We start from the raw sequence: 55,280 nt of genomic DNA, 5'->3' as shown, positions 1-55,280 counted from the left end.
CCCCAAGCCAACAGGGAACCAGCTCTACGCGCGGCTTGACCGCCAGCGCTGGAGACCGCAATGGCTCGTCGATCCGTCCTGGCCGGCGTGGTGCATCTCTCGCCGCCCCGCCGCAGAGCCCGCGCTTGGCAACGGGCCATCGGGCCGAGCCAGCGCCTGAAGCCATGGCAACACCTCCCAAGCTGACGCCGGGCACCATCACGGCGCTGGCGCTGGACTTCCGTGCGGCCAGCGAACTGGCTGAGCAAGCGCGGCTCGATACCGCGCGGGCGAGCGCAGGCCGGCGCGCCGCGCGCCAGGACCGCCGGTACGCAAGGCGCGAGCTGGCGCTCGTCTGCGATGCGCTGCGCGCCGGCCAGCGGCTCTTCGCTGCGCTCGCCGCCGGGAGGCGCCGCCGTGCATGAGGCGCTCGACCTGCGGGCGCTGCCGCTCGGCGAGCATCGCCTGCGTTGCCCCGAGTGCGGCAGGGAGCAGCGCGGCGACAAGACGTACAGCCTGCGCGTCATGGCCGATGGCCGCGTGGTGGGGCAGTGCTTCCGCTGCGGCCTCAGGCCCGAGAACCTCAGGGAACGCGAGCCCGCATCGCTGGCCGCGAAGGCGCAGGCCGCCGCCCTGCGCGCGCAGGAAAGGGCGCGGCAGGCGCAGCGATGGCGCGACGCCGCGCTGGCCGCCGTGCAGCGCTGGGACCGCGCGCTGCCGGCCATCCGCCACGAGTACCTCGCGGCCAAGCAGGTCCGCTCGCATGGCCTGCGCATGGAGGGCCGCGCGCTGCTCGTGCCGGTGCGCGATATGGCCGGGCGCCTGCATAGCCTCCAGGTCATCTCGCCGGGCGGGGAGAAGCGGTATCTGCGCGGCGGGCGCATCGCAGGCGGCTTTCACCTGCTCGGGCACATCGTGACTCGGCTCGTCATCGCCGAGGGCTACGCGACCGCAGCGAGTTACTTCGAGGACACCGGCGTTGCAACCGTGATCGGCTTCGACGCCGGAAATTTGCTGGCCGTAGCGCGCGCCTTTCGCGAGAGGCTGCCGGGCGCCCACATCCTGATGTTGGCCGATGACGACCGGCTGACGCCGGGAAACCCGGGCCGCACCAAGGCCGAGGCGGCGGCGCGCGCCATCGGCGCGGACGTGCTCCTGCCCGACTTCACCGGGCTGCCGCGCGAGCCGCATCACACCGACTACAACGATGCGCGTTGCCTGCGAAACCAGAGGGCCTCCTCATGAGCCATACCGAAACGCCGCCGGGCTCCATCGAGCGCTTCGAGCCCGTGCCGGGCGCTGCCCTCGACCCCATCGAGGCGCACCGGGTGGGCCTGCTGCCCAACGGCCGCGATGCAAGCGCCGAGCGCGCGGTGGTCTACCCGCAGCAGGCGCCGAAGCGGGCGCCGCCGCCTGCCGAGTGGCGCTTCCCTGAGCCCGTCACGATGGACGAGTTGCTCGCCGCGAGGCTCACGCCCGACGAGATCATCGAGGGCTTCTTGTGGGCAGACCTCGCGCTGCTCATCGGCTCTGGCGGCACAGGCAAGACGGTATGGCTGCTCTGGATGGCCGTATGCATCGCGCTGGGGCGCCCGTTCTTCGGGCATGCGGTCGCGAAGCCGGGGCGCGTCGTGTTCCTGACCGGCGAGGATCCCCGGCATGTCGTAGTCGCGACCATGCGCCAGATATGCCGCGCGATGGCCCTCGGCGACGACGCGATTGCGCTGGTACTCGACCGCCTGCGCATCAGCGATGTCACCGGCGGCAGGGCCAAGCTCTCCGCCGTGCATGAGAACCTGGTGGTGCCCTCGACGCTGCCGAGCATCATCGGAAACGCGGCGCGCGAGCGGGATGTCGTGGCGGTCATGTTCGATCCCACGATCAGCTTCGCGGCCGGAGAGAGCCGCGTTAACGACAGCGAGCAGGGCATCGTCGAGGCCGGGCGCATCGTGCGCGACCTCTTGGGCTGCGCGGTGATCTTCTCCCACCACACGGGGCAAGGGCCGGCCAAGAGCCGCGACTTCGGCATGTACGCAAGCCGCAACGGCTCCGCGCTGCCCGATGGCTGCCGCATGGAGTGGGTGATGCATCGGCCCGAGTCTGCGAGGCAGTGGGTGCAGTTGACGGGCCGCTGCATCGAGCCGCCGCGCTACGGCTTCGAGATGGCCGTCGCGCGCTGCCAGTACGCGCCGCCGCCCTCGGAGCACTACTACTTCGAGCGTGAGGGCCATGCCATCGAGCGGGTCAAGGCGCGCATCCAGGTCATCGATCAGGATGCCGCTCCCGTCGATGCCGTGGTGGCGCTCAAGGCCCGCAACGAGCAGGGGCTCAACCTGCTGCTGAGCGAGTTTGAGCAGGGCACGCGGCACTCGCGGGAGACGGCGGCGCAGGTCCTGCAGGCTCAAATGGGCGGGTCGCGGGCCGATGCACGGAAGGTCACGAACGCGTTGATCGACATGGGACTGTTCGTTGAGTGCCTGCTACCGAACCCGCCCTCCCATGGCTCTCGGTCCTATTTGCACCCTTTGCGGCGCGGCGCCAGCCTGCCCGCCGACGCGAAGGTCGCACCGCCGCCCAAGGCCAAGAGCAGCGTGGCCGGCGAGGCGACGGCGAACCGAGGCTGAACGATGTTGTCGCTTCGCCAAAACCCGCCGCTTTCCCGCCTCGCCAAAGTCGCCTCGCCGCCCTATAGACAAAAGAGAGCCGGCGAGGCGGCCTCTCTCTTGTGTCTCTATGGCGCGGCCCTCGCCTCGCCACATCGAGCGGCGAGGCCACGGCGAGGCGGCGAGGCGACGAGAGCCGTCTGCTTGAGGACGAGCGTGCGGCCATGAGCCAGTTCGTCGCGCTCATCGTGGGCCGGCTCGCGGCGGACCCCGAGCGCAAGGTCGGCCAGAGCGGGCGCCCATACACGCGCGCCCGGGTTGCTCTCTCCGGTGGCGAGGGCACTGGCGTGCAGCACGTCCTTGTGACCGCCTTCTCGACCTCGGTGCAGGCCACGTTGCTGGCGCTGCGCGCGGGCATGACCGTCGCGGTCTCCGGCCCGATGAAGGCCGGCGTCTGGGTTCCGCCCGATGGCGGCGCGCCGCGTGTGAACTTGTCGATCGTGGCGGACAACATCATGACTCTGGCCGAGCACGAGCGCGCCGGGCAGGCCGTGCGCGCCGCTCGCGCTGCGCCAGCCGCCACGCCTGCATCGACCGCCCCAAATTTGCGTCGATCTAACGCTGGGCCGCCGTGCAGCGATGCAGTCCGCAGCCGGGAGCAGGCCCGCGCACTGTGGCAGCCGGGCGCAGGCGTGGACAGCGACGGGCAAGCGTGAGTCACCGATATGTTCCACGGAACGTCGCGCGGGCTTCGGCATCGGGCCGGGCTCCTTGCCCTCCAAGGGGGGCGGGTCGCCAGCGATTCGGGCCGACAAGTTAACCGATGCCTGCCCGTCAATGCAGATTTTGTTTTCCCCGGAAAACGGTTCGGCAAAAGGGCGGAAATCCACCCTTTTAATCCGCCGGTTCCAAGCCCTACACGGCTCAAAATTCAGCCGTGCATGCTCGGCGACGGTTGGGGCCCATCGCGAAGCGCGGCGAGCGGTCGCCCCCCTCGGCGAGCACAATTAAACGCCTGTCCGGCGGCGAACTCGCCGGGTATCGAAAAGCGGCCACCGCCGGCCCTCGCAACGGAGCACACGTCATGCCCAAAACAGCCGCCTTGCCACAGACACCCAAGCGGGGGCGCGGGCGCCCGCGCATCGAGCGCGACGAGCAGGTCGCCCGGCGCATCAAGGCAATGGTCGGAATGGGCGCTTCCCTGATGATGATTGCCGACCTTGAGGACCGCGACCGCCATGTCTTGGCGAGGCTCTACGAGCGGGAGATTGCGACCGGCGCGACCGAGGCGAATCTGGCGATAGCGCAGGCCCTGTTCGCGGCGGCCAAGCGCGGGGACGTGAAGGCCATGCAGTTCTGGTTGCGATGCCGCGCCGGCTGGTGCGAGTCGCAGCCCACGCGGGTGGTCGAGTACCACGGGCAGTCGGCCCGCAGCGCAGCGCTCGGCCTGACCGCCGAAAAGGACACCGGTTGGGATGCGCTGTTGAATCCGCCGGGCTCGGGCGCCGTGCAATGACCTGTGCCCTCGCTCCCTTCCGCACGGTCTACGTGCAGCGCTGCGCGCCATGGACCTCGATGACCGCGCAGCAGATCGGCGCCGCCGCGACGGCCGCCGCAGCGGCTGCGCTGCCCGATGGCGACGACTGCGAGGACGTAGCGCTCGGGCGGCTCGCGGGCCGCAACGTCGCCGTGGTGGGTTCCTGCGTCGCGTACACCGGCACCGTGCTGGTCGCCAAGTCCATCGATGCGCGCGGCCTCTATGAATGGTGCCTGCCCGCTGAGCACGAGAGCGCAATCCTTCAGGCCGCCGGCCTCGCCGAGTTGAGCGAGGGGCTCGCCGAATGATGGCCGGCCATCAAATACCGGGCGGCCGGGGATTGGATCAAGGCGCCGCCTCGGGCCGCTAGGGGCCGCACGAAGGCCTCGCCGCTACCTGCACCCCTGCGCGGCGCAATCGCGCGCCGTAGGGCCGCCTCGGGCCTCCCACGGGCACAAATGCAGGATGGCGCTGCATTTGCTCGCGCCCACCAAGCCAATACGGGCGAATAATGATGGCTCCGATTATTCGCGGAGCAGCAGCAATGCAAACAGTGTCCTTCGGCGGCTTCCTCGGCCCGCACGCCGATGCGGTCATCCGCGCCGAGCTTGCAGCGGACGCGCGCCGCCGGTTCCATGAGCACCGCGCCCGAGAGCGCGCCGAGGCCCTCGCTGCGCGCGTTCGTGATGGCCTCATTGCGGGCACGCTGCCGCCCGCCGCCGTCCTGGCATTGCTTGACGGCCCGCCGCCGCCCGCGCCCGCCGGCCTGCTGCGCCGGCTGCTCGCGGCCCTGCGCCGGATCGCGCGCGCCTGCATCGCCACGTCCACCACCAAGGAGGCAGTCCATGCCTGACACCGATCTCATTCGCGGCACCTACGTTCAGTGGGGCGGCATCAGCGACGACCCGGATGGCGCCGCCGCCCACGCGCTGGCGCGCTCGATGCATCACGACACGATGGCACAGCTTGAGCAGTCGCGGCTTGAGCAGTGCGCCGCGCATGCAGCCGCCGCCGCCCGCTCCGCCATTCTGGGCGGCGCCTCCGCGCAGGAGGCCGGCGCGGCGGTCACTGCTGCCCTCGGCGGCGGCGCGCCGCCCCTCTGCGATCCCGCCGCGCCAGCGCATGCGCTGCATCCTGGCAGCGGCTTCTATGCCCCACGAAAGGAGGCCTGACCATGAGCTACTACACCGGCGATATCGGCGCGCTTGCGCATCGCCTGCCGCGCGATAGCGGGGGCGCGTATGCCATCACCACCGGATCGCGCGTCGAGCGCACCAGCAGACTCGATATCGCCCTGTTGCTACAGCAGCGCAGCGCGCCGAAGGCCCGGCCCGCATCGCCGCGCCAAACAGCACAGCGGCGCCGTGCTCAGCAGGCGTTGGCCCGTGCCGACGCAGCCATTGCGCGCACGGTCCCGCCGGTAGCGCAACCGGCTCTGAGCCCGCAGCAGCGCGCGGTGGTCAACGGCGCGAGCAACGCCAGCATGCTCGACGTGGTGGGCAGTCTGATCGGGCGCGAATTCGCAGCGCGCGACCGGCGCCTACAGCGGCTCGAAAGCAGGATCGCAGCCCGCAGCCCGCAAGCCTTGCGAGAGCGCGCGCGGCAGGCTATCCAAGCGGCCGAGTGCGCCCTCGCGTATTGAGGGGCCACGATGCTGCGAAGCCACCTCGACGCGAGCGAGAAGCTGCTCTTGAAGCACGGCCGGCACCTCGGCATGACCGAAGCTGTCGCCCTCCTGCGCGACGCTGCCGAGCAGGCGCGGCACCAGGCGCGCGAGGGCGGCCGCGATGACGACCCCGAAGCGCCGGGGCGCCATCACAGGCGCGACCTGCTGCCCGAGCCCGAGCGCGCGGGCTACATCACCAAGGGCTGACCGGAGGCGCCCATGCGAAAGCAGGCCGCCGCCGCTGCCGCGCCCGCCGCTGCCATGCCCGAGAGGCCGGCCATCGCGGACACGCTCGCATGGGTCGTGCGCCGGGGCGTCGCGCTGGCCGGCGGCGTGCAGGGCTGGGTACTCGTGCCCGCCAGCGCCCTCGCGAGCATGGTCGCAGCCGGCGATGCGGCGGACCCGCGCGAACATGACGGCCTGTCGCTGCCGTACCTCGAAGGCAACGAGTTCTATCGTCCGCTGCCGCGCAGGCTCTCGGGCTGAGCATGGGCTTACGCAAGGACCGGGCGCCGCCCTCCGAGGTCTTGCATCCGACCGAGGCGCTCTCGCTGGGGCAGGTCGCCGCCGCGCTCGGCGTCAGCAAACAGCGGGTCCAGCAAATCGAGAGCCGGGCGCTGCGAAAGCTGACCACGGAGTTGGCGCGCCGGGGGCTCTCGCTCGAAGACCTTCTCGCCGAGCGCGGCGACATGCCCGGGATCACCGGCCGGCGCTTTCATCGGAGCGATTGACCTCGACCCGAGTCTCCAGCAGCACGATCGATCCGTCCGTGTGCAGCCCCCACGTAATCATCCTCAAGTCGGGGGAGCGGAAATCGTCCAATGTGCGGCCCTTGAAAAACTTCGTCTCGTTGTAGCGAGTCTCGGGGATCGGGACGAGGGCGACGTCGGAACAGACCGCGACGACGGCCCCGCCGTTTGAAAGCGGGACCTGCCCCACGAATCGCGTTCCCATGCTGTCGCGCCCCGCCCAATCGCCCGGCGGCGGCGCTTGGTCGTACAGGAAGATGACGACCTCTGCGGCCTGGTTCTCCGGGGCCGGCGGTATCCAGACCGTGCCCGGCTCTTCGGACTCGACCAGAGGGACCGTGTGCGCCGACCACGGCGTCTGTATGCGGCAGGCCAAGGTAAGGCCCGGCATCAGCGGGGGCGGGCTCTCGTACACGCTGATGAATCTCGATGCCGGCACGGCGTCTTCGTCGAAGAGGTCCCGGCTACCGAACGCGAAGTGCCATCGCCCCGTCTCGTGAAGGCTCAGCTTGAAGGCGCTTCCGATGCGCCGGCAGACCAAGTAGACATCCGGGGAGTTCTGGGTGGCCCAGACCTTCCACGTCGCGGCCCGGCGCCCTGCTACTGGATCTCCAACGCCAAAGCGCAACGCGTTCTCGGTCATCGTCCGAAGTGTGTCACAGCGGGACGATCCGATAACATCCTTTCTCCGTCCAAAGGATCGCAACGATGACAGAGACGACTCAGCCGGCGCAGTTCTTCACCAAGCTCGGCGCCGCTATCTGGCAGCTTGATCGTGCCATCGCGCTCTTTCTCGACGAGGCCGACTACGCGTGCGCGATCACGCTCGCGGGGGCCGCCGACGAGATTCTCGGCAAGCTGCTCGACGAGGCGGGGAAGACGCACGCGCTCGGCCAATTCCTCGACCTGTGCTCGTACCTCGATCCGACGACGAAGCGCAAGGCCTTCGTCTCGCTCGCCAACGCGAGGCGAGACGATCTCAAGCACATCACGCACGGCGGCGGCATGGCGGTAACGAGAGATGACGCCGTCGAGATGCTCGACCGCGCGGTGAGCAATCACCAGTCGCTCACCGGGGGCGAGTCGCCGTCGATCCTGCGCTACATGGCGAGGCCGCTGAGCTGAGAAATCAGCCGGGCGTCTTCGGCCTCAGTGCCTCGGCGCCGAGCGCGCGGCCTCGGCCGAGGCGACCACCGCCCGCGTCATCGCGTGGCTCGCGTTTTCGAACGCGCGGACCACGCCGGCAACTACCTCCCGAGCGATCCCCTCGGCCTCCAGGTCGTCGCAGCCAGCGTCCGCGAGCGCATCGGCGAGGCGCCCATAGAAGCCCGCGAATGCCTGCGAGGCATCGATGGCGATGGTGTCCGCATTCGCCGCGCGGGCCAGCTTTCGTGCCAGTGATAAGGGGAGCATGGGCATCCTCCGATGGTGTCTTCTGTACCCTCGCGATTTTGCCCCCCGCGCAGCGCCCCAACCCTGCCTGGATAAATGGGCCGCGCGGCGCGAGGCGCCCACAGTGGTTGGGGGCGTAGTTGGGGGCGTAAATCGCCGACCGAATCTGCATGCGTAGCACTGGTGCGGCTCAATCGTCGGCATTCGATTCCCTTCACCCGCTCCAGTCTGACCGCCAGGCCCCCACGGGCTTGCGCCGGCACTCTCGGCCCATCCCCTGCCCCACCCTGCTTGCGCGTTGACCTTGCCTCGCCCGGCATCGGGTTCCAGTACCGTCCCTCCCCGGCAGCCATGGGGCAAGCCCGTTTTCCATCGCGAGACGGCCAAAAGCTCGCTCGGCCATTCGGCCACTTGACCCGTCAACATCATCGTGACAGATTGTGACTTATAGGTATGGATTGCTGCCCGGCGCGGTGGTTGCAGGGCGCATGATGGCCTGCACAAGGAGTCGAACATGCTGGGTGAATTCGTTCCGAGGGATGTTGCAGCGACGCTGGCCGAGCGAGGACGGGGCCTTTCGCAGCGCTTGGTCGATTTCTCGCCCGATACGGTCAAGGCTTCCTACAACCGGCGGCCCTTCCTGGTCAGTCATCACCTCGACCAGCACCCTGCCTTCAGGCTGTCGTCGCTTTTCTCGCTGTGCCGACGACTACCGCCCAGCGAAGTGAAGTACCGCGTCGGAGTGATTCCGGATACTGCAGATTTCGACTCCTCCTACGCGCGCTTCAGCAAGGGCCTTTCGCTCGATGACGTGCTCGACCGCTTCGAGCAATCCAAGGCCTACATCTGCATCTACAACCCGGAACGCGACCCGGCGTATCGGCCGATCCTCGAAGGCATCCTGTCCGAAGTTGCTGCGGCCATCAACGAATGCGACCCGGTCATCACCTGGTACTCGACCTACGTGTTCATCTCGACGCAGGATTCGGTCACGCCCTACCACATGGACCGGGAGATGAACTTCCTGCTGCAGGTGCGCGGCACCAAGCGGGTGGCGCTGTGGGACCCGGCCGACGACGAGGTCATGAGTCCGGCGGACAAGGACCGGCTGTTGTCGATGTTCGGCAGCAAGCGGGCCACCTATTCGCCCGCGTTCGAATCGAAGGCCATGACCTATGAGTTGCGGCCCGGGATCGGCGTGCACCATCCCTTCATCGCGCCACATCGCGTGACCACGGGTCCGGAACTCTCGGTGTCGCTGGCCTTCACGTTCCGCACCCAGAAATCCGACAAGCTCACCAGCGCGCATGCCTTCAACCATTTGCTTCGCCGTTGCGGCTGGCTGCCCGCGGAGGTGGGACACAGCCCCCTCGCCGACGGGATCAAGGTGGTCGCATCCAAAGCCGCGCAGATGCCAATCAGCCTGCTGCAAAAGGCGTGGCGCGCACGGCGCATGGCCACCTGAGCGCACGCGCTACCTGTCGCGCCAGGGTGCCTCGGGCCCGGCCGACGGATCGGGTCGCGCAAACATCGACAGCATGGCCCGCTCCTGCCATTCAAGCATGCGCCTGCGGGCCTGCGCGAGTTCGTCTTCCTGCACGTTCTTCACCGGGTTCGCCTCGACCGGATCCTTGTCGAGATCGAAGACCTCCATCGGCGATCCATCCATGGGATAGAGGTACTTGCGCGTGCCGCGGCGCGTCGCCAGCATGGATCCATCGATGCTGCTGGTGAAATACAGGTCGCGATTCACATCCGCCGGCGCCAGCAGCGACTGGCCCGGCAGTCGCGCCCCTTCAACCTGGTACTCCAGCAGTTGCGCAATCGTCGGAGCGATGTCGATCTGCTGGCGCGCGCCCTTCACTCTCGCGCCCTTGATTGCGGGAATGCCCGGCGCGTAGATGACGGTGGGTATGCGCAGGCCTTCCTCGTAGAGGCTGTTGAATGATTGCCTGGTGTCGTGCTCCCCGAGCATCACGCCGTGGTCGCCGAGGAACACGAACACGGTGTCGTCGAGGATGCCGAGCTTGCCGTAGCCGTCCATCAGTTGCTTCAGCACGCTGTCGATGTACGCCAGGCAGTTGTAGTAGTCCTGCAGGGAGGGGTTGTCCACACCTTTGAAGTCGATCTTCTTCCACGTCGATGGCGTCCTGAAATCATGGTGGCCGACGTTCGTCATGATCGCCGTCATGAAGGGGCGCTTTGCTTGAACCTGCGTCGCCGTCCAGGCCAGGATGGGATCGACCATCTTCTCGTCGGCGATCCCGAAATAGGTTGGGCGTTCGTCCCCTGGCCTGGCGAGCTCGGCCTCCGCTTGCACTTGCTCGAAGCCAAGGGACTGGATGACTTGCGGGTCGCTCAGGAAGCTCAGGTCCGTGGACGTGACGAAACTCGTGGCATACCCTGCCTCACGCAATGCCGACGGCAGCGACCGCACGTGAGGGTGCTTCTCGTTGATGGCCGCCCATCGCGCCGTGGCCTGGTTGGCCAGCGGATACTGCCCGTCGAGCACCGCCATCCATGCAGCCGAAGTGCGCGGGATCACGACGCTCATGTCCTCGACCATCAAGCCTTCGTCGGCCAGTTGCTTGAGGAACGGCATCGTAGGAAGCCGCGGCGCATTCACGGTGCTCGACTGTGCGCGGATCGACTCCAGCATGACGATGACCACGTTCCTTCGATGGGTGGTGTCGGTGGCCTTGAAGGTCATCCCCGCGCTGTGCCAGGGCGGTCGGCCGGTGCGCCGGAATTCCTTGTTCACGGTGACCTCCGCCTCCGACACCACCGATGGCATCGCCGTCCTGGCCAGGTTGACCAGTGTCCCCTCGGCATAGCGTTGCACCTGCGGCACGGCGGGAGAAGGCGCTGGAAACAGGAGCGCCAGCGTTCCGACCAGTGCAACGGCGACGCCAACGAGCGCCTGCGGGCCGGTGGACACGGGCTGGCGCAGCAGCGCACGCCTGCGCCAGGCCAAGGCCAGCGCGAGGACGACACCTCCCATCAGGCCCAGCACGCGAAACAAGGTCACTTCCGACTTGACCAGGGGCATCATGTCCTGCGCGTTCCGCAACGCAAACTGCAACACCATCGTGTTTGCCGGCTGACCCGTGGCGAACTGGTAGGCCAGGTCCACACCCACCAACGCGCACAGCACGATGACGACGAACTGCAGCAGGATGATCGTCGTTGCCTCCACCTTGCGCGGTGCGAGGCGGATCACGATGCCGAACACCATCACAGTCGCGGCAATCGACAAGGCATCGCGCCACAGACAGACCACCAGGGCCCATGTCTGGGCCGCTGCGATGCCGGCCCACCTTGCAAACACGGGCAGCACGCCCGTGCCAGGTTGACGCAGGGTATAGACAAACGCGAACCCGAGCATCAGCACCAAGGCAACCGGAAGCATGACCCACCGCTGACGCTTGAAGAACCAGCGCTGGATGCACCAGCCCACGAACAAGGCGGCAAGGAAGCGCAACGGCTGGAACCAGGCCAGCCAACTCGCGATTCCCAGCAGGCTGACGTCTCCCTTGGGCGCCCAGTTGAGCCCGTTCATGACCAGGATGGTCTTGGCAAACGCCAGCCACGCAGCCAAGGGCATGACCAGTAGCCATGCGAGCGTCCACGGCCCCAAGCCTTGCGCCGCGGTGTTCGACGGCCCCCCGCGCGTCGATGCCGGGCGAACGTGTGCGCCCGAGTGACCAATACTCATCTTTCTTCTGCTCCCTGGACACCGCGCCGAACGCAGACAGGAGCGTTGACGAGATGAGCCGGAAATCTTACGTCAGGAGTGTCAAAAGAAAGTTCATACGTGTGAACGCGCCGGTGGCGATCGCGCAATTTCCCCCAACCCGTCCCGGAACGTTGCATCGCGCTTGCACATGGTTCCATGGCCTGCAAACGCAGCACTTGTCGTGATTTTGACCACAGACTGGGCCGCGTTTTCACCTAACTGTCACCCCCGTTCGCATCAAGTGCTTGCGCAATGCATAGAGTGATTGCCTACGCGTGCGATCAGACACGCTGACAGGGGGAACCAATGTATTCAATCGACACCGCCTCGGCAGAGGCACGAGCCCATGTATCCGATGGAATCGAGTTGGCGTATCAGGAGTTCGGCAGGCGTTCCGCCGTGCCCTTGCTGTTGGTCATGGGCCTCGGCGGGCCGATGGTCGCTTGGGAAGACGAATTCTGCTCGGCATTGGCGCAGCGAGGGTTCCGTGTGATCCGCTTCGACAACCGGGATTGCGGGCGCTCCACTCGGCTCGATGCCTGCGGCGTTCCCGACATCGCCAGCATGTTCGGCCAACTGGCCGCAGGCCGGCCCGTGCAATCGCCCTACCTTCTCTCGCACATGGCCGATGACGCGGTCGGCCTGCTCGATGCCTTGATGATCGACAGCGCGCAGGTGGTGGGCGTCTCGATGGGCGGGATGATCGCGCAGGAGATGGCCATCCGGCACCCGCGGCGAGTCAGCACGCTGACTTCGATCATGTCGTCGACAGGCAGGCCCGGCCTGCCCTCGGCGAGCCCGGCGGCAATGGCGGCACTGATGACGCCCACGCCCATCGACTGGCCGGGCTACCTCGCGCGGCATCGGCAGGTCTGGTCGGTCCTGTGCGGCTACAAGTACCCGCTCGATCCCGCGCGCAGCGAGGCCATGGCGCAGCGGCTCTTCGCACGCGACCCCTACCCCGCGGGCACTGCGCGCCAGTTGGCCGCCGTGCTCGCGTCGGGCAACCGCAAGCCGGCGCTGGCCGACGTGCGCATTTCAACGCTGGTCATCCACGGCAGCGACGACGCACTGGTGCCGATGGCCTGCGGCATCGACACCGCGGAAGCAATCCCCGATGCGCGGCTGCACATCCTCGAAGGCATGGGACACAACCTGCCCTTCGAACTGTGGCCGGACATCGTCGACGCCATTGCGGAACAGGCGGGCCAGTCCGTCACGCAGGCCCCGCGCACCATGAATCAACAGGCACTCCAGGACTGAAACGAAAATGATCCCGATGATCGGACAACCCAGGTTCCAGCAACTGAACGGAGAGGATGCGCGGCTGCTTGCATCCGAAGCGCCACATGCGCGTGCCCATGCCACGCTGGTCCATATCTACGACCCATCGACCGCGCCGGGCGGCATGGTCCGCTTCAAGGCCATCCTGGCGCAGATCGAGAGTCGCCTGCACCTGGCCCCGGTGTTCCGGCAGAAGCTGCTGCACATGCCGATGGAGCTCGACCGGCCGTACTGGGTGGACGACGAGAGCTTCGACATCGAATCGCACGTCAGCCACTCGGCGCTGCCCAAGCCGGGCGACTGGCGACAGTTCTGCATCATGGCCTCGCGCATTCACGCACGCGTGCTCGACATGGACCGCTCGCCCTGGGAGATCCATGTCATCGAAGGGCTCGACACACTGCCCGGATTGCGGCCCGGCTGCTTTGCGCTGCTCACCAAGGTGCACCACACGCTTATCGGCATGGACGGCACCGACGGCATCACCGCGCTGATCCACGACCACACAGCCCAGGTCGAGCCCGCCACGCCACCCGTGCCCTGGTTCCCCCGGCCGGCGCCGCGCAGCGAGACGCTGTACCTTCGCCCCCGACTTGGCACGCTCAAGGACCCGGCCACCTTCGCCTGGCCGATGCTGCGTGCCGTCGAAGGCCTGGCGTCGATGTCGCGCGTCCTGGCGCACGGCTTGCTCGAACCGCCGGCCGAGGCTGCGGTGACACGTTTCAACGCTGTCGTCTCCGCGCGCCGCATCTTCGAAACCCGGCTGTTCGCGCTCGAAACGTTCCGCCAGATGCGCGGCCTGGCGCGCGACGCAGCCATCAACGATTGCCTGCTCGCGGTATGCGGCGGCGCATTGCGACGCTATCTGGACCAGTACGGCGAACTGCCAGAGCTGAACCTGTCGGCAGTCGTCCCCTACCTCAACATGAACGCGACCTACGCCCAGTCGCGGCGCTACAAGATCGGCCGGCTGCGGGTCGACCTGGGCACCACCATCGACGACCCGGCCGAGCGCCTGGCGCACATCTGCGCGCAGACCGCCGGCCTGCGTGCGCGTGCGGTGGGTGCGCTCGATCTCATCGACGGCGACAAGCATTCGTCCTCGGCAACGCTGGCCCTGTCGGGCAAGGTGCTGAGCATGGCGCAGTCGGACCAGCGCCAGTTGGCGCCGCTGGCCAACTGCTCGATCATCAACGTGCCGGGGCCTTCCACGCCGCTGTACCTGGTCGGCGCGCGCCTCGCCCGCTTCACCGGCCTGATGCCGATCTGCGACGGCATGGGCCTGGTGCTGGCGGCCACGAGCTACGACGGCGGGATGAACATCTCGGTGACCTCATGCCGCGAGCAGTTGACCGATCCAGCGGCCTTCACGCAATGCCTGCAGGAGAGCTTCGACGAGTACGCGGCAGCGGTCGAGGCCAAGCGCGCGCAAGCCGGGAAGAAGCGCGCGGCCCGTGCCCTCGTCAAGCGCGCCGAAACCGATGCGCCGGCGTGATGAGGATGGCGGCGCACACTGCAGGATGTTGTTCGGGCAGGCCCGCTTGAGAAACCCTGATTCCTGCGCGATCGGCCGACCTGCTCGGCAGCCGCCCGCAGCCCCAACGTCAATGAACCAACACGCCAACTGCTTGCAAAGCGCAGGAATACAGTCGATGCATCACCGTTTGAACGGAGCGACTCGCACATGCGATGGCGGCGCCTCCATCATCCATTCGATCACCCACATGCCCGCCGCTCGCCCATCATGAAGAACACTCATCAAGTCACGCCCGCGCGCCGCAAGGTTCGGCTTTGGCAAACCGCGCTCGAAGGCCCTCGCGCCATGATGGAAGCGGCCGTGTCGACGTGGTCCTGGCCGCTGCTGGGCACCGCCCCCAAGGGCGACGGCCATCCGGTGCTGCTGGTGCCCGGCTTCATGGCGCCCGAGTCGACCATGATGCCGCTCAAGGCCTTCCTGTCGAATCGAGGCTACGCGGTGGAGAGTTGGGGCTTCGGCCGCAATGTCGGCTTCCAGGCCAAGCACGCCGCTGCGCTGGAGCGCAAGCTCGAATACATGCGCCATCAACATGGGCGGAAGGTCAGCATGGTCGGCTGGAGCCTGGGTGGGGTGTTCGGGCTCTATGCCTCGCATCGCGCGCCGGATTGCGTACGTTCGCTGATCACGCTCGGCAGCCCGGTGACCCCCGGCGCCGAGGGCCACGGCGCCGCGCCCAGCGTCATCGCGCTCTACCGGGCTGTCGCGCACCGCCTCGGGCCGGATGCGCACATGTTGCAGCCCCATGTGCGCGAGGCCCTGTCGCATTCGCCCGCACATCCGATGAGCTGCCTGTGGTCGCACTCGGACGGCGTGGTGCCGCCGATGGAAGCGCAGGTGGCCGACGGCTCGCCGGTGCATGAAAACATCCTCGTGCCTGGCAGCCATTGCGGCCTGGCGTTCAATGCACTGGTGCTCTGGATCATCGCGGAGCGCCTGTCGCAGCCCGAGGAGAACTGGCAGCCCTTTGCGCCGACGGGCATGCCTGGCGCAACCTACCGCGCGCTGTCTGTGTTCTGAACCCCGGGACGGGCCGTCGGCCTGCCGTTGCACAGGGATCATTCCGGGCTGCGCCCAGTCCCCTCTTCGCGGGGATCGAGTCGAGATGGCAAAAGCCAAATCGACCCAGGAGCATCGGGACCGGACGCCCCCTCCCGGCCTGTAACGGGCGCGAAATCGGGTTCAGCCGACGCAATTCTTCAAGGTGTCTTGCGCCTCTTCGTCGAAGCCCTGGACCGGTTGCGCCTTGGCCAGCGCCATCCAGACGCTGAAAGGAATGCGTTGCATCGGACGATGCAAGGCTGCGCGCGCGACAGACAGCCGGCCGCCTTCGAGCAAGAGCACACCGCAGCCCTCGGGTACTTCGTCAGGCGAGGCGATGCAGCGGCCCCTGGCGTCGTTGCCAAGCACGTACCAGCACTCACCTCCCAGGTCGAGGTAGGCGGCGCGCTTGTCGGGCTTGCGCAGGTCGCCCAGCAGGTCGGCGCGGCTGACCTTGACCTCGTGCACGACGGGGTGGGCATAGGCCTCGACGGTGGTGTTGCGGATCGAGAAGACATCCGGCTTGGCAATGCACCAGCGCGGCTTGCCGCCCTCCTCCAGTGGCGCCAGCCGCGCCCGCAGGCTGAGGCCACGCCAGGCGATGCGGCCGCCGCGCGTCATCTCGCGCGCGACCTGCTCGACCAGGGCTTCGTGTGTTGACAAGGCCGAGCGGTTGACGACGAGAGAGGTCGCGACGTGCGCAATGCCGCGGTCGGTGAGGCGCAAGGTTTCGTGGCCGTGGGTGGAGCGCACACGTTCGAGCAGGCCCGCGGCGAGCAGCTCGATCTCGATGGTGTCGCAACAGGGCCAGCCGGCCGAGCGGTGGATCTCGCGCAGGCGTCGCGCATGCGCGCGGCCGAGCGCGAGGATGTTGAGGTACGGATCCTTGACCGGCGGCGCGATGCCCGGATCGGTGATGGGTGGGACGACGACCGGAGGATCGCCCTCCGGTGGCGGCCCGGGCGGCATGTAGGGCGGCGGCATCGGCGGCACGCCGGTGGGCGGCGGGTCGACGGGAACCTCGTGGGCGATGGTTGCGGCGGCTGACATTCGCAAAGGGTAATGGCTAATGAAAGTCCCGGCTCGTGTGATTGGCGGCCAGCCGACCCATCAGCGGGGTCAAATCGCGGAAGCCGGTGGCGACCACATGGCAGACCTTGCCGCCGCTGTCGACGTCGCGCTGCCAGGTGCCCTGCACGGCGAGCAGATGCGATTGCAGCAACGGGCCGCGCCAGGCCTCGACGATGGAACTCCAGACGATCACGTTGACGTTGCCGGTCTCGTCCTCCAACGTGACGAAGATGGTGCCGTTGGCGGTCTGCGGGCGCTGCCGGCCCATGACGATGCCGCAGGCGCGCACGGTGCGGCCGTTGGGCAGGTCACGCAGCTGTTGCGCGCTGAGCAGCTTCATGCGGGCCAGGCGCGGGCGCAGCAGTTCGAGCGGGTGGCGGCGCAGCGTCAGGCGCAGCGACGCGTAGTCGCCGACGATTTCCTCGCCCTCGGGGGCTGGAGGGAGTTCCAGCTTTTCTTCGTGGATGGGCACGCCCTTGAGCAGCGCGGGGGAGCGGCGCTGGGCGGTGGCGTCCCAGACCTGCTGGCGGCGGTGGCCTGACAGCGCCATGAGCGCGTCGGCGCCAGCGAGGGCGGCCATGTCCTTGGCATCGAGTTCGGCGCGCAGGGCGAGGTCTTCGGTGCTGGTGAAGGGTTTGATTTCGCGGGCCTTGAGGAGGCGTTCGGCACCGGCTTCGCTGAGGCCGACGATGCGGCGCAGGCCGAGTCGGACGGCGGGTTGGTGGGGGTTGGCGTGACTCTCACCCCGGCCCTCTCCCGCAGGCGGGAGAGGGAGTGGATGGCGCCCTTGCCCACTCGCGGGAAGGGGCGAAGGGGGAGATCCCTCACCCCGGCCCTCTCCCGCAGGCGGGAGAGGGAGTGAGGATTCCAGCGTGCAATCGTTCTGGCTGAGGGTGACATCGACCGGGCGCACTTCGACGCCATGGCGGCGGGCGTCCTGCACGAGTTGGGAGGGCGAGTAGAAGCCCATCGGCTGCGAGTCGAGCATGGCCGCGAGGAAGCAGGCGGGCTCGTAGTGCTTGAGCCAGCAGCTCACCACCACCAGCAGCGCGAAGCTCGCGGCATGGCTCTCCGGGAAGCCGTATTCGCCGAAGCCCTGGATCTGCTTGAAGATGGCCTCGGCGAAGGCGCGGTCGTAGCCGCGCTCGACCATGCCGTTCACCAAGCGATCGTAGAAGTGGCCGACGCCGCCCTTGCGCTTCCAAGCGGCCATTGCGCGGCGCAGCTTGTCGGCCTCGTCGGCGGTGAACTCGGCGGCGATCATCGCGATCTGCATCACCTGCTCCTGGAAGATCGGCACGCCGAGGGTGCGGCCCAATGCCTTGTGCAGTCCCGGGGGATAGTTGACCAGCTTCGGGTCCTGCCGGCGCTTCAGGTACGGATGCACCATGCCGCCCTGGATCGGCCCCGGCCGCACGATGGCGACCTCGATCACCAGGTCGTAGTAGCAGCGCGGCTTCAGGCGCGGCAGCATCGACATCTGCGCGCGGCTCTCGATCTGGAACACGCCGATGGTGTCGGCTTCGCAGATCATGTCGTAGACCTTCTCGTCGTTGTTCGGGATCTGGTGCATCTCCAGTGACGTGCCGCGCCACTTGTTGACGAAGTCGAGCGCGCGGCGGATGGCGCTCAGCATGCCGAGTGCCAGCACGTCGACCTTGAGCATGCCCATGGCTTCCAGGTCGTCCTTCTCCCACTGGATGACGGAGCGGTCCTTCATCGACGCCTTCTCGACCGGCACCAGCCGCGTGAGCTTGCTCTGCGTGAGCACGAAGCCGCCGACGTGCTGGCTCAGGTGGCGCGGGAAGCCCTTGAGCTGCTGCGTGAGTTCGAGCCACTGGCGCAGCTTGAAGGTGCTTTCGCGCACGCCGGCCGCTTCCATCGCCTGCTCGAGGCGCGCGTCCTGCACATCGTGGTCGAACCAGTGGTGGTCCTTGGCAAAGGCCTCGATGAGACGGTCGTCGATGGCCAGCGCCTTGCCCACGTCGCGCAGGGCGCTGCGGGTGCGCCAGCAGATGACGACGGCGGCGATGGCGGCGCGGTCGCGGCCGTACTTCTCGTAGATGTACTGGATGACCTCCTCGCGCCGCTGGTGCTCGAAGTCGACGTCGATGTCGGGCGGCTCGCGGCGCTCGCGGCTGAGGAAGCGTTCGAACAGCAGGTTGCCGGTCTCGGGGTTGATGGCGGTGATCTGCAGGCAATAGCAGACGGCCGAATTGGCCGAGGAGCCGCGGCCCTGGCAGAGGATGTGCCGCTCGCGAGCGAAGCGGACGATGTCCTCGACGGTGAGGAAGAACATCTCGTACTTCAGCTCGATGATGAGGTCGAGTTCGCGCTGGATCTGGCGGCGGATCTTGTCTTCCACGCCGTTCGGATAGCGGATGCGCGCGCCCTCCCAGGTCTTGCGCACCAGCGTCTGCGTGGGCGTCTCGCCGCCGCCGACGAGTTCGAGCGGGTACTTGTAGTGATCGCGGATGCGTTCGAGGTCGAAGCGGCAGCGCTCCATCACGACCAGCGTGTTGGCCAGCAGTTGCGGCGGGTAGAGGTCGGCCAGGCGCATGCGCGAACGCAGGTGGCGCTCGGCATTGGGCTGCAGTGCGAAGCCGCATTCGCCCACCGGCTTGCCTTCGCGGATGGCGGTGACCACGTCCTGCAGCGGCTTGCGCGAGCGCTTGTGCATGTGCACGTCGCCGGCGGCCACGAGGGGCACGCCGGCCTGCGCGCCGAGTTGCTGCAGCGAGGCGAGCCAGAGGTCGTCGTCGATCTCGTTCTGCAGCGCGACGGCGATCCACAGGTGGGCGCCGAACAATGCGAAGGCGCTGGCTACGTCGGCGCCGACGGCTTCCAGGTCCAGCGCCTCGCCGGGCACACGGCGCGGCACGAACAGCACTTCGCAGTGCTGCAGCGAGGCCACGTCGCTGGTGGCCCAATCCACGCGGTATTCGCCCTTGGGCGCCGAGGTGTTGCGCGCGGCGGTGATGAACTCGCAGAGGTTGCCCCAGCCTTCGAGGTCATGCGCGATCACGACCAGCCTGAAGCGGCCGAAGTCAAACTCGCTGCCGAGCAGTACCCGAAAGCCGGGGTTGCGCGGCAGCTTCGGCTCGTCGGGATGCGTGCGCTCGTACTCGGTGAGCGCCTCGAGGTGATCGCGCAGGCCGACATGCGCGCGCACCACGCCGGCCACCGAGCATTCGTCGGTGAGGGCCAGCGCGCGATAGCCGAGTTGATAGGCGCGCTCGACCAGTTCCTCCGGGCTCGATGCGCCGCGCTGGAAGCTGAAGTTGCTGAGCGAATGCAGTTCGGCGTAATCGGGCAGGCCCGGCACGATGGGGCGCGGGGCGGGCAGATGCAAGGGCTGCGGCTTGCGCGCCTGCAACTGCTTGTCGCTGAGTTCAGGCATAGAGGCCTTGCAGGTACCAGCGCGGCGCCTGGCCCAGGGCAAGCGGGGCGGACAGGCGCTCGCGGTAGACCCACACCAATCCCGCCTCGGGGCTTTCGGCGATGTAGTAGTCGCGCACCGCCGGATGGCCGCCCTCTTCCTCCTTGCCGCCCCACCAGCCGGCCTCCAGCCGCTGTGGACCGCTCAGGCGACGCAGCTTGCCGCGGTAGTAGGGATGGCCGCCGCGAATTTCCAGCGGCAGGGGTTGACGCAGCAGCCAGGGGGGATAGAGGCCATCGGGTTGCAAGGCGGGCTTGGCGGCGGGGGGGCGGCCAAGCGCCGGCTGCCAAGCCTGCATGGCCTCGGGCCGATGGTCGGCCTGCGTCACCGGCACGAGCACCTGCTGCGCGCCGAGCCGTGCGCTGAGGCGTTCGACCAGTTCATGCAGCTTGTCGCCCTTGCGTGAGTCCTCGGGCAGGAAGCTGGTGCTGGTGCCGGCCCATGGCGCAGTCTCCAGCGTGCGCAGGCGCAGCCAGCTCGCAGGGGCGGCGAGCTGGGTGAGCGCGAGTTTCTCGCTCATCAGGCGACGCAGGTGCGCCATGTCCTGCGTGGGCTGTGCCGTGCGCACGGTGATGTGCTGGTGCGGTGGCAGGTCGACGCCGTTGAAGCGCTTGAGGTCGAGCGTCCATTCCAGTTCCAGCGCGACCGCGCCGCGCTGGCGGCCGCGCAGCCAGATCTGCAGGGCGGACAGCAGGCGGTTGGCCGACCACATGAGCTCGGGCGCGGTTTCGGCGAGCGCGGGCAGTTCCAGCTTCTGCTCGAACACGTCGGGCAGCGTGAGCCAGGTGTGCTGGTCGGGGCGCAGGCCCCAGGCGATGTCCAGGGCTTCGCGCAGGGTCATGCGATCCCGGGCCGAACCCTTCACTGCGCTTGCATCGAAACGCCGCGCCAGCCCGCCACGCGGCAACGCCGCGACATCGCCCCAGGTCTGGCAGCCAAGACGGGCCAGCACGTCGAGGTGCGGTTGCGCCGCGCTGAGGGTGTCGAGCGGCAAGGCGGCCGGCACATCGGCGGGCGGCTTCTGGCCGCGGGCGAACATGCGAAGGCGGGCCAGCGCGATGAGGCTGGTAGCGCCGTGAACCCGCTGCAAGCGCGCTTCTGACGGATTCGACGCGGCAATCTGGCGCATCAACGAAAGTCGGCCACCCCACAGGCGTTCGCAGGCAGAGACTTCGAGCAGCAAGCCTTCGTCCAGCCAGGTGACGCGCGGCGTGAATTGCAGCGCCCACCAGCCGAGCGCATCCCGAGGAAGACCTGGCTCAGGCGACCAGCGCAGGGCGATCCAGTGCACGGTGCACCCCCTTCCCCAAAACGCCCGGCACTTCGAGTCCTCGCTGCCTCCCGAGAGCGATGCTCACCACCGTCGCCCCCGCCTCCACCGCCACTCCGCCCAGTTGCTGCAGCCGCGCCTTGCGGCGCATCTGGCTGGCGGCCAACAGTGCCGTCATGCGCCCATTGCGCGCTGGCAGCGTGAGGGGCGCCGCGAGTGGCGGACCGCGGCGCTTGAGGAGCTGGACCTGCATCCGGCCTTCCGATTCCGGCACCACCTGCAGGCGCAGCCGCGCAGGCGAAGCGTTCTGAGCCACGGACTCCGGCCGGAACACGAACAGCAGCCCTTCATGCTGCGCAGCCGCCAGTTGCAGCCGCCGCAACTCACCCACCCGCGCCTGCGGCAGCCAGGCCAGCACAGCCGCGATGTCGGCGCAACGCAGCGCCTGCTCGCAGGCCCACAGGCGGGCGCCCGCGGCCTCCCCCTGGATCCACATCAAGGCCTCCACCGGCAAGCCCCCGGCCGCAAGCGCCGGCCCGAAGGGCTCCTGCGGCGCACCGATCAACACGACCGGCCCGCCGCGCGCCTGCACCGCCTGCGCCAGCGCGGGCAGCAGCAACTGCCAGACGTGGGCCTCGGGCGCGGACTGGAGCACCTCCGTCATCGCGCCGACGGGCCAGCCACCGCCGGGTAACTGCGCATCCAGGGCGGCGTGGCCGGTGGCGACAATCTGAGCGTCAGCGCCGCCGAGTTCGTCGCCGCGCCAGACGTTGTGACGCCCGGAAGTCAAGAAAGGGTCGAGGGAAAGGAGGCCCATGATGGAATCGATAGCTGTATTTTTATACAGTATTTCGAGCCGCCGGGTTTTTCTTTTTTGACAGTTCCGTCGAGCCCGGGAGGTCGACACAAGGGTATACCCTTACAAGTCTTACAATCACTACTGACCCACCGGTCAGTTTTGGCACAGATGTTGCAACCAGATGTGTCGCGTCCTACAGCGCTTTCTCAATATCTCCAACAACAGTTCCCCGATGAAATTCAAAGCAGCCTCCGCGCTCGCCGCCCTCGCCTTCGCCAGTTCCTTCGCCCACGCCGACTTCTTCGACTGGAGCGACACCTCCGTCGGCTACCGCTATGGCACCCAGTTCCGCGAGCCCTACAACAAGCAGGACATCGCCAAGAACATCGTCAACTTCACGCATGCCGACGGTTTCAAGTACGGCACCAACTACCTCAACATCGACGTGCTGAAGTCCGACAGCAAGGACAGCGATGCGACCGAGACCTACATCGTCTACCGCAACACGCTCGACCTCGCCAAGATCACCGGCAGCAGCTTCGCCTTCGGCCCGGTGCGCGGCCTGGGCATCACCAGCGGCTTCGACTGGAACCACAAGAACGACCCCGGCTACGCCTCGCGCAAGCAGATGGTCGTGCTCGGCCCGACGGTCATGATGGACGTGCCCGGCTTCCTCAACATCGGCGTGCTGGCCCTGTGGGAAAGCAACGAGCCGAACAGCATCGACCGCCGCTACTACTACAAGACGCACCCGGCCCTGAGCGTGACCTGGGCGATCCCGCTGGGCGACACCAACCTGTCCTTCGAGGGCTACCTGAACTGGATCGCGGCCAAGGGCCCGGACGAGTTCGGCAACCCGACGCGGCCGGAAACCAACTTCGACGGCATCCTCTGGTACGACGCGGGCGTGCCGCTGAACTGGGGCAAGAACAAGTTCCGCGTGGGCCTGGAATACCAGTACTGGCGCAACAAGTTCGGCAACCCGAGCAGCGTCCCGGGCTCGCTCGCCAAGACGCCGCAGATCCGCGCCGAATACCACTTCTAAGCGCCAACACGTATGCCGTCCGTGCTGTTCGGGAGCACCCGTGGAACCGGCTTTGCCGGGCCACTGGGTGCGCCCCCTCGAGGGGGAGGCGCCGCAGGCGCTTCGGGGGTGGGTCAATACAGACCCTATGAAAGCGGCGTGACCCGCTTCCTATAATTCGACGCGAAAAATCGGTTCAATTCCGCTGCGGCGGCACAGTGCGAAGGGCACTTCATGGAAGCGTGGTTCAGTTCGGAAATGCAGCCGATTTGCCAGTCCCCGATGTTCGTTTCCGACGATCCCGACGTGGTCAAGCAGCAGACCGCCGGCGCCTTCAAGGAACATGACCTGATCTGGGGCAAGGGCCGGGTCGATGCGGCACTGTTCGGTGCGCATGTCGGCTCGCTTTCTTTCTTCGTTCTTCAATACGGCGCGGCAGTGCGCATCGAGCCGGGGCAGCTCGATGGCTTTGTGCTGTTCCAGGTGCCGCTGGCGGGCTCCGCGGAGATTCGCGTGGACGGCAAGCCGGTGGCCGCAACGCCCAGCACCGGCGCGGTGATCTCGCCCAGCCTCGGCCTGGAGCTCGATTGGCACGAAGGCTGCCGCCAATTGCTCGTGAAGATCCCGCGGGAACGGGTGGAGACCACCTGCCGCAACCTTCTCGACGACGAAGTGGCCAGTCCGATCGAGTTCGACCCGGAACTGCAACTCGACAACGATGCAGGCCGCAGTTGGCAGCACCAGCTCGCCAGCCACTTCTGCAACTTGCACATGCCTTCGCAGGCGCTTGCACCTCAACTGCTGCCGGTACAGGAAGAAGCGCTGATCCATCATCTGCTGCTGCGCCAGCGCAGCAACTATTCGGCGCGCCTGTCGCAGTCGCAACGCGCCGCCGCGCCGCGCCAGGTGCGCGCGGCACAGCATTTCATCCACGCACGCCTGTATGAAACGCTCACGCTGGAGATGGTCGCCAACGCCAGCGGCGCCAGCGTTCGCAGCCTCTGCCTGGCCTTCCAGAAGCACCTGCAGCAGTCGCCGATGGCCTATGTGCGCACCGCCAGGCTGGAGCGGGCGCGGCAAGACCTGCTGGGCGCCCCACCGGGGGCGCAGGTCACGGACATCGCGCTGCGCTGGGGCTTCAATCACGTGGGGCGCTTCAGCACGGCCTATCGCAAGCGCTATGGCGAGTCGCCTCTGCAGACGTTGAGGGCGGCGTAGCGGCTTGAGGTGCTGCGCGTGCGCGCACCTTCACTGCATGGATCGGCGAGTGCCGGAGACGAAGCTCAGGCCGGCGTCGCCTGCGCCAGGTCGTGCTTGTCCAGCAGCCCGTCCATGCCCAGGCGGTCCAGCACGCGATCCATTGCCGCGACCAGTTGATCCACATGCTCGCGCTGATGCGGCCAGGCCAGGAACACCGTCCCGCGCCCGCCGATGTCCACGCCTTCGAGGATCAGGCCCATGCGCAGCGCGGCGGCCAGTTCCGCGGTGGGCTTGGCAACTTCTCCGCGCGTGATCGCGAAAGGATCGGAACCTCGCGGCGGCAGGCCCGGCATGAGATGCAGGCCCGAATAGCGCCCGTAGGCAAGCCAGCGCACGCCCTTGCGGTCGAACATGTCGTTCAGGCTCTCCCGTGCGTAGTCGCCCAGCGCGTTGATGTGCGTGCAGACGTCCTTCTCGACGATCTCGTCAATGGCCGCGATCGCCGCTGCCGCCGTGACCGGATTGCCGGTGAAGGTGCCCTGGTGCAAAACCTTGCGCGGCGACGACGACTGCAGCATGCCCATCACGTCCTCGCTGCCGGCGACCGCGCCGCCGGGCATGCCGCCCGTGGCGGCCTTGCCCAGGCAGGTCAGGTCGGGTCGCAGGCCCAGCAGGCTCTGGATGCCTCCGGGCGCAATGCGAAAGCCCGACACCACTTCGTCGAGGATGAACAGCGCGCCATTCGCACGCGCCAGCTCGGCGCATCGCTGCAGGTATGCGTCGGCAATGGGCACCAGCCCGAAATGCGAACCCAGCGGCTCGACGATGACGCCCGCGATATCCGCGCCGTGCTGCGCGAACACCTGCTCCAGCGCCGCAATGTCGTTGGGCGGCACGAGCAAGGTCTTCGCTGCCACTTCGCCCAGCACGCCGGGCGCCGGCGAACCGTCGAACTGCGCGTTGTAGCCCGAAGTCGCGAAGTCATGCCAACCGTGGTAATGCGTCGCCACCCGCACGATGCATTCGCGGCCCGTTCGTGCGCGCGCCAGCCGCATGGCCAGCATCGTGGACTCCGTGCCGCTGCCGGTGAATCGCACCTTCGCGGCACCGGGAATGTGCCGGGTGATGCGCTCCGCCCAGCCCACTTCCAGCGGATGACACGCGGCGTACTGGACCCCGCGCGCCATCGCCTCGGTCACCGCCGCAGTGACGCGCGGATGGCAGTGCCCCAGCACCATCGCGCCATGACCGCCGAAGAAGTCCAGCAGCACATTGCCGTCCACATCGGTCTTGTGCACGCCCGACGCATGGGCCACGTACAGGCTGTACGGATTGAACACGCGGGTGTCGACCGTGACACCGTCGGGCATGCTCTTGCGCGCACGTTGCGACCACTGCGCCGAAGTCGGTGTCCTGCGAAGGTAGTCGTCAAGAATCATCAGTCGAACACTGGCGTCTTCACACCATCCTGGTACGTGTACAGCGTGAACTGCGGGTTCTTCAGGTCGCCCTTGCTGTCGAACTGCACGCGCGTCGACAGGCCGCGGTAGTTGGTCTTGGGCAGTTCCGCCATGTACTTGGCCGGGTCCGTCGAGTTGGCCCGCTTCATCGCGTCGGCCATCACCATCACGCCGTCGTACGCATAGGGCGCGAACAACACGTACTCCTTGGGAAAGCGCTGGTCGTACTTCGCCTTCCAGGCCTTGCCGTTGTTCATCTTCTCGACGGCGAGCCCACCTTCGGCGCACACCACGTTGGCGAGCGGCTTGGCGTTCTGGGACAGCTTGCCGAGTTGCGTGGTGCAGATGCCGTCACCGCCCATGAGGCGCACGTCGCCCATGCCCAGTTGCTCCATCTGGCGCAGCATCGGGCCAGCCTGCGCGTCGTTGCCGCCAAAGAAGATCGCGGGCGCGCTCTTGGACTTGATGTTGGTCAGGATCGACTGGAAGTCGGTGGCCTTGTCGGTGGTGAACTCATGCGAGATGACCTGGATGTGCGCCGCGCGCGCCTCGCGCTCGAACACCTCTGCAACGCCCTGGCCGTAGGCGGAGCGGTCATCGATGACGACCACACGCTTGACCTTCAACTGCTCGGCCGCGTAGCGCGCCAGGCCCGTGGCAAGCGCGTTGTCGTTGGCCACCAGGCGGTACACGTTCTTGTAGCCCTGCTTGGTGAACTGGGGATTCGTGGCGCCCGGGGAGATCAGCGGAATCCCGCAATCGCTGTAGATGCGTCCGGCCGGGATCGCGCTGCCCGAGTTGATGTGGCCCACCACGCCCGCGACCTTGGCATCGCAAAGCTTCTGCGCGGCGAGGGTGCCCTGCTTCGGGTCGCCCGCGTCATCCTCTGCCGCCAGCTTGAACTCGATGCGCTTGCCATCGATCACCACGGCCTGCTGGTTCAGGTCGTCGATGGCCAGCGTGACAGCGTTGCGGGCATCGACACCGTAGTGGGCCATGGAGCCGGACGTTGGCCCGACGTAGCCGATGGTGACGGTCTGGGTGGGCTGTTGTGCCGAGGCGGCCGCGCAAGTCGTGGCGAGCCCGGCAATGAGAATGAACCGGAAAGACTTCATGTGAATGGACTCCAGGGAATTGTTTGATGCGAGCCCGAAAAGCAATGCCTCCGCTCGGTTCACTCGCGGCAATTATCGTAAATGAGAATTCTCACAAGGTAGAACATGGTTTCCACCAATGCCGCGCCAAGGCATACTGCGCGCCATCGTGCCCATGAAATCCCCCTCCACGAAGGCCTCTCCCCGCAAGGTCCGGCCGACCGCGGCCAAGCCGGTGGCGAAACCGGCGACCGCCGCGCCATCGCAGGCCACGCAGATCGATCGCCAGGCCATGGGCCACCGCATCCGCGAAGTCCGCAAGGGCTGCGCCCTCACCCTCAAGCAGCTCTCCGAGAAGTGCGGCGTGAGCCTGCCGACGCTGTCGAAAATGGAACTCGGCCAGGTCTCGATCAGCTATGAGAAGTTCGCCGCCGTTGCGCTGTCGCTCGGCATCGACATCGCACAGTTGTTCCAGCCCGAACCCAAGGTGAAGGCGGCTCGCAAGATCAAGCCGACGATCTACAGTCGCTCGTCGCTGGAGTCCACGCCCAACTACATCAGCGATCACTACGACCATCACCTGCTGGCCAACGACTTCCTGGACAAGAGCATGACGCCGGCGTACAGCCGGATCAGGGCGCGCAGCATGGACGAGTTCGAGGGCTACGGCTCGCATCCGGGGCAGGAGTTCCTGCTGGTGCTCTCGGGCGCGATCCAACTCTGCTTCGAGAGCGGCGAGACGGTGGCGCTGAAGAAGTCGGAGTGGATCTATTTCGACAGCGGCACCGGGCACGCCTACCTGTCCACGAGCAAGAAGGACGCGCAGATCCTGCTGGTCATGACCCGGCTTCAGACACCCACGTAGAAGCGCCAAATGTCCGGCGCTTCGCGCAGTTGCGCGCTGCTGCCGGCCCAGACGACGCGGCCCTTCTCCACCACCGTGTGATGGTCGGCCAGCGACAGCAGGCGCTCCACGTACTTGTCGATGACCAGCGCGGTCTGGCCTTCGGCGCGGAGTTGGCGCAGGCAGGTCCAGATCTCCTCGCGGATGAGCGGCGACAGGCCTTCCGTCACCTCGTCCAATATCAGCAGCGCCGGATTGGTCATGAGCGCACGACCGATCGCGAGCATCTGCTGCTCGCCACCCGAGAGCTGGTTGCCCATGTTGCGGGCACGCTCCTTCAGGCGAGGGAACAAGGCATGGACGCGCTCGAGGTTCCACGGGCCCTTGGCACCGCGGCGATTCGCGGCGAAGGCGACGAGGTTCTCCGTGACCGACAGGTTGGGGAATATCTGCCGCCCTTCCGGCACGAGCGCGACGCCGAGGCGCGCGATGCGATCGGTGGGCCATGCATCGACGCGTCGGCCATTGAAGTGGATGCTGCCCTTGTGCGGTGGCGTCAGCCCGAGAATCGCGCGCACCGTCGTGGTCTTGCCGGCGCCGTTGCGGCCCAGCAGCGTCGCTGTCTCGCCCTCGCGAATCGCCAGGTGCATGCCGAATAGCACCTGGCTCTGTCCGTAGCCCGCGTCGATCGCGTCGACGCGCAGGACTTCGCGGGCCTGACTCATCGGAAATCCTCCGCGCAGCGCGCTGCGGTGCAGGCGCCTTCGGGCGGCCGGGCGGCATGCATTGGGTAAACCTCCGCGCTGCGCGCTGCGGTGCGAGTGCCTTCGGGCGGCCGGGCGGCACTCATGGAACCACCTCATCGCCGAGATACGCCTTCTTCACATCGGCGTTGACGCGGATCTGGTCAGGCGTGCCGGTGGCCATGACCTGCCCCGCGACGAGCACCGAGATGCAGTCGGCCAACTGGAACACCGCATCCATGTCGTGCTCGATGAGCACCACGGTGTGCTGCCGGCCGAGCCCCTTGATCAGGGGAATCAGTCGGGCCGATTCCTCGGGGCCCATGCCGGCCATTGGCTCGTCCAGCAACAGGAGTTGTGGTGCGCTGGCCAGCGCCAGGCCGAGTTCCAACTGACGCTGCTCGCCGTGCGACAGGCTGGCGGCGATGACCTGCAGCCGATCCGCCAGGCCCACGCGCTCGCCGATTTCCGCGGCCTCCCGGAACAACGCGGCCTCGTCGATCGCACGTCGCCAGAAACGCATGCTGCTGCCCTTGCGCGCCTGCACCGCCAGCGCCAAGTTGTCGAGCACCGAGCAGGACTTGAACACGTTGGTGATCTGATAGGAGCGCGCCAAGCCCAGCGCCACGCGCTCGTGCATGGCGAGCGCCGTGATGTCGCGTCCGCCCAAGACGATGCGCCCGCTGTTCGGCTTCAGCGCACCGGCGATGAGTTGGATCAGCGTGGTCTTACCTGCGCCGTTCGGGCCGATGATCGCGTGCACCTGTCGCGGCATGACGGAAAGGTTGAGCCGGTCCGTCACCGTCAGCCCGCCGTAGCGCTTGACCAGGTCGTGGAGTTGCAGGATCGGCTCGGTCATGTGCGACCCTTGCCGGAGAAGATGCGTTCCAGCATCCCCGCCAACCCCTTCGGAAACGCGATCACCGCGCACAGCAGGATGATGCCCAACGCGAACTGCCAGTACGTCGTGTACGCCGACAGGATCTCCTCCAGCCCCAGCATCACGACGGCGCCGAGCACGCCGCCGGACAGATAACCCATGCCGCCCAGGATCACCATCACCATCAGCGTGCCCGACTGCGACCAGTGCAGCAACGCCGGCGTGACCATCATGTTCTGGTTGGCGATGAGCGCACCTGCGAGGCCCGCGAGCGCGCCGGCGATGGCGAGGCAGGCGAGCTTGTAGCGGAACACCGGATAGCCCAGCGCCTGCATGCGAACCTCGTTCTCCCGGATGGCCTGGATCACACGGCCGAAGCGGGAGTTGATGAGCCGATAGAGCAGGTACGACGCGATCGCCGTCACCGCCAGCACGACCCAGTAGAAGACCGGTTCCGAAGCCAGGTCCAGCGCCGATGCGCCCAGCGTCGAGCGCCCCGACAAGCTCATGCCATCGTCCCCGCCATAGGTCTTCAGCGAAGTCATCACGTAGAACATCATCTGCGCGAAGGCCAGCGTGATCATGATGAAGTGCACGCCTTTGGTCCGCAGCGACACCACGCCGATGACAAGCGCCAACACACCGCTGGCCACCATCACGACGGGCCACGCGATCCATGCCGACGAAACGCCCTGCTGCATGAGGATGCCGACCAGGTACGCGCCAAAGCCGAAGTACGCCGCATGCCCCAGGCTCACCATGCCTCCGAAGCCGAGGATGAGGTTCAGGCTCGTCGCCGCCAGCGAGAAGATGAGCAGCCGCGTGGCGAAGCCGACGTAGAAATCGAGTCCCGTCGCTTGCGCGATGAAGGGAACGGCGGCCAGCAGCGCCAGCAAGCCCAGGGCGAGCGGCGCGGAGACCGCGTGGTGCAAGGTGCTTTTCATACTGCCTTCAACCGCGTGCGGGGAACAGCCCCTCGGGCTTGAAGAACAACACCGTCGCCATCAGGACGTAGATGAGGATCGACGCCAGCGTCGGCCCCAGGTTGGACGCGATGTCTGCCGGCGCCACCGCCTTCAGCGCGGCAGGTAGCAGGCTGCGGCTCAGCGTGTCCACCACACCCACCAAAATCGCGCCGAACAATGCGCCGCGCACCGAGCCGATGCCGCCGATCACGATCACCACGAAGGCCAGGATCAGGATGCTCTCGCCCATGCCGACCTGCACGGACAGCACCGAGCCCAGCAGCGCACCCGCCATCGCGCACAGTGCCGCGCCGAGCGCCACCAGCAAGGTGAAGATGCGTTGGATGTTCACGCCCATGACACGCACCATGTCGCGGTTGGAGGCACCCGCGCGCACCTGCATGCCGAGCCGCGTCTTCACCACCAGCAGGTACAACAGCCCCGCCACCGCCAGGCCCGCACCGATGATGAACAGGCGGAACGCGGGATACGAAAAGCCGGGCAGCAACTCCACCGGATTCGACAGCGAGGGCGGCGTGTTCAGCATCAAGGGTTGCGGCCCCCAGATCATCCGCGCGGCATCGTTGAAGATGAGGATCAGCGCGAAGGTCGCGAGCACATGCGACATGTGGTCGCGCTTGTAGAGCCGCCGGAAGATGACCAGTTCCAGCACCGCTCCGACGATGGCCGTGGCCACCACCGCGCCCAGCAGGCCGAGCCAGAACGAGCCGCTCATCTCGGTGAAGGTGGCCGCGAAATACGCACCCGCCATGTACAGCGAACCATGCGCCAGGTTGATGAAATCCATGATGCCGAAGATCAGCGTCAGGCCCGCCGCCAGCAGGAACAGCATCAGCCCGAACTGCAACCCGTTGAGGGCGTGCTCCAGCAGCAGCGTCGCGTTCATGCGCGAGAGCCGCAACAGCAGCACCACCGCGGCAGTGGCACCGCCGGGCTTGCTGCTTGCAAGAGAGGCTGGCCGAATGCGGCGCTGACTGGACGACTTCTCATTTCTTGCTGCGCTCGAACCAGACGCGCGGCCCGAGGCCCTGGTCCGGACCCAGCACCGAATAGCCACCGTCCACCGGAATGTCGACACCCGTGATCCACGAGGCCGCATCGGAGCAGACGAAGGCCACCACGTTGCCCACCTCGGCCCCATCGCCCACCCGCCCCAACGGATGCAGCGGCGCAGCCACCGCATCGGCATGCTCGCGCGAGCCCTCGCTCAGCGATTCGACCGATGGCGACCAGGTCCAGGCCGGCGACACGGCCACGACCCGGATGCCTTGCGGCGCCACCGTCACGGCCATGCTCTTGGTGAGCTGCAGCATCGCCGCCTTGGAGGCCGGGTAGAGCGCGCGCCCCGCCGAGCCGAACTTGCCGCCGACGCTGCCCAGGTTGACGATCACGCTGCCGCGCTGCATGTGCGGCAGCACCTTCTGCGAGAAGATCGCCGCCGACACCAGGTTGACGCCCAAGGTCTGGTGCCACTGCGCGCGGCTCGACGCGATGCCTTCGTCGGTGTAGATGCAGGCGTTGTTGACGAGGATGTCGATGCGGCCGAAGCGCTCCAGCGTGGTCTTCACGCACTGGTCGATGTGCGCGTCCTGCTCGATGTCCATCGCGCAGAAGATGGCTTGCGCACCCGGCTGCTCGGTGAGTTCCCACACGAGTTCGTGGCCCGCGTCCTTGTTGCGCCCGACGACCACCACATGCGCGCCCGATTCGGACAGCACACGTGCGATATCGGCACCCACGCCCTGCGTGCTGCCCGTGATGATGGCGACCTTGCCCTTGAGGTCTGCGCTCATTGCTGCCCCCAAGTTCGACTCATGAAAACACCGCCTCGCCCCGCCCGATCCGCGCGATCAGGTCCATGCTGCGCAGCGACGCATCATGCTCGGCGGGCTGCGCCGAAGCACAGGCATCGGCCGCCACGGTCACCTCGTAGCCCATGTCCACCGCATGGCGCACCGTGCTCTCCACCACGGAATGCGTGGCCACGCCAGCAATGACCAGCCTCCGCGCGTCCACGATGCGCAGCAACTCTTCGAGCTGCGTGCCATAGAAGGCATTCACGCGCCGGTGACGCACCACGAACTCGCGGGTGCTCGCCGCATCCGGCGCCAGTGACTCGTAGAAGGCCGCGCCCCACGAGCCCTCCACCACGGCACCGATGGCCGCGACGTTGCGAAAGATCGGTGCGTTCTGAATGAGGTCGCGGTAGTCCGGCTGGAATGCGATGCGCACATGCACGATGGGCCACTGCCGCTGCCGTGCGCCCTGCAGCAGCGCCTGTGCCGCAGCGATGACTGCGCTGCGCACCGGGCTGTCGGCGCTCAGTCCCACGCGGATCTTCCCCTCCGGATGCAGCACGTCGTTCTGGTAATGAAGCGCGAGGACCGCACTCCCCTTGGATTGCGGGTCCATCAGATGAAGATTTCCAGGTTCTCGTGGGCCGCGTCGCAATTGACCAGGTTCACCCGCTTCATGCGGATGCGCCAGCCGCTACCCTCTGCCGCGAGCTTGTAGATGTAGTCGCCGGCCAGTTGGCGGGTCTGGCGCTTGCGCCATTCGGTCATCTGAAACACGGCGCGCACGACGAGGTTGCCGGCCGCATCGGTGCCGTCCACGCTCACGTTGCCGACCAACCGTGTCGCATGCGTCGGTGGTTGCTGCGACCAGTTGCGCGCGTGCTCGACGCGACGCACGCGCACTTCGCGCAGCATCTTGTCTTCCCAGGCCAGCGAGATGTGGTCGTAGGGGCTGGCCTGGCCGTGCTGCTGCGGTAGCCAGTACATGCCGTCGTCGGTCCACAGGGCCAGCCACTCTTCCCAACGCCGTTCGTCGAGCAGGCGGGCTTCGCGGTAGACGAACTGCTGCAGCCGCAGCCACGTCTCCATCGGCACGTCGACGGGGCTCAGCTTGTCGGTGGAAACGTCGAAGTCAAGGTCAAGCAGCATGGGCCGGCTCCTTCGCTGGCTCGGCTTGCGCGAAGGCGCTGTCGCTCATCATGAACTGCTTCCAGGCCTTGAACTGGTTGCGCATCGGCAGTTCGCTGGTGCCGTTGGTCGACACCATGCCGCCCGGCATGACGTTGTCGGTGCCGTGGTAGCGGTGCATGCTGACCCAGTCGCCGCCGTGGTTGAGGTTGCCATCCTGGCAGCGGCCGTAGACCTCGATGTCGTCAGGCATGACGTTCGACGAGGGCGAGTTGATGAGGTTGGCATAGACCAGCGCGCGTTTGAACAAGGCTGGCGGTGCGTCCTTGAGGCGGAACACTTGGATCTCGACCAGCGTGCGGTCCACCGAGATGGGGCGGATCACGCGGAACTGCTGGAACACGGTGTGCGGCGAGCCGCTGCCGTAGATGATGGTGTTGTGGCGGTTCATGCCGAGGATCTCGCGGGCGCGCTCCTCGCCGTAGGCTTGCTTGAGCGATTCGAAGTGCGAGCGCGTGACCGGGTCCTTGTCAGCGGCGCCGGGGTCGAAGATGCCCTCCATGTACCCGTGCCCGTTGTCGTAGGCGCAGAGGTCCAGCTTTTCCCAGAATTCGTAGGGCTCGCCGTTGCCGTCCATGATGTGCAGTTCCAGCGGCATGCTGCCAAGCGCCTTGGCCTCGTCGCGCGCCGCCATGAAGGAGGACTCGTGGGTGACGCGCGCATGCATGGTGTCATGCAGGTTTTCGTAGAACACCTTCCAGTTCGATGGCTGCAGCACGCGGAACACGCCGCCCGCCACTTCCACTTCGCCGGAGGGCGAACGGTCGCAGAGGTTGTCGATGGAGCTGATCACGCCGCCGAGGAATTCCTTCAGGCCCGGCCCTTCGGCGCTCTGGTTGGCGAACACGAAGCCGCGGTAGTTCTCGACCCGCGCGAGTTGGCGCATCGAGAAGTCCGGATGCTTCGGGTCGAAGCAGGTGCCTTCGAAGCCCAGCTTCATCGGCGCGGCCAGGTGCTGGCCGTCGAGCTTGAAGGTCCACGCGTGGTACGGGCAGCGGAAGAACTTGCCGACGTTGTGGTCGCCTTCCGCCACCAGCTTCGCGCCCTTGTGCGGGCAGCGGTTGTAGAGCACATGCACCTGCTTGTCGGCCGCACGCACCAGCACCACGTCCTGGTCGCCGATGCGCGTGGTGTGCGTGTCGCCGGGGTTGGGCACCTGGCTTTCATGGCCGACGTAGATCCACACGCGGCCGTAGATGCGTTGCATTTCCAGCGCGAACAGGTCCGGATCGGTGTAGACCGACTTGTGCACGCTGTCGCCGCGCACCAGTGCGGCGATCTGATCGTCCGAACGCGACATGTCAGTACTTCCAGTTCTTCATCAGCGTGTTGGAAGGTTGCGACTCGTCCAGCAGCTTGCGTGAAGTCGAGGCGCCCGCGATCGGCAGGCCGGCGGCGTCGAGTTTGCCGATCTGCACCAGCACGCTGGCCTGGTCCCAGTAGATGTGCTCGTGGTAGAGCTTGTCGCCGCGGAATTTGACGATGGCGACCAGCGGGATTTCCACGTACTTGCCCGTGGGCGCGACACCCGGCAGCATCCAGTCGATTTCGCAGGTGTGGGTGAAGCAGAACAGCATCTCGTCCACGATCTGCGTCGCGCCGATGGTGCGCGACAGCGGCACCAGCTTGGTGTCGGGCGGGTTGCTGTTGACGAAGTGGTTGGCGTAGAAGTGCTTGAGCTGGTCGTGACCCACGCCGCCGGTCATCGTGGGAATGTGATTGACGTAGGGCTGCGCGACCATGGTGGCCATGGTGTCGTCGACGTTGCGGGTGCCGAACTCGTATTCGCAGTGCTTGTCCCACAGCGCCGACAGGTCATGCTCCGGGCCGATGGCGCGCTTGAACGCCGCGATGGAACGCTGGTGCGCCATCAGCGCCGAGGGCTTGTCGAAGTGGTCACCGCCGGTGCGGGCGAAAGCATGGTCGACGCCGGGGTACAGGTACATCTGCACATGCGGGTTGCCGGCGAGCGACTGCATGATGGTGTTGCGTGCCTCGGTCGGGCAGAACTGGTCGAGTTCGGCGAAGTGCAGCACCAGCTTGCCGCGGATGTTCCTGGCCTCGTCGAGGTTCTTGTCGATGCCGACGCCGTAGTAGCTGACGCTGACGTCCGCGTCGGTGCGGCAGGCCGCGAGGTAGGCCAGCTTGCCGCCGAGGCAGAAGCCGAGCACGCCGACGCCGCCGGTCACCTCGGGCCGTGTGCGCATCGCGGCGATGGTCGCGGCGAGGTCGTCGACGCCCTTGTTCTCGTCGAAGCCCTGGTAGAACTGGAAGGCCTTCTGCCAGTCTTCCGGCGTGTAGCCGAGTTCGACGTTGGGCTCCTGGCGCCAGAACAGGTCGGGGGCGAGCACGACGTAGCCTTCTTCGGCGTAGTAGTCGGCCACCTCGCGCACATAGGCGTTGATGCCGAAGATTTCCTGCGCGAGCACGATGCCCGGTCCCTTGCCCGAGGCGGGCGTTGCAAGGTAGGCGCGGAACTGGCCGCCGCCGTCGGCGGCCTGGACGGTGATGTAGCTTCCCATGGGGTGTCTCTTCCGGTTGGTGGTTGTCGGGGGGTTGTGGGTTACTGCGCCATCTTGCAGGTGGACGCGAAGGGGTCGTGGTAGTCGGCCAGGATGGTCTTCATCGTGCGGTTGGTGATGCGGCCCTCCTTGTCGCGGCCGACGACGCGCAGGTAGTAGTTCTGGATCGGGTACTGGTTGACGTTGAACTTGAAGTTGCCGCGCACCGACTTGAAGTTGGCCGCGCGCAGCGCCTTGCGGAAGGCGGCCTTGTCCTCGATCTTGCCCTTGACGTCGCGCACGGCGCTGTCGAGCAGCATGGCGGCGTCATAGCCTTGCGAGGCGTAGAGCGTGGGGATGCGGCCGTAGGTCTTCTCGAAGTCGGCGACGAACTTCTGGTTGGCTTCGTTCGGCAGGTCGGCGGCCCATTGCGACGAATTGAACATGCCGAGCATGGGCTCGCCGACGGCCTTGATGGTGTCCTGGTCGCCCGAGAAACCGGGCGCGTAGAGCGTGATGTCCTTGCTCAGGCCCGAGGCGACGAACTGCTTGATGAAGCTGATGCCCATGCCACCCGGCAGGAAGAAGAAGGCCGAGTCGGCGCCGGAGGCCCGCAACTGCGCAAGCTCCGACGAGAAGTCGAGTTGGCCCATCTTGACGTAGACCTCTTCGGCGATCTTGCCCTTGTAGAGGCGCTTGAAGCCGCCAATGGATTCGCGCCCGCCGGGGTAGTTGGGGGCGATGAGGTAGACGCTCTTGGGGCCCTTCTCCGTGACGTACTGGCCCATGGCCGCGGGAATGTCCTCGTTCTGCCAGGCGACGGCGAAGAAGTTCTTGTTGCACTTGTCGCCGGCGTATTCGGCGGGGCCGGTGTTGGTGGAAAGATAGACGGTGTCGTTGCCGAGGATGCTGGGCATGATGGGCAGCAGCACGTTGGAGAACACCATGCCGGTCATGACGTCGACCTTGTCGCGCTTGAGCATGCGTTCCGCGGCCTGGCGGCCGGTGTCGGCGCTTTGCTGGTCATCGACGATGGCAAGCTCGACGGGCAGGCCGCCGAGCTTGTCGCCGCGGTGCTTGAGGGCGAGTTGGAAGCCGTCCCGGATGTCGACCCCGAGGGCACCGCCCGGCCCGGAAAGGGTGGACAGGAAGCCCACCTTGATCTTGTCGGCCGCGTAGGCGGGAGACATGCAGGCGGCCACGGCTAGCGCGGCGGCGATCCATCGGAAATTCATCGTGGCTCCAGCGAGTGGGTTCGTTCTCCGACGGATGGTGCAGTGCTTGGCGGGGAATGTGCAAGCCAGATCTGGCAGGTTTTGGTCGAATCGGGCACACCGAGGGTTTGTCCGTTTTGATGTTCTCGGTTTGGAATTGCGCCTGTTTTGGACATGCGCCTGTTTCGGACGTGCAACTGGTGCGGACGTACGCCCGCTGCGAAATCCGCCCGGCACGCGATACCCGCCGGTCGCCTTCACTGTGCCGGTCGCTTCGCGACTGCCCTGCGCTGCTCGCGTGTCGCGGGGTCTGGCTCGAACTCGCTCCACTGCGTTGCGCTCAGACAATCGCCAGCCCTGATCCGCAACACGCTGCGCTGCTCGGCGGCACAGAGGCGGCGACCATCAGGTATCGCATGCCGGGCTCTGGGGTTGATCGAGGGGTCCAGAACGTTAGAGGCGGTGACGCACAAACCCCGACGCGTCTCTTGAAAAGATGCGCCGTTGCATCTTCTCCATAAAGGGGGCGGGCCGCGCACGGCCCTGAGGGCGCTGGAGCGACACGACCCGACCCGCCCTCCTCTAGACCAGCCCCGCTGCCTTGAACGCTCCAACCGTCCGCTCATGCGCCAGGTCGGCGGACGCCTTGTCATAGTGCTCCCCACCCACTCGCGCAAACGCATGGTCCTGGCCGGGGTACACGTCCAGCGTGATGTGGGGCCGGCCGGCCAGCGTCTTCAGGATCTGGTCGCGCGCCTCGGGCGGGCAGAACTTGTCGAGTTCGGCGATGTGCAGCACCAGCGGCTTCCTGATGTTCTCCGCCTCACCCAGCGCGGCGTCGATGCCCACGCCGTAGTAGCCGACGGACACGTCCGTGTCGGTGCGGCAGGCGGCGAGGTAGGCGAGCTTTCCGCCGAGGCAGAAGCCCACGGTGCCGACCTTGCGGTTCCTGACCTCAGGCCGCGCGCGCAAGGTGGTGATCGCCGTCTGGATGTCTTCCATGCCCTTGGCCTCGTCGAAGCGTGCGTAGAAGCCCATGGCGCGCTGCCAGTCGGCCTCGGTGTAGCCAAGCTCGACGTTCGGCTCCTGGCGCCAGAAGATGTCGGGCACCAGCACGACGAAGCCTTCGGCGGCGTACGCGTCGGCCACGTCGCGCATGGTCTTGTTGACGCCGAAGATCTCCTGCGCAATCACAAGGCCCGGACCGGTGCCCGAGGGCGGAAGCGCAAGGTAGCCGCGAAAGCTGCCGCTGCCGTCGGCGGCCTTCATGTCGATGTACTGACTTGCCATCTAGGGTTCTCCTGAGTGAGGGGGCGCAAGCTGCGCGCCTAAAGTTTAGGAGCAAAGCATTTCCACTCACGGGGCGCGAGCAACCGCCACAAGGCACAACGCGTCCAAGCACCTTGAAGATCAACATGAAGATCCAGAACGCCATCGCCCTCGTCACCGGTGCCAACCGCGGCATCGGCCTCGAACTGGTCCAGCACCTGCTGGCCGCGGGCGCGAAGAAGGTCTATGCGACCGCGCGCAACACGGCATCGCTGGATGCGCTTGCCAAGGCGCATCCAGCCCGGCTGGAACTGCTGACGCTCGACATCACCGATGCGCAACAGATCGCTGCAGTGAAGGCGCGCTGCACCAATGTCAACCTGCTGGTCAACAACGCCGGCATCAACCGCCACCAGGGCTTTCTCTCGGCCGGCTCGCTCGACGATGCGCAGGCCGAGGTCACGACCAACTACCTGGGCACGCTGGCAATGTGCCGCGCCTTCGCGCCGCAGCTCGACGCCGGCGGCGCCATCGTCAACATGATGTCGATCCTCGCCAAGGTCACGATCCCGGGCATGGGCTCGCTGTGCGCGGCCAAGGCCGCCGGACTGCGCATGACCGAAGGCGTGCGCGCCGAACTCGCAGCCAAGGGCACGCTGGTGGTGGCCGTGATGCCGGGCGCGGTCGATACCGAGATGAGCAAGGGCTTCCAGGGGCCGATGTCATCGCCCGCCGAAGTCGCGAAAGCCGTGCTGGCGGGACTGGAGAATGGCGATGAGGAGGTCTATGTCGGCGATTTCGCAGGCTGGATCAACGCGGGGATGAAGGAAGACCCGAAGGTGATCGAGCGCGAGCTGGCGAAGTATCTGCCGGGTTGAGGGGTACAAGGCCGGCGCTGGATGCACCGCGGTGTGTCATTTCAGTTTTCCATGGCGCTGGCGCGTCTTCCGCGACGCATGAAACCGGGGCGAGTACGACGTTGCCAGTTCGTGGGCACCCACGGATCCGGCTTTGCCGGGCCGTTGGGTGCGCCCCCTTGAGGGGGAGCGCCGCAGGCGCATTCGGGGGTGGGTTTCATTTCAGCGGCCCGACGCTGCATGTCATCTCCTTGCCGCCGGGGAGCTGCACGATGGCTTCTGGCCCTTTTTGCCAGAACATGGCTTCGCCTTGCGGGGACTTGCCCGTGTACTTCGCGCCCGAACCCGATCGGTCAATCGTCATCACGAGGCTGATATCGCCTCCGCCGAGGTAGGCCAGTTGCGGGTCGACGTTGACGAAGGTCGCGTTCATGGCGGCCGTGCCCGGGCATTTGACCGCCACAGGCCCGATGCTGACGCCGCCCTTCGCGCGCGCTCCCGTATAACCACCGCGCACTTCTGCGATCCGCATCACGTATGAATCGCGGATGCAAGCCTTCGCATCCTCCGACTTCCAGCAGTCGTTTCGCCCCTTGATCCAGCCCCGCTGCATCGCGATCAGCTGGTTCCTCTTCCAGGGGTCCAGGCCGGGCATGCCGCGGGCGAGGCTGTAGACGCGTGCGTTCTCGCGGTCCAGCGCCGCCAGCGTGTCGTCCTTGCAGATGGCTTCTTCCGCGGCGCCACTGGGCTTGGCGCAACTGAAGCTCGGCGATGCGGCAAGTGCTTGCGAGACGGCCAGCAGCAGGATGGGCAGCGTGGCGACCGACGAGGTACGGGTACGTGCAAGCGTCATGGCATGCTCCTTGGGGAAAGCCGTCCAGTGTTGCGGAGGTCGGCCATCGATGCAACTCCCGGCAATCTTGCGCGATGCGACGGTCAGGTCGAACGCTGCAGTTTCGCGATGCAGGCCGCCAGCACGGCATCGGTCTTCACGAAGCTCAAGCCCAGCCCCCTCAGCAGCATTCGAACGACGTCCACCGCGTACGTTCGCGGCAAGCGTTCGACCATCATGCGACTCATCCCTTCCCGAATCGTCCCGACGACCAGGTCCCGAGCCGTCTGGGGACTCGCAAATGAGAAGTCGCCAGCGCGCTTGCCCCCGCGCAAATCCGCAAGAAGGGTCTGCTCGACCAGCGCGCTCTGGGGTTTCACGCGCACCGTGAATGCACACCAGGCGGGATCGCTCTGCGCCTTCCTCAGCCAGAGGAGCGATCCTGTGGCCAGGCGATCTACAGGGTCGTCGAGGCCGAGCATCTCCGCTTCGATCGCCACCATCAGATCGTCCTGCAGCCGCATGGTCGTTGCTTCGAGCAGCTGCTCGGTGTTCTGGAAGTAGCGGTAGAAGGTGCCGCGCGCCACCCCGGCCGCGCTGATGAAGTCATCGATCACCGGGGCGTCCGGCCCCCTCTCCGCAAAAACGTTCAACGCCGCTTCGACGATTCTTGCTTCCATGCGTTCGCGCCGCTCGCGCGCCACGCGCGGTCGGTGGTCAGTGCCCTCGCCTGGCTCGGGCGGTTTCTTGATTCTGGTCATGCGGAAACATTTTGACTCTATTTGTCATGATGACGATAATGTCTCACATGACATCCAGGGAGCAAGATTCCGTCGTCGCTGTGGGTTCCAACCCTCGACATGCGAAAGGTGCTCCTGATGAATTTCCCCGCGCTCAAGACCTGGTGGATTCCGGCCGTCGCTCTCGCGCTCGGCGCGGTCGCTCCGGCACACGCTGCCGAAGCATCGAAGCCGAACATCGTCTACATCCTGGCCGACGACCTCGGCTGGAAGGACGTCGGGTTTCACGGCTCCGACATCCGCACGCCGAACATCGACAAGCTGGCCCAGACCGGCGCACGGCTCGAGCAGTTCTATGCGCAGCCGATGTGCACGCCGACGCGCGCTGCGCTCATGACCGGGCGCTATCCGCTGCGCTACGGACTGCAGACGGCAGTCATCCTGTCGGGTCACAAATACGGCCTGGCCACGGACGAATGGCTCTTGCCCCAGGCCCTCAAGGGAGCGGGTTACCAGACCGCCATCATCGGGAAGTGGCACCTCGGCCACGCAGACCGCAAATACTGGCCGAGGCAACGCGGCTTCGACTACCAGTACGGACCCCTGATCGGCGAGATCGACTACAACACCCACGAGCAGCACGGCGTGCTCGACTGGTACATCAACAACAAGCCGCTGCGTGAGAAGGGCTACTCGACCACGCTGATCGGCAACCAGGCGGTGAAGTACATCTCCGGGCATGACCGCGCCGTTCCGCTGTTCCTCTACCTGACCTTCAATGCGCCGCACACGCCCTACCAGGCGCCGAAGGCGTGGCTCGACCAATACCCGCAGATCAAGGACCCGAGTCGCCGGGCCTACGCGGCGATGGTCACTGCCATGGATTACGAGATCGGCCGCGTCATGGCGGCGCTCGAGAAGAACGGGATGCGGGACAACACGCTGGTCGTCTTCCAGAGCGACAACGGGGGAACGAGCAACCCGATGTTCGCCGGCGAGGGGGACATGTCGAAGATCAAGATCCCCGTCGACAACGGCCCGTATCGTGACGGCAAGGGCTCCCTGTACGAAGGCGGTACCCGCGTGGTGGCGCTGGCCAACTGGCCCGGGCATATCCAGCCCGGCAGCACGGTGGGCGAGATGATCCACGTTGTCGACATGTATGCCACGGTCACCGGCCTCGCAGGCGCGCCGACGGCTCGCAGCAAGCCCCTCGACGGGCTCGATGTGTGGCCGACGATCAGCGAGGGCAAGCCATCGCCGCGCACCGAGGTCGTCTACAACGTGGAGCCGTACCGCGCCGGCATTCGACAGGGCGACTGGAAGCTCATCTGGCGCACGCCCTTGCCGCAGTCGGTCGAGCTCTACGACATCGCGCACGATCCCTACGAGAAGAGCAATGTCGCCGCGGCCCACGCCGACCAGGTCAACGCACTGCAGAAGCGCGCGAACGAGTTGTCGCTGCAGATGGAGAAGTCCCTGCTGCTTCAGACGGAGTTCGAAGCCATTCGTGAGCGCATGCACATGCCGCCTGCGCTGCCGGGCGAGGAGAGTGCGCTCAACGGAGGGGACTGATGATGCTCGAGAAGAAATGCAGAGCGCTTGCCATGTGCTGTGGCCTCACGGCAGCGCTCGCCAGCCAGTCCGCAACGGCGCAGACAGCGACTTCGACGGACGCCTGGCGATTCGAACTCACACCCTACCTGTGGACGCCGGGTATCCGCTCCGACCTCCAGTTCGGCCCGCTCCCGGGGAACACCGTGAGCGTGAATTCCACCAGCCTGCTGAAGGCGCTGGAGATGGGCGCAATGGGCTCGCTCGAAGCGCGCAAGGGCGCCTGGGGCGGCCTGCTCGACCTGCAGTACGTCAAGCTCGGCGTCTCCAACCAATACCTGGGCGGACTGGCCGGCGGCTATGACGTCACGTTCAAGCAGACGATCGTCACGCTGGCCGGCCTCTATCGCGTGGTCGACACGCCGGGAGTGACGGTCGACGCCGTCGGTGGCATCCGCTACGTCAACCTCAAGACCAACGTCATCGTGAGCATCGCGCCCACCTTGCGCGGCCCGGGCCGCCGGATCGAGGACACCGCTAACTCGACCAGCGGCATCCTCGGCGCGCGGGTGCTCGTGCCGGTCGGTGACAAGTGGTCGCTGCTGGGCTACCTGGACATCGGTGCGGGCAACTCGAACACCAACTGGCAGGCCATCGCCGGCGCCAACTACCAGTATTCGCCGGCGACGGCCATCAAGCTCGGCTACCGCTACCTCAGCTACAAGCGCGACGACGAACTGGTCAACCGGGCCGCGATGGGCGGCTTCTACGTCGGGCTCGGGTTCAGGTTCTGAGTTGCACCGGCATGCGACGATGGCCTGACGGCGCTCAGGCTTGCGTCCTCCAGGGCGGCTTGTTCACGTGTGAGCCGCCGAACCGCGACCGACTTGATGCGCTGAGCGTCCGCGTCGGCGATCCTGAACTCCAGGTCGCCATGCGACCAGACATCGCCAACCCCGGGCTGGTGGCCCAGCTTTGCGAGCAGCAGCCCGGCCATGGAGATGTAGCTGCCATCGTCGCCCAGGAGGTCATGGGTCTGCAGCGCTTGCTCCAGCAGACGCAAGTCCGCCATGCCGGCGACGGTCCATTGGTTCGGACCGGTGTCCTGGACTTCCAGCGTCTCGTCCTCGTCGGGAAACTCTCCTGCGATGGCCTCCAGCACGTCGATGGGCGTGACGAGGCCTCTGAGCGCGCCGTGCTCGTCGTTGGCCAGCACGAGTTGCCCCCGCGCCGTGCGCAAGATGTCGATGACGCGAATGGCGCTCGTCGACTCGGCGACGTAGAGCGGAGGACGCAGGTCGTTCCCGTCCACCTTGTCGTCCCGCATTCCTGCCTCTGTCTTCAGGTCCCGATCACGCCCCCATCGTCCTTCGTGATGGCCACCGTCGCGGAGCGCGGCCGGCCGTTACCGTCCGGCCAGTTTCCCGCGCGCGACCGCATCGGCAGGTAGACAATGCCTCGATGGCGAACAAGGCACCTCCCGCTTTTCGATCACTGACCGGTATCTACGAGCCGTCAGGCATCCAGCAGCTTCCCGACGGCCGGTTTCTTGTCGTGGAGGACGAGAAGGAGCATCCCTTCAGCGTGCTTACCATCGGCGCCGATGGGCAGGTCGACAGCAGCGCGCTTGGACCCGGTCTGCTTCAGATCTTCAGCGACTTCTGGAAACTGGACGACCTCGAAGGCCTTGCGTCGGATCGGGACGGTTTCATGTACGCGATCACGTCGCACTCCCGTGACGACGATGGCGACGAGAAGGACTCCCGTGAACGGCTTGTCAGGTTTCGCGTCGAGGGCCATCGGGTCGAGGATCCGAAAATCGCCAAGGGATTGAAGCGCGCGCTGACGGCAGCGCATCCCGTGCTGGCGGCTGCCGCAGAGGTGCCGGATGTCAAGACCGGCGCGGGACTCAACATCGAGGCGCTGGAGGTCACCCAAGACCAGCGGCAACTGCTGGTCGGCTTTCGTGGCCCGTTGCGCGAGGGTCGCGCGATCATCGCGCGCATCGAAAATACCCGCGGCATCTTCGAAGCGGACGAAGCGCCGCAGGTGGCTGCCGATCTCGACGAACTCGATCTGGGCGGCCAGGGAATCCGCGGACTGGCCTACGTCCGCACGCTCGCCGAGTACCTGGTCGTCAGCGGCCCGCTGTCGCGCAAGAACGAGCCCTTTGGACTCTGGCTCTGGCAAGGTCGAAAAGGCAGTCCGGCGCGCCGCGTCGTCGTTCCGGGCCTGAAGAGCCTGAAGCACGCGGAAGGCGTGTGTTCGGCGGTGCTCCACGGGAAGGGACGCATCCTCATCGTCAGCGACGATGGCGATCGGAAGACCGGTCGAGCCGCGAGCTATCTCCTGCTGGATTTCGACCAGTTGCAGACCGGCTCCTGACGCACCCGCTCCAGCTGCCCCTACTTCTGGATCACGAGCTTGGCGAGCACCTTCTTCAGCGACTCCCGGTCGCTTTCGATGTCGGCCTTGAAGCCGGCCGCGTCTGCATACGACTCACCGAGGTTGGCCTTGGCCAGCGTCTCCTTGTAGGCCGGCTCGGCGGCGGCCTCCTTCACGGCCTTGCTCAGCGTCTGCACGACGTCCGACGGCGTGCCCTTGGGAACGGCGAGGCCGCGCCACACGCCGATCGACAGGTCGATGTTGCGTTCCTTGAGTGTCGGGACGCCGGCGTAGGCACCACCCAGCCGTTGGTCGGCCATGATCGCGAGCACGCGAAGCTTGCCGCCCTGCACATGCTGCTTCACTTCGCCGGGGCTCACCGTGATGGCATCCACGTGGCCGCCGAGCAGGCTCGCGACCGCCGGGGCCGCTCCCTGGAACGGCACATGGTTGAACTGTGCGCCCGTGCGGTCCTCGACCGCGGCCGCCGCAACATGCCAGATGTCGCCCACGCCGCCGTTGCCGACCTGCATCACGCCGGGTTTCTTCTTGGCGTCGGCGATGAACTCTTCCACGGTCTTCCAGGGCGAATCGGCACGCACCGTGATCGCCGCGGGATCGAAGTTCAGTCGAGCCACCGGAATGAAGTCATCGGCGTTGACCTTCATGAGGCCCAGCGCGGGCAGGATGACGAGGTTCACGCTCATCACGCCCACCTTGTAGCCATCGGGCTTGGAATTGGCGACTTCCGCGAAGCCGATCGCGCTCGAAGCCCCGGGCTTGTTGATGACGATCAGGGGTTGGGGCAGGTGCGTGCGCATGGCCTCCGCGAACGCGCGCGCAACGACGTCGGTGCCGCCGCCGGCCGAGGCGGCCACGACGAGTTCCACCGGGCGGTTCGGATAGTCGGCGGCAAGCGCCGTCGATGCAAGAAGCGAGAACACCGACAGCGCCAGGAAGCGCCGCGTTGCGGTCGAGGAACCGACTATTTTCATGGGGAGACTCCGTTGTGGATGGGATCGTTGCCTGCCTGCGGTCAGGCTTGTGTGTAGGCCGTCTTCACCGTGGTGAAGAATTCCTGTGCGTACTTGCCCTGCTCGCGCGGGCCGTAGCTGCTGCCCTTGCGGCCGCCGAAGGGCACGTGATAGTCCACGCCCGCGGTCGGCAGGTTGACCATCACCATGCCGGCCTGGCTGTGGCGCTTGAAGTGCGTGGCGTACTTCAGGCTCGTGGTGGCGATGCCGGCGGACAGGCCGAACTCGGTGTCGTTGGCCGTGGCCAGTGCTTCCTCGTAGTTCTTCACGCGGATCACGCTCGCCACCGGGCCGAAGATTTCCTCCTTGTTGATGCGCATCGACGCGATCGATTCGCTGAACAGCGCGGGCGACATGTAGTAGCCCTCGGTGCCGAGCTTCAGGCGTTCACCACCTGCCGCCAGCGTGGCGCCCTCGCCCTTGCCGATGGCGATGTATTCCAGGTCCTGGTCCAGTTGCGACTGGCTCGACACAGGGCCGATGTCGGTGCCGGCGGCGAGCGCATCGCCCACCTTGATCTTCGCCATGCGTTCCTGCATCGCTGCGATGAACTTGGGGTAGATGCCTTCGGTGACGATCAGGCGGCTGGATGCGGTGCAGCGCTGGCCGGTTGAGTAGAAGGCGCTCTGCACGCTGAGTTCGACGGCCTGGTTCAAGTCGGCGTCGTCGAGGATGACTTGCGGGTTCTTGCCGCCCATCTCCAGTTGCACCTTCTTGTGGTTGGTCACGCACTGGATCGCGATGTTGCGGCCCACGCCGACCGAGCCGGTGAAGCTGATCGCATGGATGCCGGGGTGGTTCACCAGCGCATTGCCGATGACGCTGCCGCGGCCCATCACCAGGTTGAACACGCCGGCCGGAATGCCCGAGCGGCTGATGATCTCGGCCAATGCCCAGGACGAGCCCGGCACCAGGTCGGCCGGCTTGAGCACCACGCAATTGCCGAAGGCCAGGGCCGGCGCGATCTTCCAGGCGGGAATCGCGATCGGGAAGTTCCAGGGCGTGATCAGGCCGACGACACCGACCGGCTCGCGCGTGATCTCGACGCCGATGTTCGGACGCACCGAAGGCAGCGTCTCGCCCGACAGGCGCAGGCATTCGCCGGCGAAGAACTTGAAGATCTGTCCGGCGCGCGTGGCTTCGCCGATGCCTTCGGCCTTGGTCTTGCCCTCTTCGCGCGAGAGCAGCGTACCGAGCTCTTCGCGGCGCGCGAGGATCTCGGTGCCGATCTTGTCGAGTGCGTCGCTGCGGGCCTGGATGCTGCCCGTGGCCCAGGCCGGGAAGGCGGCCGTGGCAGCGGCCACGGCGGCTTCGACATGAGTCGCGTTACCCTGCGTGTACTCGGCGATCGTGTCGCCCAGGTTCGACGGATTCAGGTTGGGGCTGTAGGCGTTGCCCTTGGTCCACTGGCCGCCGATGAGGTTGTCGTGTTGTTGCATCCTAGCTTTCTGTGGCTTCGGGACTATCGGGCCCAGCGCAGCACTTGCGCGTCGAGGCGTTTGGCGGTTTCGATCAGCAGCGCGCGGGCTGCCGGATGAATCGCGGGGAAGGGATGGCGTGGTGCCTCGCAGGCGATCACCCCGCCCTCCTTCATCAACGACTTGGCGGCCAGTGGCCCGCACTGCCGGTTCTCGATGTTGATGAGCGGCAGCCATCGCTCGTAGCCTGCGATGGCTTCGTCGCGCCGACCTGCGCGCCAGGCGTCGAGGATCGGCCGGATGCCGTCCGGGAAGCCGCCGCCTGTCATGGCGCCGGTCGCGCCGGCATCGAGGTCGGGCACCAGCGTGATCGCTTCCTCGCCATCCCACGGGCCTTCGATGGCGTCGCCACCGAGGCGGATCAACTCGCGCAACTTGGCTGCCGCGCCCGCGGTCTCGATCTTGAAGTAGGCGACATGCTCGATCTCCTTGGCCATGCGCGCAAGGAAGGCGGCAGACAGGGGCGTCCCTGCGGCGGGCGCGTCCTGGATCATGATCGGAATGTCCACCGCATCCGACAGTCGTGCGTAGAACTCGAAGATCTGCGGTTCGGGCACGCGGAAGGTCGCGCCGTGGTACGGCGGCATCACCATCAGCATCGCCGCGCCCTGCTCCTGCGCGCGGCGGCTGCGCGCCGCGCACACGTCGGTGCTGAAGTGCGTGGTGGTCACGATCACCGGCACGCGGCCATCGACGTGTTCGAGCACGGTGCGCGTGAGCACCTCGCGCTCCTCGTCGGACAGCAGAAACTGTTCCGAGAAGTTCGCGAGGATGCAAAGGCCGTTGGAGCCGGCGTCGATCATGAAGTCGACGCAGCGCTTCTGGCTTTCAAGGTCGAGCTCACCGCTTTCGGTGAAGGGCGTGGGCACGACAGGAAAGAGGCCCTCATACCGGGCGCGGGAAGTGGATGTCATGTTCTTGTGTTGTGTTCAGGTGATCACGCTGATCTGCCAGGGGACAAATTCCTGCTGGCCATAGCCGTGCAGTTCGCTGCGCGAGGGTTGGCCGGACGCGGTGTCCAGCAGCATGCGGAACAAGCGTGCGCCGAGTTCCTGGATGCTGCGCGTGCCGTCGAGCACCTCGCCGCAGTTCAGGTCCATGTCGTCGGATTGCCGTTCCCACAACGCGGTGTTGGTCGCCAGCTTGAACGAAGGCGAAGGCGCGCAGCCGTAGGCGGAACCGCGTCCCGTAGTGAAGCAGATCAGGTTGGCGCCGCCCGCGACCTGGCCCGTGGCCGAGATCGGGTCGTAGCCCGGCGTGTCCATGAACACGAGGCCGTGCGCCTTCACGGGCTGCGCGTACTCGTAGACGTCCACGAGATTGGTCGAACCGGCCTTGGCGATGCCGCCGAGCGATTTCTCGAGCACCGTGGTCAGGCCTCCGGCCTTGTTGCCAGCGGAGGGGTTGTTGTCCATCGCGGCGCCGTTGCGGCCGCAGTATTCCTCCCACCAACGGATGCGCGCGATCAGCTTGTGGCCGATCTCTGGCGTCTCGGCCCGGCGTGTCAGCAGGTGCTCGGCGCCGTAGATCTCCGGTGTTTCGCTGAGGATGGCCGTGCCGCCATGCGCCACCAGCAGATCGACCGCGGCACCGAGCACCGGGTTGGCCGAAATGCCCGAGTAGCCATCCGAGCCGCCGCACTGCAGGCCGATGACCAGATGGCTCGCTGACACGGTCTCGCGCAGGACCTTGTTGGCCTCGGGCAGCATCGCCCTGATCTGCTCGATGCCATGCGCGATGGTGCGCGTGGTGCCGCCGGTGTCCTGGATCGTGAAGCTGCGCAGCCGAGCGCTGTCGCTCAGCCCTTGCGTCGCGAGCAGCTTGGGGATCTGGTTGGTCTCGCAACCCAGGCCGATCACGAGCACGCTCGCAAAGTTGGGATGGCAGGCATAGCCGCCCAGCGTGCGCTGCAGGATGGCCAGGCCTTCGCCATCGGGGTCGACCGCGCAGCCGGCCCCATGCGTGAGCGCGACCACGCCGTCGACGTTGGGATAGTCCGCGAGCATCTCCGGATGGATGTCGCGGCGGAAATGATCGGCGATGGCACGCGCCACGGTGGCCGAGCAATTCACCGAGGTCAGGATGCCGATGTAGTTGCGCGTCGCGACGCGCCCGTCTTCGCGGACGATGCCCTGGAACGTGGCGGGTTCGACGGCCTTCGGTGACGACTTCGAATCGGCGCCGTACGCATAGTCCCGCGTGAAGTCGCCCATCGCCAGGTTGTGCGTGTGCACATGCTGCCCGGCGCGGATCGGCTGGCTGGCGAAGCCGATGATCTGCCCGTACCGGCGCACGGCCTGGCCGGGCTCGATCGCCCGCGTGGCCATCTTGTGCCCGGGCGGTACCAGGCCTGAGACGTCGACGCCCTCGCTCGCGATGTGCGTGCCCGACATCAGCTGGTCGAGCGAGATGACGACATCGTCATCCGGGTGCAGCCGGATCACCCGCACGTGAGGGCGTGCCGGCGGTTCGGCGGGCTGTTTCAACGCCTGCTCTTCGGTGGGTGAATACATGGTCTGGGGTTCCGATGTCGAGTGAGTTACTTCAGCATCTCTTCAGGCAACGACATGCCGAAGTGGCGCTTGTAGATTTCATTGAACTTGCCGTTCTTGAGGTTGGTCTTGACCCAGCCATCGACCCACGACTTGAGCGCCGCGTCGTCCTTGCGCAGCCCGACGCCGTACGGGAAGGACTTCATGACGAACTTGATGTCGATGTCGCGCGCCGGGTTGGCCTTCTTGACCGCAGGGACCACGCTGGGAGCGGCCGCCATGTAGTCCTGCTGGCCCGTGGCCACGGCGGTGTTGGTCGTGGCATCGTCCTCGTAGCGCACGACCGTGACGCCGGACACTTCCTTGATACCGCGCGACAGTTCCTGGTCGCTGGTCGTGCCGCGGGTCACGGCCACGTTCTTGCCTGACAGGTCGGCAAAGCTCTTGAGCGTCGCAGCCTTCGGTCCGGCGACGACGATCGGCACCACGCCGTAGGGCTCGGAGAAGTCGATGACCTTCTTGCGTTCGTCCGTGATCGAGAAGGAGGCCATCACCAGGTCGGCCTTCTTGGACAACAGGAAAGGCACGCGATTGGGGCCGGACACCGGGACGATCTCCAGCTCCACGCCCAGGTCCTTCGCCAGCATGCGTGCGGCTTCCACGTCGGAGCCCGCCTGTTTCGCATCGCTGTCGAGGAAGCCGTACGGCGGCGCGCCAATGTCCACGGCGATCAGCACCTTCTTGCGTTGCTTGATGGTATCGAGCGTGTCGGCCGAGGCTGTCGCAGTGGCGCCCAGTAGCAGGAGCGATGCGACGAATGTGAGGTGACGGCGAGTGAAGTTCATGTGGGTCTCTTGGTGTGTGAAATCGATCTGGAACGAAACGTGAAAGGAAGATGCGGTGACGGCGTCAGAGTCCGCTGCCGACGAACTGCTGCAGTTCAGGCGTGGCGGGTTGGCCCAGCAGGTCGCCGCTGCCGCACTCCCAGACGATGCCCTGGTGCATGAACATGATCTGGTCGGCAACGGAGCGCGCGAAGGCCATCTCGTGCGTGACGAGCACCATGGTCATGCCGTCGTTGGCCAGGCCTTCGATGACCTTCAGCACCTCGCCCGTCAGTTCTGGATCGAGGGCAGAGGTCACTTCGTCGAACAGCATCAGCTTGGGCTGCATGGCCAGCGAGCGGGCAATGGCCGCGCGTTGTTGCTGGCCGCCCGAGAGCTGCTCAGGGTAGTAGGCGGCGCGCTCATGGAGACCCACCTTCTGCAGCACCTCCATCGCCAGATCTTCCGCCTCCTTGCGCGGCACGCCCTTGACCTTGCGCGGGGCCAGCGTGATGTTCTGCAGGACGGTGAGATGCGGGAACAGGTTGTAGCTCTGGAACACGATGCCCACTTCCTTGCGGAGGTCCATCAGGTCCACCGAACCGGCGTGCATGGCCCGGCCGCACACGTGCAGCTCGCCGCCCTGGATCGTCTCCAGGCCGTTGATGCAGCGCAGCGCCGTGGTCTTGCCCGAGCCGCTGCGGCCGATCAGGGCGACCACCTGCCCGCGCCCTACCGTGAAGCTGACGCCTTTGAGGATCTGCACGTCTCCGTACGACTTGCAGACCTTGTCGAAGCGAACGATTTCATCCATGACTTTGATTCCGTGGGTTGTTGTTGTGCGGCGTGGGTCAGCGTCGCGCCATCCGCTTTTCCAGGCGGTAGGAGAGCGAGGACAAGGGGTAGCAGATCGCGAAATAGATCAGGGCCGCGAGAGTGAAGACGAGGAAGGGCTTGAAGGTCGAGTTGTTGACGACACGCGACGAGTAGGTCAGGTCGAAGAACCCGATCACCACCGCGTAGGAGGAGTTCTTGACGATCTGCACCAGGAAGCCGACCGTCGGCGCAATCGCGATGCGCGCGGCCTGGGGCAGGATCACGTAGGCCAGGCGCTGTGCCGGGCGCAAGGCCAGGCATTCCGCCGCTTCCCACTGGGTGCGGGACACCGCCTGGATGCAGCCCTTCCAGATCTCTCCGAGGTAGGCGCTGGAGTACGCGGTCATCGCGATGCCTGCAGCCACCAGCGAAGGCACGTCGAAGCCCGCGATGCTGATGCCGAAGTAGCACAGGAACATGATGACCGGCAGCGGGATGCCCTGCACCAGTTGCACGTAGGCACCTGTCACGGCGCGCAGCACAGCACCCCCGCGGCTGCGCGCCATCGCCAGCGGCAGGCCCACCAGTGCGCCGCCCAGGAAACCCATCGCCGAGAGGACCAGCGTCCAGCCCGCGCCCTTGAAGATGAAACCCACCTGGCTGATCGAGATGCCGTCCATGCTTGTCTCCGTGTGTTTTAGTGGTGCGGGTCAGAGCGGCGTCTTCAGGCGACGGCGGCGGGTGAACACCACCGCTGCGAAGCCCGCCATCGAAATCCTGAGCAGCCAGGAAAGCACGAGGTACAGAACCGCGATCACCAGGTAGATCTCGAAGCCGCGGAAGGTCTGCGACTGGATCGCATAGCCGGAAGCCGTGAGTTCCTCGGTGGAGATCTGCGACATGATCGAAGTCGCCAGCATCATCAGGACGAACTGGCTGATGAGCGCCGGATACATGCGCTCCACCGCCTGCGGCAGGATGACGAGCCGCAGCACCTTCCAGCGCGACATGCCCAGGCACGACGCCGCCTCGAGCTGGCCGCGCGGGATCGACTCGATGCCCGCCCGAACGATCTCGGTGGTGTAGGCCGACACGTTGATCGTCAGCGCGATGATGGCCGCAGCCATCGCCGGCACGCGGATCTGCAGCGCAGCGAGACCGAAGAACAGCCAGAACGCCTGGATCACCAGCGGCGTGTTGCGGATCAAGTCCACATAACCCGACACCAGCTTCCGCCCCAGCGGCGAGCCCTGCGTGCGCACCACCGCCAGCGCCACACCCAGCAGGAAGCCGAACACGATCGTCGCCACCGACAGGCGCAGCGTGAGCAACATGCCGTCGACCAGCTCGCGCCAGTGCGTGGACAGGAAACTGAAATCGAAGTCGTAGTTCATGTGGAATAAATGACTTGTGCTGGCATTAGTCAATTGTAAATGACTTATGCCAGCACAAAGCACTATGGTTTTCCCCTAGCCGGGGCTGCGGACTCTCCTGCCCGCCGTACCATCTGCGCCATGGACAAAGATGCGAAGAAGGCGACCCGGGAACCATCCGACGGGGCGCCTGAGGAACAGGCAGTGGGCGAACGCAGCCCGCGCTCGCCCGTCTATTCGCGCGTCAAGCAGGTCCTGCGCGATGCCATCACGGGCGGATCGATTCCGCTTGGCGCGGTCCTGCTGGAAGGGCATGTCGCCGAGATCCTGGGCGTCACGCGCACGCCGGTGCGGCAGGCCCTGCACGAGCTTGAAGAGGAAGCACTGGTGAGCCGCTTCGACGGCCGCGGCGTCCTTGCCGGCCCGGCCGGCGCGCAGCCTTCGCGCGTGACGCTCACGGCGGCCATGCTGGGTCAGGACGAAAGCACCGCGTCCGTGCGCAACGCACCCGGCTGGGAAGCGATCTACCAGGAGGTCGAGCGGGATGTCGTGCACCTGTCCGTGTTCGACCAGTACCGCATCAACGAAGTCGAGCTGGCACGGCACTTCAACGTCGGGCGAACGGTCGCGCGCGACGTGCTGCTGCGGCTGGAAGCCCTCGGCCTCGTCGAGAAGGACGAGCGGCTACGCTGGCATGTGACGCCACTGGACGGCAAGCGCATCAGCAATCTCTATGAACTGCGCTGGCTGCTGGAGCCCGCTGCACTGCGCGCCGCCATCGGCGTGGCGCCGAAAGAGGAAGTCGCAGCGATGACCAAGAGGCTGCGCAAGGCCATGAAGTCCTATCCGGACGTCACACGCGGCGAAATGGACGACCTCGAGCACGACCTGCACGTGGCCTACCTCTCCCATTGCGGCAACAGGCCGCTGCTGGAGAGCCTGCAGCGCACGCGTTGCCTGCTCACCTTGAGCAAGCACGTGCTTGGCGGCGCCGCACCGATGCCCCGGAACGATCCTTTCATGGCGGAACATCTGGAGGTCTTTCAGGCGGCTGCGCAGCGAGATGCCGACCGTGCACAGTCGCTGCTGCAACGACACCTCGAGGAGTCCTGCGTCAAGGTCACGCAGCGCGCGGAGCTGGTCCGCAATACCTTCGCCACCCCTGACGTTTCCTACATGCGATAGGCCAAACGGCATCCGTGCTGCCGCACTGACTCAAGCGCGCAGCAACCGCGGCAAGGCACGCGCACTGGCGCCGCCTGGCAGCGTGCCGGGCTCCGGAAACAGCGTCCGCGCCAGCCGTTGCGGCTCGATGCCGAAGCATTCGCCCGCGGCGCCCGCGATGAGCGCATCGACGCTGTTCGTGGGCTTCAGGTCGCGGTTCTCATAGAGGTTGCCCGCCGCCAGTCCTGGCCAGTCGACCAGCACGCGCCCGCCCTGGACCGCGCCGCCGAGCAGCATCGCGACAGCGCCGGTGCCGTGGTCGGTGCCGCCGGTGCCGTTGGCCGCGGCGGTGCGGCCGAACTCGGTGGCCACCACGACGACGGTGCGGGACCACGCATCGCCCAAGCCATCGCGCAACGCGGCGACCATGGCGTCGAGATTGCGCAGCTGTACCCCCAGGCGGGCGTTCTGCGCGCTGTGCGTGTCCCAGCCACCGGTCTCGATCATGGCGATGCGCGGGCCGTCGACGCGCACCAGGAAGCCGGCGGCCAGCTTGCCCAGCGAGGCGCCGTCCTGCCGCGCCCGCGCGCCGCCGGCCATGCCATTCCCGCCGTCCATCGCGATGCCGCGCGTGTCCATCGCCGAGCTCCACAGCGCGTGCAGTTGCGCATCGCCCTGGTAGAGCTGCGACACGCGCAGAATCAGGTCGTCGCTGGCCTGCGGCAAGGCCGACGGCGCATAGGACGCGACCTCCGCCGAGCCGCGCAATGCCATCGGCACGGTCGGCGCGAAGGCGATCGCCTCCTTGTCGGCGCGCGGCAGTATGGCGACCAGGCGGTTGAGCCAGCCGTCCTTGAGTTGGTACGGGGAACTGCCGCCGGTTTCCAGCACGTTCTGGCCATCGAAGTGCGACCGGTCCCGGTACGGCGAGGCCACGGCGTGCACGAACAGCGCTTCCTTGGCGGCGTACAGCTTCGCCGTCTCGGCCAGCGAAGCGTGCAGTGCGAAGCTGCCGTCCAGCTTGTTCGCTGTCGCGGGGTCGATGGCGAGTGCACCGCGCAGGCGTGCATAGCCCGGGTCGGCATAGGGCAGCAGTGTCTCCAGGCCATCGGCCGCGCCGCGTTGAATGACGAAGACGAAGCGGCGATCGGTCACGGCCTGCGCGAGCACCAGGCGCGGCGCCACCATGGTAAGCGCGGTGCTTGCAACAGCGAGTCGCAGGACATCACGGCGGCGGTATCGACGGTCGGCCATGGCGTTTATCTCCGGAGGAATTCAGGGGACACGAGCAACAGGGCCAGCCCGGTGCTCGCGCTCTCGGCCCGCGCGATCGCGGTGGCGGTGGATTCGCTCAGCGCGTTGCCGGGCAGCAGTCGCGGGGCCAGCGTGCGCGGATCGATCGTGTCGCCGGCTTGCGACGCCAGGCGCTGTG

At 66.6% G+C, this 55,280-nt stretch carries 57 protein-coding genes and 1 pseudogene (1 of these 58 running past the window's edge); 25 read left to right on the top strand and 33 right to left on the bottom strand.

Annotated elements, in window-relative coordinates:
• Positions 1–164: 164 nt before the first annotated feature.
• The 12 genes from WKW82_RS13595 (at position 165) to WKW82_RS13540 (ending at position 6,516) form a co-directional block, all read left to right on the top strand.
• Positions 165–404: a hypothetical protein gene (locus WKW82_RS13595; RefSeq protein WP_340342812.1), complete on the top strand. Its 240-nt coding sequence runs from the start codon at positions 165–167 to the stop codon at positions 402–404.
• Positions 397–1,224, top strand: a complete 828-nt coding sequence (locus WKW82_RS13590) for a toprim domain-containing protein (protein ID WP_340342811.1) — start codon at positions 397–399, stop codon at positions 1,222–1,224. The genes WKW82_RS13595 and WKW82_RS13590 overlap by 8 nt, the downstream gene beginning before the upstream one ends.
• Positions 1,221–2,603, top strand: coding sequence for an AAA family ATPase (locus WKW82_RS13585; protein ID WP_340342810.1), 1,383 nt, complete (start codon positions 1,221–1,223; stop codon positions 2,601–2,603). The genes WKW82_RS13590 and WKW82_RS13585 overlap by 4 nt, the downstream gene beginning before the upstream one ends.
• A gap of 203 nt (positions 2,604–2,806) precedes the next feature.
• Positions 2,807–3,298, top strand: a complete 492-nt coding sequence (locus WKW82_RS13580) for a single-stranded DNA-binding protein (protein ID WP_340342809.1) — start codon at positions 2,807–2,809, stop codon at positions 3,296–3,298.
• A 368-nt stretch (positions 3,299–3,666) separates the two neighbouring features.
• The gene (locus WKW82_RS13575; RefSeq protein ID WP_340342808.1) at positions 3,667–4,098 is read left to right on the top strand and encodes a hypothetical protein; all 432 of its coding nucleotides are present in this window, start codon (positions 3,667–3,669) and stop codon (positions 4,096–4,098) included.
• Positions 4,095–4,427 carry a hypothetical protein gene (locus WKW82_RS13570; RefSeq protein WP_340342807.1) on the top strand — a complete coding sequence of 111 codons (333 nt, stop codon included), beginning with the start codon at positions 4,095–4,097 and terminating at the stop codon, positions 4,425–4,427. Before WKW82_RS13575 ends, WKW82_RS13570 begins: the two co-directional genes overlap by 4 nt.
• Before the next feature lie 236 nt (positions 4,428–4,663).
• Positions 4,664–4,972, top strand: a complete 309-nt coding sequence (locus tag WKW82_RS13565; protein ID WP_340342806.1) for a hypothetical protein — start codon at positions 4,664–4,666, stop codon at positions 4,970–4,972.
• On the top strand, positions 4,965–5,291 hold the full coding sequence (locus WKW82_RS13560) for a hypothetical protein (protein WP_340342805.1): 327 nt from the start codon (positions 4,965–4,967) through the stop codon (positions 5,289–5,291). The genes WKW82_RS13565 and WKW82_RS13560 overlap by 8 nt, the downstream gene beginning before the upstream one ends.
• Before the next feature lie 2 nt (positions 5,292–5,293).
• A complete protein-coding gene (locus WKW82_RS13555; RefSeq protein WP_340342804.1) occupies positions 5,294–5,761 on the top strand; it encodes a hypothetical protein in 468 nt (155 codons plus the stop codon).
• A gap of 9 nt (positions 5,762–5,770) precedes the next feature.
• Positions 5,771–5,992, top strand: a complete 222-nt coding sequence (locus WKW82_RS13550) for a hypothetical protein (protein WP_340342803.1) — start codon at positions 5,771–5,773, stop codon at positions 5,990–5,992.
• Between the two features lie 12 nt (positions 5,993–6,004).
• Positions 6,005–6,271 carry a hypothetical protein gene (locus WKW82_RS13545; protein WP_340342802.1) on the top strand — a complete coding sequence of 89 codons (267 nt, stop codon included), beginning with the start codon at positions 6,005–6,007 and terminating at the stop codon, positions 6,269–6,271.
• Between the two features lie 2 nt (positions 6,272–6,273).
• Positions 6,274–6,516, top strand: coding sequence for a sigma factor-like helix-turn-helix DNA-binding protein (locus WKW82_RS13540; protein WP_340342801.1), 243 nt, complete (start codon positions 6,274–6,276; stop codon positions 6,514–6,516).
• Here the strand turns inward: WKW82_RS13540 and WKW82_RS13535 are convergent.
• Complete coding sequence (locus WKW82_RS13535; protein WP_340342800.1) at positions 6,485–7,177, bottom strand: hypothetical protein; 693 nt, start codon at positions 7,175–7,177, stop codon at positions 6,485–6,487. The genes WKW82_RS13540 and WKW82_RS13535 overlap by 32 nt on opposite strands.
• A gap of 65 nt (positions 7,178–7,242) precedes the next feature.
• Between WKW82_RS13535 and WKW82_RS13530 the strand changes: the two genes are divergently transcribed.
• A complete protein-coding gene (locus WKW82_RS13530; RefSeq protein WP_340342799.1) occupies positions 7,243–7,659 on the top strand; it encodes a hypothetical protein in 417 nt (138 codons plus the stop codon).
• A gap of 24 nt (positions 7,660–7,683) precedes the next feature.
• Here the strand turns inward: WKW82_RS13530 and WKW82_RS13525 are convergent, their stop codons facing one another.
• Complete coding sequence (locus WKW82_RS13525; RefSeq protein WP_340342798.1) at positions 7,684–7,947, bottom strand: hypothetical protein; 264 nt, start codon at positions 7,945–7,947, stop codon at positions 7,684–7,686.
• Between the two features lie 493 nt (positions 7,948–8,440).
• Here WKW82_RS13525 and WKW82_RS13520 point away from each other — a divergent pair, with 493 nt between their 5' ends.
• Entirely contained in the window at positions 8,441–9,391 is a 951-nt protein-coding gene (locus WKW82_RS13520; RefSeq protein WP_340342797.1) for a cupin-like domain-containing protein, read from the top strand.
• 9 nt (positions 9,392–9,400) lie between these two features.
• Here the strand turns inward: WKW82_RS13520 and WKW82_RS13515 are convergent, their stop codons facing one another.
• The gene (locus tag WKW82_RS13515; RefSeq protein ID WP_340342796.1) at positions 9,401–11,641 is read right to left on the bottom strand and encodes an LTA synthase family protein; all 2,241 of its coding nucleotides are present in this window, start codon (positions 11,639–11,641) and stop codon (positions 9,401–9,403) included.
• Between the two features lie 420 nt (positions 11,642–12,061).
• Between WKW82_RS13515 and WKW82_RS13510 the strand changes: the two genes are divergently transcribed.
• The 3 genes from WKW82_RS13510 (at position 12,062) to WKW82_RS13500 (ending at position 15,500) form a co-directional block, all read left to right on the top strand.
• A complete protein-coding gene (locus tag WKW82_RS13510) occupies positions 12,062–12,925 on the top strand; it encodes an alpha/beta fold hydrolase (protein ID WP_340342795.1) in 864 nt (287 codons plus the stop codon).
• Positions 12,926–12,941: 16 nt separating this feature from the next.
• Entirely contained in the window at positions 12,942–14,441 is a 1,500-nt protein-coding gene (locus WKW82_RS13505) for a wax ester/triacylglycerol synthase family O-acyltransferase (protein WP_340342794.1), read from the top strand.
• Positions 14,442–14,690: 249 nt separating this feature from the next.
• Complete coding sequence (locus tag WKW82_RS13500) at positions 14,691–15,500, top strand: esterase/lipase family protein (protein WP_340342793.1); 810 nt, start codon at positions 14,691–14,693, stop codon at positions 15,498–15,500.
• A gap of 162 nt (positions 15,501–15,662) precedes the next feature.
• Here WKW82_RS13500 and WKW82_RS13495 read toward each other — a convergent pair whose 3' ends face one another.
• From WKW82_RS13495 to imuA, 4 genes are read right to left on the bottom strand one after another with little or no spacing between them, the layout of a single operon-like run.
• Positions 15,663–16,571, bottom strand: coding sequence for a hypothetical protein (locus tag WKW82_RS13495; RefSeq protein WP_340342792.1), 909 nt, complete (start codon positions 16,569–16,571; stop codon positions 15,663–15,665).
• Positions 16,572–16,587: 16 nt separating this feature from the next.
• Positions 16,588–19,992, bottom strand: a complete 3,405-nt coding sequence (locus tag WKW82_RS13490) for an error-prone DNA polymerase (RefSeq protein ID WP_340342791.1) — start codon at positions 19,990–19,992, stop codon at positions 16,588–16,590.
• Entirely contained in the window at positions 19,985–21,322 is a 1,338-nt protein-coding gene (locus tag WKW82_RS13485; protein WP_340342790.1) for a DNA polymerase Y subunit UmuC family protein, read from the bottom strand. Before WKW82_RS13485 ends, WKW82_RS13490 begins: the two co-directional genes overlap by 8 nt.
• Positions 21,291–22,118 carry a translesion DNA synthesis-associated protein ImuA gene (gene imuA / locus WKW82_RS13480; protein WP_340342789.1) on the bottom strand — a complete coding sequence of 276 codons (828 nt, stop codon included), beginning with the start codon at positions 22,116–22,118 and terminating at the stop codon, positions 21,291–21,293. The genes WKW82_RS13485 and imuA overlap by 32 nt, the downstream gene beginning before the upstream one ends.
• 214 nt (positions 22,119–22,332) lie before the next feature.
• Here imuA and WKW82_RS13475 point away from each other — a divergent pair, with 214 nt between their 5' ends.
• A complete protein-coding gene (locus WKW82_RS13475) occupies positions 22,333–23,145 on the top strand; it encodes an outer envelope protein (protein WP_340342788.1) in 813 nt (270 codons plus the stop codon).
• Between the two features lie 213 nt (positions 23,146–23,358).
• A complete protein-coding gene (locus tag WKW82_RS13470) occupies positions 23,359–24,342 on the top strand; it encodes an AraC family transcriptional regulator (protein ID WP_340342787.1) in 984 nt (327 codons plus the stop codon).
• Between the two features lie 65 nt (positions 24,343–24,407).
• Here the strand turns inward: WKW82_RS13470 and WKW82_RS13465 are convergent, their stop codons facing one another.
• Positions 24,408–25,763: an aspartate aminotransferase family protein gene (locus WKW82_RS13465; protein ID WP_340342786.1), complete on the bottom strand. Its 1,356-nt coding sequence runs from the start codon at positions 25,761–25,763 to the stop codon at positions 24,408–24,410.
• The gene (locus tag WKW82_RS13460) at positions 25,763–26,899 is read right to left on the bottom strand and encodes a branched-chain amino acid ABC transporter substrate-binding protein (RefSeq protein WP_340342785.1); all 1,137 of its coding nucleotides are present in this window, start codon (positions 26,897–26,899) and stop codon (positions 25,763–25,765) included. The genes WKW82_RS13465 and WKW82_RS13460 overlap by 1 nt, the downstream gene beginning before the upstream one ends.
• A 154-nt stretch (positions 26,900–27,053) precedes the next feature.
• Between WKW82_RS13460 and WKW82_RS13455 the strand changes: the two genes are divergently transcribed.
• Complete coding sequence (locus WKW82_RS13455; protein ID WP_340342784.1) at positions 27,054–27,743, top strand: helix-turn-helix domain-containing protein; 690 nt, start codon at positions 27,054–27,056, stop codon at positions 27,741–27,743.
• Here WKW82_RS13455 and WKW82_RS13450 read toward each other — a convergent pair.
• The 11 genes and pseudogenes from WKW82_RS13450 to WKW82_RS13400 all read right to left on the bottom strand — a co-directional run.
• Positions 27,728–28,447 (bottom strand): ABC transporter ATP-binding protein, encoded by a 720-nt coding sequence (locus tag WKW82_RS13450; RefSeq protein WP_340342783.1) that lies wholly within the window; start codon positions 28,445–28,447, stop codon positions 27,728–27,730. The two genes, WKW82_RS13455 and WKW82_RS13450, sit on opposite strands and share 16 nt — an antisense overlap.
• Before the next feature lie 121 nt (positions 28,448–28,568).
• A complete protein-coding gene (locus WKW82_RS13445; RefSeq protein ID WP_340342782.1) occupies positions 28,569–29,324 on the bottom strand; it encodes an ABC transporter ATP-binding protein in 756 nt (251 codons plus the stop codon).
• Positions 29,321–30,289, bottom strand: a complete 969-nt coding sequence (locus WKW82_RS13440) for a branched-chain amino acid ABC transporter permease (protein WP_340342781.1) — start codon at positions 30,287–30,289, stop codon at positions 29,321–29,323. The genes WKW82_RS13445 and WKW82_RS13440 overlap by 4 nt, the downstream gene beginning before the upstream one ends.
• 7 nt (positions 30,290–30,296) lie before the next feature.
• On the bottom strand, positions 30,297–31,217 hold the full coding sequence (locus tag WKW82_RS13435; protein ID WP_340342780.1) for a branched-chain amino acid ABC transporter permease: 921 nt from the start codon (positions 31,215–31,217) through the stop codon (positions 30,297–30,299).
• Between the two features lie 100 nt (positions 31,218–31,317).
• Positions 31,318–32,124, bottom strand: a complete 807-nt coding sequence (locus WKW82_RS13430; protein WP_340342779.1) for an SDR family oxidoreductase — start codon at positions 32,122–32,124, stop codon at positions 31,318–31,320.
• Between the two features lie 19 nt (positions 32,125–32,143).
• Positions 32,144–32,743: a cysteine hydrolase family protein gene (locus WKW82_RS13425; RefSeq protein WP_340342778.1), complete on the bottom strand. Its 600-nt coding sequence runs from the start codon at positions 32,741–32,743 to the stop codon at positions 32,144–32,146.
• Positions 32,743–33,276, bottom strand: coding sequence for an aromatic-ring-hydroxylating dioxygenase subunit beta (locus WKW82_RS13420; protein WP_340342777.1), 534 nt, complete (start codon positions 33,274–33,276; stop codon positions 32,743–32,745). Before WKW82_RS13420 ends, WKW82_RS13425 begins: the two co-directional genes overlap by 1 nt.
• A complete protein-coding gene (locus WKW82_RS13415) occupies positions 33,266–34,615 on the bottom strand; it encodes an aromatic ring-hydroxylating dioxygenase subunit alpha (RefSeq protein WP_340342776.1) in 1,350 nt (449 codons plus the stop codon). The genes WKW82_RS13420 and WKW82_RS13415 overlap by 11 nt, the downstream gene beginning before the upstream one ends.
• A 1-nt stretch (position 34,616) precedes the next feature.
• A complete protein-coding gene (locus WKW82_RS13410; protein ID WP_340342775.1) occupies positions 34,617–35,837 on the bottom strand; it encodes a dienelactone hydrolase family protein in 1,221 nt (406 codons plus the stop codon).
• Positions 35,838–35,878: 41 nt separating this feature from the next.
• The gene (locus WKW82_RS13405; protein WP_340342774.1) at positions 35,879–37,051 is read right to left on the bottom strand and encodes an ABC transporter substrate-binding protein; all 1,173 of its coding nucleotides are present in this window, start codon (positions 37,049–37,051) and stop codon (positions 35,879–35,881) included.
• Between the two features lie 573 nt (positions 37,052–37,624).
• Positions 37,625–38,320 (bottom strand): annotated as a pseudogene (locus WKW82_RS13400) (dienelactone hydrolase family protein); the annotation flags it as partial.
• 125 nt (positions 38,321–38,445) lie between these two features.
• On the opposite strand from WKW82_RS13400, the gene WKW82_RS13395 reads away from it, so the two are divergent.
• A complete protein-coding gene (locus WKW82_RS13395; protein ID WP_340342772.1) occupies positions 38,446–39,177 on the top strand; it encodes an SDR family oxidoreductase in 732 nt (243 codons plus the stop codon).
• Between the two features lie 196 nt (positions 39,178–39,373).
• On the opposite strand, the gene WKW82_RS13390 is transcribed toward WKW82_RS13395, so the two are convergent.
• The gene (locus tag WKW82_RS13390) at positions 39,374–40,009 is read right to left on the bottom strand and encodes an MliC family protein (RefSeq protein WP_340342771.1); all 636 of its coding nucleotides are present in this window, start codon (positions 40,007–40,009) and stop codon (positions 39,374–39,376) included.
• A gap of 83 nt (positions 40,010–40,092) precedes the next feature.
• Positions 40,093–40,692: a TetR/AcrR family transcriptional regulator gene (locus WKW82_RS13385; RefSeq protein WP_340342770.1), complete on the bottom strand. Its 600-nt coding sequence runs from the start codon at positions 40,690–40,692 to the stop codon at positions 40,093–40,095.
• 174 nt (positions 40,693–40,866) lie between these two features.
• On the opposite strand from WKW82_RS13385, the gene WKW82_RS13380 reads away from it, so the two are divergent.
• Positions 40,867–42,303: an arylsulfatase B gene (locus WKW82_RS13380; protein ID WP_340342769.1), complete on the top strand. Its 1,437-nt coding sequence runs from the start codon at positions 40,867–40,869 to the stop codon at positions 42,301–42,303.
• Positions 42,304–42,305: 2 nt separating this feature from the next.
• Positions 42,306–43,076 carry a porin family protein gene (locus tag WKW82_RS13375; RefSeq protein WP_340342768.1) on the top strand — a complete coding sequence of 257 codons (771 nt, stop codon included), beginning with the start codon at positions 42,306–42,308 and terminating at the stop codon, positions 43,074–43,076.
• Here the strand turns inward: WKW82_RS13375 and WKW82_RS13370 are convergent.
• Positions 43,049–43,609 carry a transporter associated domain-containing protein gene (locus tag WKW82_RS13370; protein ID WP_340342767.1) on the bottom strand — a complete coding sequence of 187 codons (561 nt, stop codon included), beginning with the start codon at positions 43,607–43,609 and terminating at the stop codon, positions 43,049–43,051. The two genes, WKW82_RS13375 and WKW82_RS13370, sit on opposite strands and share 28 nt — an antisense overlap.
• Before the next feature lie 134 nt (positions 43,610–43,743).
• Here WKW82_RS13370 and WKW82_RS13365 point away from each other — a divergent pair, with 134 nt between their 5' ends.
• On the top strand, positions 43,744–44,667 hold the full coding sequence (locus WKW82_RS13365) for a DUF3616 domain-containing protein (RefSeq protein ID WP_340342766.1): 924 nt from the start codon (positions 43,744–43,746) through the stop codon (positions 44,665–44,667).
• Positions 44,668–44,687: 20 nt separating this feature from the next.
• Here the strand turns inward: WKW82_RS13365 and WKW82_RS13360 are convergent, their stop codons facing one another.
• From WKW82_RS13360 to WKW82_RS13325, 8 genes are all read right to left on the bottom strand, one after another.
• On the bottom strand, positions 44,688–45,662 hold the full coding sequence (locus tag WKW82_RS13360; protein ID WP_340342765.1) for a Bug family tripartite tricarboxylate transporter substrate binding protein: 975 nt from the start codon (positions 45,660–45,662) through the stop codon (positions 44,688–44,690).
• Between the two features lie 41 nt (positions 45,663–45,703).
• Positions 45,704–47,140 (bottom strand): aldehyde dehydrogenase family protein, encoded by a 1,437-nt coding sequence (locus WKW82_RS13355; RefSeq protein WP_340342764.1) that lies wholly within the window; start codon positions 47,138–47,140, stop codon positions 45,704–45,706.
• 23 nt (positions 47,141–47,163) lie between these two features.
• Positions 47,164–48,093: a dihydrodipicolinate synthase family protein gene (locus tag WKW82_RS13350; protein ID WP_340342763.1), complete on the bottom strand. Its 930-nt coding sequence runs from the start codon at positions 48,091–48,093 to the stop codon at positions 47,164–47,166.
• Between the two features lie 15 nt (positions 48,094–48,108).
• On the bottom strand, positions 48,109–49,692 hold the full coding sequence (locus WKW82_RS13345; protein WP_340342762.1) for a UxaA family hydrolase: 1,584 nt from the start codon (positions 49,690–49,692) through the stop codon (positions 48,109–48,111).
• Between the two features lie 26 nt (positions 49,693–49,718).
• Complete coding sequence (locus WKW82_RS13340) at positions 49,719–50,516, bottom strand: transporter substrate-binding domain-containing protein (RefSeq protein WP_340342761.1); 798 nt, start codon at positions 50,514–50,516, stop codon at positions 49,719–49,721.
• 64 nt (positions 50,517–50,580) lie between these two features.
• Positions 50,581–51,309: an amino acid ABC transporter ATP-binding protein gene (locus WKW82_RS13335; RefSeq protein WP_340342760.1), complete on the bottom strand. Its 729-nt coding sequence runs from the start codon at positions 51,307–51,309 to the stop codon at positions 50,581–50,583.
• Positions 51,310–51,346: 37 nt separating this feature from the next.
• Positions 51,347–51,991 carry an amino acid ABC transporter permease gene (locus WKW82_RS13330; RefSeq protein ID WP_340342759.1) on the bottom strand — a complete coding sequence of 215 codons (645 nt, stop codon included), beginning with the start codon at positions 51,989–51,991 and terminating at the stop codon, positions 51,347–51,349.
• A 30-nt stretch (positions 51,992–52,021) separates the two neighbouring features.
• Complete coding sequence (locus tag WKW82_RS13325) at positions 52,022–52,705, bottom strand: amino acid ABC transporter permease (protein ID WP_340342758.1); 684 nt, start codon at positions 52,703–52,705, stop codon at positions 52,022–52,024.
• Positions 52,706–52,825: 120 nt separating this feature from the next.
• On the opposite strand from WKW82_RS13325, the gene WKW82_RS13320 reads away from it, so the two are divergent.
• Entirely contained in the window at positions 52,826–53,869 is a 1,044-nt protein-coding gene (locus tag WKW82_RS13320) for a GntR family transcriptional regulator (RefSeq protein WP_340342757.1), read from the top strand.
• Positions 53,870–53,899: 30 nt separating this feature from the next.
• On the opposite strand, the gene WKW82_RS13315 is transcribed toward WKW82_RS13320, so the two are convergent.
• Together WKW82_RS13315 and WKW82_RS13310 are read right to left on the bottom strand one after the other, a co-directional pair.
• Entirely contained in the window at positions 53,900–55,102 is a 1,203-nt protein-coding gene (locus tag WKW82_RS13315) for a DUF1501 domain-containing protein (protein WP_422823470.1), read from the bottom strand.
• Positions 55,103–55,107: 5 nt separating this feature from the next.
• A protein-coding gene (locus WKW82_RS13310; protein WP_340342756.1) for a DUF1800 domain-containing protein crosses the window boundary here: on the bottom strand, positions 55,108–55,280 show its final stretch. It continues 1,237 nt past the right edge of the window; only the last 173 of its 1,410 coding nucleotides appear in the window; its start codon lies off the right edge, out of view; it ends in the stop codon at positions 55,108–55,110.

Origin of the sequence: Variovorax rhizosphaerae (assembly GCF_037889975.1) — a bacterium.
Lineage (GTDB): Bacteria > Pseudomonadota > Gammaproteobacteria > Burkholderiales > Burkholderiaceae_C > Variovorax > Variovorax rhizosphaerae.
The sequence above is the reverse complement of the archived record's forward strand: the minus strand, read 5'-3'. Positions and strand labels throughout refer to the sequence as shown.

Bases quoted from the DNA above. Each gene is read 5' to 3' on its own strand.
- WKW82_RS13595 (WP_340342812.1), top strand. From the start codon at position 165: ATGGCAACACCTCCCAAGCTGACGCCGGGCACCATCACGGCGCTGGCG.
- WKW82_RS13585 (WP_340342810.1), top strand. From the start codon at position 1,221: ATGAGCCATACCGAAACGCCGCCGGGCTCCATCGAGCGCTTCGAGCCC.
- WKW82_RS13580 (WP_340342809.1), top strand. From the start codon at position 2,807: ATGAGCCAGTTCGTCGCGCTCATCGTGGGCCGGCTCGCGGCGGACCCC.
- WKW82_RS13575 (WP_340342808.1), top strand. From the start codon at position 3,667: ATGCCCAAAACAGCCGCCTTGCCACAGACACCCAAGCGGGGGCGCGGG.
- WKW82_RS13570 (WP_340342807.1), top strand. From the start codon at position 4,095: ATGACCTGTGCCCTCGCTCCCTTCCGCACGGTCTACGTGCAGCGCTGC.
- WKW82_RS13565 (WP_340342806.1), top strand. From the start codon at position 4,664: ATGCAAACAGTGTCCTTCGGCGGCTTCCTCGGCCCGCACGCCGATGCG.
- WKW82_RS13560 (WP_340342805.1), top strand. From the start codon at position 4,965: ATGCCTGACACCGATCTCATTCGCGGCACCTACGTTCAGTGGGGCGGC.
- WKW82_RS13555 (WP_340342804.1), top strand. From the start codon at position 5,294: ATGAGCTACTACACCGGCGATATCGGCGCGCTTGCGCATCGCCTGCCG.
- WKW82_RS13550 (WP_340342803.1), top strand. From the start codon at position 5,771: ATGCTGCGAAGCCACCTCGACGCGAGCGAGAAGCTGCTCTTGAAGCAC.
- WKW82_RS13545 (WP_340342802.1), top strand. From the start codon at position 6,005: ATGCGAAAGCAGGCCGCCGCCGCTGCCGCGCCCGCCGCTGCCATGCCC.
- WKW82_RS13540 (WP_340342801.1), top strand. From the start codon at position 6,274: ATGGGCTTACGCAAGGACCGGGCGCCGCCCTCCGAGGTCTTGCATCCG.
- WKW82_RS13535 (WP_340342800.1), bottom strand. From the start codon at position 7,177: ATGACCGAGAACGCGTTGCGCTTTGGCGTTGGAGATCCAGTAGCAGGG.
- WKW82_RS13530 (WP_340342799.1), top strand. From the start codon at position 7,243: ATGACAGAGACGACTCAGCCGGCGCAGTTCTTCACCAAGCTCGGCGCC.
- WKW82_RS13525 (WP_340342798.1), bottom strand. From the start codon at position 7,947: ATGCTCCCCTTATCACTGGCACGAAAGCTGGCCCGCGCGGCGAATGCG.
- WKW82_RS13520 (WP_340342797.1), top strand. From the start codon at position 8,441: ATGCTGGGTGAATTCGTTCCGAGGGATGTTGCAGCGACGCTGGCCGAG.
- WKW82_RS13515 (WP_340342796.1), bottom strand. From the start codon at position 11,641: ATGAGTATTGGTCACTCGGGCGCACACGTTCGCCCGGCATCGACGCGC.
- WKW82_RS13505 (WP_340342794.1), top strand. From the start codon at position 12,942: ATGATCGGACAACCCAGGTTCCAGCAACTGAACGGAGAGGATGCGCGG.
- WKW82_RS13500 (WP_340342793.1), top strand. From the start codon at position 14,691: ATGAAGAACACTCATCAAGTCACGCCCGCGCGCCGCAAGGTTCGGCTT.
- WKW82_RS13495 (WP_340342792.1), bottom strand. From the start codon at position 16,571: ATGTCAGCCGCCGCAACCATCGCCCACGAGGTTCCCGTCGACCCGCCG.
- WKW82_RS13490 (WP_340342791.1), bottom strand. From the start codon at position 19,992: ATGCCTGAACTCAGCGACAAGCAGTTGCAGGCGCGCAAGCCGCAGCCC.
- imuA (WP_340342789.1), bottom strand. From the start codon at position 22,118: ATGGGCCTCCTTTCCCTCGACCCTTTCTTGACTTCCGGGCGTCACAAC.
- WKW82_RS13475 (WP_340342788.1), top strand. From the start codon at position 22,333: ATGAAATTCAAAGCAGCCTCCGCGCTCGCCGCCCTCGCCTTCGCCAGT.
- WKW82_RS13470 (WP_340342787.1), top strand. From the start codon at position 23,359: ATGGAAGCGTGGTTCAGTTCGGAAATGCAGCCGATTTGCCAGTCCCCG.
- WKW82_RS13465 (WP_340342786.1), bottom strand. From the start codon at position 25,763: ATGATTCTTGACGACTACCTTCGCAGGACACCGACTTCGGCGCAGTGG.
- WKW82_RS13460 (WP_340342785.1), bottom strand. From the start codon at position 26,899: ATGAAGTCTTTCCGGTTCATTCTCATTGCCGGGCTCGCCACGACTTGC.
- WKW82_RS13455 (WP_340342784.1), top strand. From the start codon at position 27,054: ATGAAATCCCCCTCCACGAAGGCCTCTCCCCGCAAGGTCCGGCCGACC.
- WKW82_RS13450 (WP_340342783.1), bottom strand. From the start codon at position 28,447: ATGAGTCAGGCCCGCGAAGTCCTGCGCGTCGACGCGATCGACGCGGGC.
- WKW82_RS13445 (WP_340342782.1), bottom strand. From the start codon at position 29,324: ATGACCGAGCCGATCCTGCAACTCCACGACCTGGTCAAGCGCTACGGC.
- WKW82_RS13440 (WP_340342781.1), bottom strand. From the start codon at position 30,289: ATGAAAAGCACCTTGCACCACGCGGTCTCCGCGCCGCTCGCCCTGGGC.
- WKW82_RS13435 (WP_340342780.1), bottom strand. From the start codon at position 31,217: ATGAACGCGACGCTGCTGCTGGAGCACGCCCTCAACGGGTTGCAGTTC.
- WKW82_RS13430 (WP_340342779.1), bottom strand. From the start codon at position 32,124: ATGAGCGCAGACCTCAAGGGCAAGGTCGCCATCATCACGGGCAGCACG.
- WKW82_RS13425 (WP_340342778.1), bottom strand. From the start codon at position 32,743: ATGGACCCGCAATCCAAGGGGAGTGCGGTCCTCGCGCTTCATTACCAG.
- WKW82_RS13420 (WP_340342777.1), bottom strand. From the start codon at position 33,276: ATGCTGCTTGACCTTGACTTCGACGTTTCCACCGACAAGCTGAGCCCC.
- WKW82_RS13415 (WP_340342776.1), bottom strand. From the start codon at position 34,615: ATGTCGCGTTCGGACGATCAGATCGCCGCACTGGTGCGCGGCGACAGC.
- WKW82_RS13410 (WP_340342775.1), bottom strand. From the start codon at position 35,837: ATGGGAAGCTACATCACCGTCCAGGCCGCCGACGGCGGCGGCCAGTTC.
- WKW82_RS13405 (WP_340342774.1), bottom strand. From the start codon at position 37,051: ATGAATTTCCGATGGATCGCCGCCGCGCTAGCCGTGGCCGCCTGCATG.
- WKW82_RS13395 (WP_340342772.1), top strand. From the start codon at position 38,446: ATGAAGATCCAGAACGCCATCGCCCTCGTCACCGGTGCCAACCGCGGC.
- WKW82_RS13390 (WP_340342771.1), bottom strand. From the start codon at position 40,009: ATGACGCTTGCACGTACCCGTACCTCGTCGGTCGCCACGCTGCCCATC.
- WKW82_RS13380 (WP_340342769.1), top strand. From the start codon at position 40,867: ATGAATTTCCCCGCGCTCAAGACCTGGTGGATTCCGGCCGTCGCTCTC.
- WKW82_RS13375 (WP_340342768.1), top strand. From the start codon at position 42,306: ATGCTCGAGAAGAAATGCAGAGCGCTTGCCATGTGCTGTGGCCTCACG.
- WKW82_RS13370 (WP_340342767.1), bottom strand. From the start codon at position 43,609: ATGCGGGACGACAAGGTGGACGGGAACGACCTGCGTCCTCCGCTCTAC.
- WKW82_RS13365 (WP_340342766.1), top strand. From the start codon at position 43,744: ATGGCGAACAAGGCACCTCCCGCTTTTCGATCACTGACCGGTATCTAC.
- WKW82_RS13360 (WP_340342765.1), bottom strand. From the start codon at position 45,662: ATGAAAATAGTCGGTTCCTCGACCGCAACGCGGCGCTTCCTGGCGCTG.
- WKW82_RS13355 (WP_340342764.1), bottom strand. From the start codon at position 47,140: ATGCAACAACACGACAACCTCATCGGCGGCCAGTGGACCAAGGGCAAC.
- WKW82_RS13350 (WP_340342763.1), bottom strand. From the start codon at position 48,093: ATGACATCCACTTCCCGCGCCCGGTATGAGGGCCTCTTTCCTGTCGTG.
- WKW82_RS13345 (WP_340342762.1), bottom strand. From the start codon at position 49,692: ATGTATTCACCCACCGAAGAGCAGGCGTTGAAACAGCCCGCCGAACCG.
- WKW82_RS13340 (WP_340342761.1), bottom strand. From the start codon at position 50,516: ATGAACTTCACTCGCCGTCACCTCACATTCGTCGCATCGCTCCTGCTA.
- WKW82_RS13335 (WP_340342760.1), bottom strand. From the start codon at position 51,309: ATGGATGAAATCGTTCGCTTCGACAAGGTCTGCAAGTCGTACGGAGAC.
- WKW82_RS13330 (WP_340342759.1), bottom strand. From the start codon at position 51,991: ATGGACGGCATCTCGATCAGCCAGGTGGGTTTCATCTTCAAGGGCGCG.
- WKW82_RS13325 (WP_340342758.1), bottom strand. From the start codon at position 52,705: ATGAACTACGACTTCGATTTCAGTTTCCTGTCCACGCACTGGCGCGAG.
- WKW82_RS13320 (WP_340342757.1), top strand. From the start codon at position 52,826: ATGGACAAAGATGCGAAGAAGGCGACCCGGGAACCATCCGACGGGGCG.
- WKW82_RS13315 (WP_422823470.1), bottom strand. From the start codon at position 55,102: ATGGCCGACCGTCGATACCGCCGCCGTGATGTCCTGCGACTCGCTGTT.